The organism is Pseudomonas sp. GW823-FHT02C05 (genome assembly GCF_058797595.1).
Map to the genome: position 1 here is coordinate 1,019,634 of NZ_JBXAJU010000003.1, position 57,671 is coordinate 1,077,304.

Annotated in this window: 43 protein-coding genes (2 of these 43 cut by a window edge); 19 read left to right on the forward strand and 24 right to left on the reverse strand. The window is 65.9% G+C overall.

Going from position 1 to position 57,671, the window contains the following annotated elements:
- A protein-coding gene (locus tag AC1RGE_RS21135; RefSeq protein WP_492584949.1) for an acyclic terpene utilization AtuA family protein crosses the window boundary here: on the reverse strand, positions 1-93 show its 5' end (the start). 1,698 nt of this gene lie to the left of the window's left edge; 93 of the gene's 1,791 nt are visible here — the first part of the coding sequence; it begins with the start codon at positions 91-93; its stop codon lies beyond the left edge, outside the window.
- A gap of 186 nt (positions 94-279) precedes the next feature.
- Here AC1RGE_RS21135 and AC1RGE_RS21140 point away from each other — a divergent pair, with 186 nt between their 5' ends.
- The 3 genes from AC1RGE_RS21140 to AC1RGE_RS21150 all read left to right on the forward strand — a co-directional run bounded on the left by AC1RGE_RS21140 (position 280) and on the right by AC1RGE_RS21150 (position 2,249).
- Entirely contained in the window at positions 280-903 is a 624-nt protein-coding gene (locus tag AC1RGE_RS21140) for a TetR/AcrR family transcriptional regulator (protein ID WP_015636493.1), read from the forward strand.
- A gap of 96 nt (positions 904-999) precedes the next feature.
- Positions 1,000-1,794 carry a substrate-binding periplasmic protein gene (locus AC1RGE_RS21145; RefSeq protein WP_019095084.1) on the forward strand — a complete coding sequence of 265 codons (795 nt, stop codon included), beginning with the start codon at positions 1,000-1,002 and terminating at the stop codon, positions 1,792-1,794.
- A gap of 95 nt (positions 1,795-1,889) precedes the next feature.
- The gene (locus tag AC1RGE_RS21150) at positions 1,890-2,249 is read left to right on the forward strand and encodes a hypothetical protein (protein WP_492584951.1); all 360 of its coding nucleotides are present in this window, start codon (positions 1,890-1,892) and stop codon (positions 2,247-2,249) included.
- A gap of 33 nt (positions 2,250-2,282) precedes the next feature.
- On the opposite strand, the gene AC1RGE_RS21155 is transcribed toward AC1RGE_RS21150, so the two are convergent.
- A complete protein-coding gene (locus AC1RGE_RS21155; RefSeq protein WP_011062465.1) occupies positions 2,283-2,831 on the reverse strand; it encodes an RNA polymerase factor sigma-70 in 549 nt (182 codons plus the stop codon).
- Positions 2,832-3,204: 373 nt separating this feature from the next.
- Here AC1RGE_RS21155 and AC1RGE_RS21160 point away from each other — a divergent pair, with 373 nt between their 5' ends.
- The 5 genes from AC1RGE_RS21160 to AC1RGE_RS21180 all read left to right on the forward strand — a co-directional run bounded on the left by AC1RGE_RS21160 (position 3,205) and on the right by AC1RGE_RS21180 (position 20,686).
- Positions 3,205-16,233 carry a non-ribosomal peptide synthetase gene (locus AC1RGE_RS21160; RefSeq protein WP_492584952.1) on the forward strand — a complete coding sequence of 4,343 codons (13,029 nt, stop codon included), beginning with the start codon at positions 3,205-3,207 and terminating at the stop codon, positions 16,231-16,233.
- A 227-nt stretch (positions 16,234-16,460) separates the two neighbouring features.
- Positions 16,461-17,498, forward strand: coding sequence for a hypothetical protein (locus tag AC1RGE_RS21165; RefSeq protein WP_492584954.1), 1,038 nt, complete (start codon positions 16,461-16,463; stop codon positions 17,496-17,498).
- A gap of 119 nt (positions 17,499-17,617) precedes the next feature.
- A complete protein-coding gene (locus AC1RGE_RS21170) occupies positions 17,618-18,667 on the forward strand; it encodes a hypothetical protein (RefSeq protein ID WP_492584956.1) in 1,050 nt (349 codons plus the stop codon).
- A gap of 741 nt (positions 18,668-19,408) precedes the next feature.
- A complete protein-coding gene (locus tag AC1RGE_RS21175) occupies positions 19,409-19,765 on the forward strand; it encodes a DUF6124 family protein (protein WP_492584958.1) in 357 nt (118 codons plus the stop codon).
- Between the two features lie 108 nt (positions 19,766-19,873).
- Entirely contained in the window at positions 19,874-20,686 is an 813-nt protein-coding gene (locus AC1RGE_RS21180) for an alpha/beta fold hydrolase (RefSeq protein WP_492584960.1), read from the forward strand.
- 114 nt (positions 20,687-20,800) lie between these two features.
- Here AC1RGE_RS21180 and dsbG read toward each other — a convergent pair whose 3' ends face one another.
- From dsbG to dsbD, 3 genes are read right to left on the reverse strand one after another with little or no spacing between them, the layout of a single operon-like run.
- Positions 20,801-21,568, reverse strand: coding sequence for a thiol:disulfide interchange protein DsbG (gene dsbG / locus AC1RGE_RS21185; protein WP_011062459.1), 768 nt, complete (start codon positions 21,566-21,568; stop codon positions 20,801-20,803).
- A complete protein-coding gene (locus tag AC1RGE_RS21190; protein WP_103291464.1) occupies positions 21,544-22,407 on the reverse strand; it encodes a TlpA disulfide reductase family protein in 864 nt (287 codons plus the stop codon). The genes dsbG and AC1RGE_RS21190 overlap by 25 nt, the downstream gene beginning before the upstream one ends.
- Positions 22,407-24,158 carry a protein-disulfide reductase DsbD gene (dsbD, locus tag AC1RGE_RS21195; protein WP_492584962.1) on the reverse strand — a complete coding sequence of 584 codons (1,752 nt, stop codon included), beginning with the start codon at positions 24,156-24,158 and terminating at the stop codon, positions 22,407-22,409. The genes AC1RGE_RS21190 and dsbD overlap by 1 nt, the downstream gene beginning before the upstream one ends.
- 153 nt (positions 24,159-24,311) lie before the next feature.
- Between dsbD and AC1RGE_RS21200 the strand changes: the two genes are divergently transcribed.
- The 4 genes from AC1RGE_RS21200 (at position 24,312) to AC1RGE_RS21215 (ending at position 28,270) form a co-directional block, all read left to right on the forward strand.
- Positions 24,312-24,989 (forward strand): response regulator, encoded by a 678-nt coding sequence (locus AC1RGE_RS21200; protein ID WP_011062456.1) that lies wholly within the window; start codon positions 24,312-24,314, stop codon positions 24,987-24,989.
- Positions 24,990-26,315: an ATP-binding protein gene (locus AC1RGE_RS21205; protein ID WP_492584964.1), complete on the forward strand. Its 1,326-nt coding sequence runs from the start codon at positions 24,990-24,992 to the stop codon at positions 26,313-26,315.
- A gap of 235 nt (positions 26,316-26,550) precedes the next feature.
- Complete coding sequence (locus AC1RGE_RS21210) at positions 26,551-27,963, forward strand: aspartate aminotransferase family protein (protein ID WP_011062454.1); 1,413 nt, start codon at positions 26,551-26,553, stop codon at positions 27,961-27,963.
- Between the two features lie 82 nt (positions 27,964-28,045).
- Positions 28,046-28,270, forward strand: coding sequence for an MbtH family protein (locus AC1RGE_RS21215; protein ID WP_011062453.1), 225 nt, complete (start codon positions 28,046-28,048; stop codon positions 28,268-28,270).
- Positions 28,271-28,425: 155 nt separating this feature from the next.
- Here AC1RGE_RS21215 and AC1RGE_RS21220 read toward each other — a convergent pair whose 3' ends face one another.
- The 10 genes from AC1RGE_RS21220 to AC1RGE_RS21265 form a co-directional block, all read right to left on the reverse strand.
- A complete protein-coding gene (locus AC1RGE_RS21220) occupies positions 28,426-29,253 on the reverse strand; it encodes a class I SAM-dependent methyltransferase (protein ID WP_492584966.1) in 828 nt (275 codons plus the stop codon).
- Positions 29,254-29,462: 209 nt separating this feature from the next.
- Complete coding sequence (locus AC1RGE_RS21225) at positions 29,463-30,446, reverse strand: metal ABC transporter solute-binding protein, Zn/Mn family (RefSeq protein WP_492584968.1); 984 nt, start codon at positions 30,444-30,446, stop codon at positions 29,463-29,465.
- Positions 30,447-31,346, reverse strand: a complete 900-nt coding sequence (locus AC1RGE_RS21230; RefSeq protein ID WP_103291541.1) for a metal ABC transporter permease — start codon at positions 31,344-31,346, stop codon at positions 30,447-30,449. It lies immediately after the preceding gene.
- A complete protein-coding gene (locus AC1RGE_RS21235; RefSeq protein ID WP_015636481.1) occupies positions 31,346-32,089 on the reverse strand; it encodes a metal ABC transporter ATP-binding protein in 744 nt (247 codons plus the stop codon). The genes AC1RGE_RS21230 and AC1RGE_RS21235 overlap by 1 nt, the downstream gene beginning before the upstream one ends.
- Positions 32,086-33,015, reverse strand: a complete 930-nt coding sequence (locus tag AC1RGE_RS21240; protein WP_011062448.1) for a metal ABC transporter substrate-binding protein — start codon at positions 33,013-33,015, stop codon at positions 32,086-32,088. Before AC1RGE_RS21240 ends, AC1RGE_RS21235 begins: the two co-directional genes overlap by 4 nt.
- 35 nt (positions 33,016-33,050) lie before the next feature.
- A complete protein-coding gene (locus AC1RGE_RS21245) occupies positions 33,051-33,623 on the reverse strand; it encodes a DUF6162 family protein (protein WP_015636479.1) in 573 nt (190 codons plus the stop codon).
- Complete coding sequence (locus AC1RGE_RS21250; RefSeq protein WP_053152993.1) at positions 33,620-33,958, reverse strand: hypothetical protein; 339 nt, start codon at positions 33,956-33,958, stop codon at positions 33,620-33,622. Before AC1RGE_RS21250 ends, AC1RGE_RS21245 begins: the two co-directional genes overlap by 4 nt.
- Positions 33,955-34,497 carry a PA2404 family protein gene (locus tag AC1RGE_RS21255; RefSeq protein WP_011062445.1) on the reverse strand — a complete coding sequence of 181 codons (543 nt, stop codon included), beginning with the start codon at positions 34,495-34,497 and terminating at the stop codon, positions 33,955-33,957. Before AC1RGE_RS21255 ends, AC1RGE_RS21250 begins: the two co-directional genes overlap by 4 nt.
- Positions 34,494-35,717 (reverse strand): PepSY-associated TM helix domain-containing protein, encoded by a 1,224-nt coding sequence (locus AC1RGE_RS21260; protein ID WP_053159635.1) that lies wholly within the window; start codon positions 35,715-35,717, stop codon positions 34,494-34,496. The genes AC1RGE_RS21255 and AC1RGE_RS21260 overlap by 4 nt, the downstream gene beginning before the upstream one ends.
- 296 nt (positions 35,718-36,013) lie before the next feature.
- Positions 36,014-36,481 carry a VOC family protein gene (locus tag AC1RGE_RS21265; protein WP_011062443.1) on the reverse strand — a complete coding sequence of 156 codons (468 nt, stop codon included), beginning with the start codon at positions 36,479-36,481 and terminating at the stop codon, positions 36,014-36,016.
- 283 nt (positions 36,482-36,764) lie between these two features.
- Here AC1RGE_RS21265 and AC1RGE_RS21270 point away from each other — a divergent pair, with 283 nt between their 5' ends.
- The 3 genes from AC1RGE_RS21270 (at position 36,765) to AC1RGE_RS21280 (ending at position 39,510) form a co-directional block, all read left to right on the forward strand.
- Positions 36,765-37,988 carry an SfnB family sulfur acquisition oxidoreductase gene (locus tag AC1RGE_RS21270; RefSeq protein ID WP_047337435.1) on the forward strand — a complete coding sequence of 408 codons (1,224 nt, stop codon included), beginning with the start codon at positions 36,765-36,767 and terminating at the stop codon, positions 37,986-37,988.
- Between the two features lie 3 nt (positions 37,989-37,991).
- Positions 37,992-38,657, forward strand: coding sequence for a methionine ABC transporter permease (locus AC1RGE_RS21275; protein ID WP_011062441.1), 666 nt, complete (start codon positions 37,992-37,994; stop codon positions 38,655-38,657).
- An 82-nt stretch (positions 38,658-38,739) separates the two neighbouring features.
- Entirely contained in the window at positions 38,740-39,510 is a 771-nt protein-coding gene (locus tag AC1RGE_RS21280; RefSeq protein ID WP_011062440.1) for a MetQ/NlpA family ABC transporter substrate-binding protein, read from the forward strand.
- 172 nt (positions 39,511-39,682) lie between these two features.
- Here the strand turns inward: AC1RGE_RS21280 and AC1RGE_RS21285 are convergent, their stop codons facing one another.
- The 5 genes from AC1RGE_RS21285 to soxR form a co-directional block, all read right to left on the reverse strand.
- Positions 39,683-41,017: a coiled-coil domain-containing protein gene (locus tag AC1RGE_RS21285; protein ID WP_265577346.1), complete on the reverse strand. Its 1,335-nt coding sequence runs from the start codon at positions 41,015-41,017 to the stop codon at positions 39,683-39,685.
- Positions 41,014-47,331: an AAA domain-containing protein gene (locus tag AC1RGE_RS21290; RefSeq protein WP_492584969.1), complete on the reverse strand. Its 6,318-nt coding sequence runs from the start codon at positions 47,329-47,331 to the stop codon at positions 41,014-41,016. Before AC1RGE_RS21290 ends, AC1RGE_RS21285 begins: the two co-directional genes overlap by 4 nt.
- Positions 47,332-47,346: 15 nt before the next feature.
- Complete coding sequence (locus tag AC1RGE_RS21295; protein WP_019092947.1) at positions 47,347-47,991, reverse strand: 4Fe-4S cluster-binding domain-containing protein; 645 nt, start codon at positions 47,989-47,991, stop codon at positions 47,347-47,349.
- Positions 47,988-49,826, reverse strand: coding sequence for an AAA family ATPase (locus AC1RGE_RS21300; protein ID WP_194237998.1), 1,839 nt, complete (start codon positions 49,824-49,826; stop codon positions 47,988-47,990). The genes AC1RGE_RS21295 and AC1RGE_RS21300 overlap by 4 nt, the downstream gene beginning before the upstream one ends.
- A gap of 258 nt (positions 49,827-50,084) precedes the next feature.
- Entirely contained in the window at positions 50,085-50,558 is a 474-nt protein-coding gene (gene soxR, locus AC1RGE_RS21305) for a redox-sensitive transcriptional activator SoxR (RefSeq protein ID WP_065365507.1), read from the reverse strand.
- 108 nt (positions 50,559-50,666) lie between these two features.
- On the opposite strand from soxR, the gene AC1RGE_RS21310 reads away from it, so the two are divergent.
- Entirely contained in the window at positions 50,667-51,032 is a 366-nt protein-coding gene (locus AC1RGE_RS21310) for an antibiotic biosynthesis monooxygenase (RefSeq protein ID WP_011062435.1), read from the forward strand.
- Here AC1RGE_RS21310 and AC1RGE_RS21315 read toward each other — a convergent pair.
- From AC1RGE_RS21315 to msuE, 4 genes are all read right to left on the reverse strand, one after another.
- Positions 51,029-52,129: a sigma-54 interaction domain-containing protein gene (locus tag AC1RGE_RS21315; RefSeq protein ID WP_011062434.1), complete on the reverse strand. Its 1,101-nt coding sequence runs from the start codon at positions 52,127-52,129 to the stop codon at positions 51,029-51,031. The two genes, AC1RGE_RS21310 and AC1RGE_RS21315, sit on opposite strands and share 4 nt — an antisense overlap.
- Positions 52,130-52,153: 24 nt before the next feature.
- On the reverse strand, positions 52,154-53,341 hold the full coding sequence (locus AC1RGE_RS21320) for an acyl-CoA dehydrogenase family protein (RefSeq protein WP_011062433.1): 1,188 nt from the start codon (positions 53,339-53,341) through the stop codon (positions 52,154-52,156).
- A gap of 134 nt (positions 53,342-53,475) precedes the next feature.
- The gene (ssuD, locus tag AC1RGE_RS21325) at positions 53,476-54,615 is read right to left on the reverse strand and encodes an FMNH2-dependent alkanesulfonate monooxygenase (protein ID WP_011062432.1); all 1,140 of its coding nucleotides are present in this window, start codon (positions 54,613-54,615) and stop codon (positions 53,476-53,478) included.
- 9 nt (positions 54,616-54,624) lie between these two features.
- Positions 54,625-55,188 (reverse strand): FMN reductase, encoded by a 564-nt coding sequence (gene msuE / locus AC1RGE_RS21330; RefSeq protein ID WP_015636469.1) that lies wholly within the window; start codon positions 55,186-55,188, stop codon positions 54,625-54,627.
- A gap of 400 nt (positions 55,189-55,588) precedes the next feature.
- Between msuE and AC1RGE_RS21335 the strand changes: the two genes are divergently transcribed.
- The 3 genes from AC1RGE_RS21335 to AC1RGE_RS21345 form a co-directional block, all read left to right on the forward strand.
- Positions 55,589-55,849, forward strand: a complete 261-nt coding sequence (locus AC1RGE_RS21335; RefSeq protein ID WP_019092950.1) for a hypothetical protein — start codon at positions 55,589-55,591, stop codon at positions 55,847-55,849.
- Between the two features lie 102 nt (positions 55,850-55,951).
- Positions 55,952-56,566 carry a LysE family translocator gene (locus tag AC1RGE_RS21340; RefSeq protein ID WP_015636467.1) on the forward strand — a complete coding sequence of 205 codons (615 nt, stop codon included), beginning with the start codon at positions 55,952-55,954 and terminating at the stop codon, positions 56,564-56,566.
- Positions 56,567-56,776: 210 nt separating this feature from the next.
- A protein-coding gene (locus AC1RGE_RS21345) for a cysteine desulfurase family protein (RefSeq protein WP_053159622.1) crosses the window boundary here: on the forward strand, positions 56,777-57,671 show its 5' portion. 275 nt of this gene lie beyond the right edge of the window; 895 of the gene's 1,170 nt are visible here — the first part of the coding sequence; the start codon lies at positions 56,777-56,779; its stop codon lies beyond the right edge, outside the window.

The window sequence follows — 57,671 nt, forward strand, 5'->3', positions numbered from 1 at the left end:
GTCCAGGCGGCCGCCTTGCACCAACTGCGCTGCGGCGCTGCTGGTGTCGCCCCAGAAGGCACTGGCGCAGCCGATTCTTACGGTCTTGGTCATGACAGGGCTCTCGAATGAAGAACTGCGAGGAGGCTACCAAGCAAGCGCTTGGTTTGTAAATACGTTGGCCTATTCTTCTGGCCAAGCGCTTGCTTGGTCACCGGCAGAGGCTTAAATTGCGCGCGCCGCGCCCGGATTTGCCGGGTTACGCGGAGCTATTGATGACGTGAAGGTAGGAGAACACCGGTGGACGAGCAAAAAGCCCTGCAGGTAGTACGCGAGCTGATCGCCAGTGGCCAGGTGACCGACCCCGAGAGCGCCCGGGGCAAACTGCTGCAAACCGCAGCGCATCTGTTTCGCAACAAGGGTTACGAGCGCACCACCGTGCGTGACCTGGCCAGCGCGGTGGGCATCCAGTCGGGCAGCATCTTTCATCACTTCAAGAGCAAGGACGACATCCTGCGGGCGGTGATGCAGGAAACCATCCACTACAACACCGCCTTGATGCGCGCTGAACTGGCCGAGGCCGGCAGCGTGCGCGAACGGGTGCTGGCGCTGATCCGCTGTGAACTGCAGTCGATCATGGGCGGCAGCGGTGAAGCCATGGCAGTGCTGGTGTACGAGTGGCGCTCACTGTCCCCGGAAGGCCAGGCAGCCGTCCTGGCGCTGCGCGACATCTACGAACAGATCTGGCTGCAGGTGCTGGGGGAGGCCAAGGAGGCGGGGTTCATCAAGGGCGATGTGTTCATTACCCGGCGCTTTCTCACCGGCGCCCTGTCCTGGACCACCACCTGGTTTCGTGCCGAGGGCAGCATGACTCTGGAACAGCTGGCCCAGGAGGCCCTGCTGCTGGTGCTCAAGGATCATTGAGCGGCTGGCTAATTGTGCGTGGCAACGTTGTCGAAGTGGCTGAAAACGCCTAGCTTTAGCTCATTCATTTTCATTTCCTTGAGGTGTGTTGCCTTGATGTCCTTGCCGCTGCGGTCAGCCTTGCGAATGCTCTTGCTGGCGCTGGCAACACTTTGGGTCTGTCCGGCCTCCTCGGCGCAGCTGGTGCGGGTCGCGGCGGCGCATTTCCCGCCTTATACCGTCCGTCCAGAAACCGGTGCCGACACCGGTTTGCTGCCGCAACTGGTGGAAGCCCTCAACCAGTCCCAGAGCGACTATCAGTTCGTCCTGGTGCCCACCTCGATTCCCCGGCGTTTCCGCGATTTCGAGCAGGGCCGGGTGGACCTGGCGATCTTCGAGAACCCGGCCTGGGGCTGGCAGAACATTGCCCACACCAGTGTCGACATGGGCCTGGAAGACGCGGAAATTTTCGTCGCCCAGCGTCAGGGCGGGCGCCAGCAGGACTATTTCGCCAACCTGAAGGGCAAGCGCCTGGCCCTGTTCAGCGGTTATCACTACGCCTTCGCCCAGTTCAACGCCGACCCCAAGTTCCTGGCCGACACCTACAACGCCACCCTGACCTATTCCCACGACAGCAACCTGCTGATGGTCCTGCGGGGCAGGGCGGACATCGCCCTGGTGACCCGCTCCTACCTCAGCGACTTCCTGGCGCGCAATGCCGAAAGCACGGAGCAGTTGCTGGTTTCCGAACGCATCGATCAGGTCTACCACCATTACGCCCTGATCCGGCCCAAGGCGCCGATCACGGCCGAAGACTTTTCCGGGCTCCTGCAAAAACTGCGGGACAACGGCCAGATGCATAAGATCTTCGATCCCTATCGCATTGTGGTGATGAGCGTGCCCCACGCCTGACATCACGCAGCGACCGGCCCGGCCCGCGACGGGCTAAATTTCCGGCGGCGGCCCACGTCACTTGGTTGAATGCCCAACCGACGGTGAGCGCTGCCATGTCCCCTGTTAATCCGCTGAATGTCGCAGCCCTGCCCACTAGCCAGCTCACGGGAATCGATGAGGTCATCGCCCGCCAAAGGCTGTTCGAGTCTCTGCGGGGCCGGGGGCAGGCGCCCGTGCCGGTGGATGCCCAGGCAGCCGAGGCGGCGCGCCAGGATCGGCTGGCTTTCTGGCTGTCGGCCCAGGTACATGCCCTGTATCTGGACCCGCCAGGTGCGCAGCGGCCGGCGCCAGGCGCCCACGCGCCGCCCTGTGCTGCGCATGACCGTTGTCGGTTCTGCCAGCAGGAGTTCGATCTGTTGCATAAACGTGCAGCGTTACTGGTGCTTGGCCGCAGTGGCCTGCTTGAGGTGTAGGCACCCTTCAAGCCGGGTCATGCAGGGCGCCAGTCAGCGACGGGCGAAGGTATCGGGGCGGTTGCCCGAGACTTTGCGGCAATGCACCAGGGCATCGCGAATCATGAAGTTGACCAGGGTCGGCGATACCCCCAGCTCCTTGGCGATGTCCTTTTGCGGGACGCCATGCAGGCGGTACATCTCGAAGGCGTAGCGCGTGCGGCTGGGCAGCTCGGTCAGGGCTTCGGCGATGTTTTCCAGGGTGGAAAAGTTCATGTGGGAGGTTTCAGGTGAAGCGCCATGAATAACCACATTCAAGCCTTCCTCTTCAGTACCCGAGTACTTCTGCTCCAGCGCCTGCTTGCGGTAGTGGTCGATGGCCAGGTTGCGCACGATCTGGAACAGGTAACTGAGCTGGGCCTTGAACGAGGAGGTGATCTGCGGCGCCGACTGCAGGCGGAAAAACGCATCTTGAACCACGTCTTCAGCCCGGGATCGGCAGCCGGTAATGCGGGCTGCAATCTTCACCAGGATCAGACGGTTGTCGACAAAAGCCTGGAGTAACGGTGAATCGCACCTGCTTGTGGATACTTGTTCCGTCATGGAAATCACCTTGTTGCAAAGAGGTTAGTGGGACGTCAGAAAAATCTGACCCGTCCTACACATCGAGCGACAAATTAGGCTGAATGATAATGATTGTCAATTGAGAAAAAGAACTAATGCTCTCTGTCAGTGCAGATTGCGAACGGCTGCTCGTCAGTGGGCTGGATCAGGCCTTGAAGGGCAGGATGCGGACTAATTATTTCAAGACGTCATCCGTTCTCATTGGAGAAAGATTCCGGGTAGCAGACCCGGCCACGGCGCCCTCCGGATGCCCACGACTTTCTTATAACTATTTGATTTATAGATAGTTATTAAAGTTATGGGAGAGCAGGGCCCGCTCTCCATTGCAAGCACAATCCTGGCAGGAAACCCCATGACGGACGCGTTCGAACTCCCCAGCACCCTGACCCAAGCCCTTCAACGCCGGGCAGTCCTGGCACCTGATCAAGTGGCGTTGCGCTTTCTCGCCGAAGAGCAGGATCAGAGCGTGGTCCTCAGTTACCGGGACCTGGACCTTCGTGCGCGCACCATTGCTGCGGCTCTGCAAGCCAACGCCGAATTCGGCGATCGCGCGGTATTGCTGTTTCCCAGCGGCCCGGACTACGTCGCGGCGTTCTTCGGTTGCCTGTACGCCGGGGTGATCGCGGTGCCGGCCTATCCGCCGGAGTCCACCCGTCGTCATCACCAGGAGCGCCTGATTTCCATCATGGCCGACGCCGAGCCACGGTTGCTGCTGACCAGCGCCGGGCTGCGGGATTCACTGTTGCAGATGGACGAACTCAAGGCCGCGGGCGCGCCGCAACTGCTGTGTGTGGACACCCTGCAAGCCGGGCTGGCCGAAGACTGGCAGGCCGTGGCGCTGCAGGGCGACGACATCGCCTTCCTGCAATACACCTCGGGCTCCACCGCGCTGCCCAAGGGCGTGCAGGTCAGCCATGGCAACCTGGTGGCCAACGAACTGCTGATCCGTCGCGGCTTCGGTATCGACCTCAACCCGGACGACGTGATTGTCAGCTGGCTGCCGCTGTACCACGACATGGGCTTGATTGGCGGCCTGCTGCAACCGATTTTCAGCGGCGTGCCCTGTGTGCTGATGTCACCGGCCTACTTCCTGGCGCGGCCCGTACGCTGGCTGGAAGCGATCAGCGAATACGGCGGCACCATCAGCGGCGGCCCGGATTTCGCCTACCGCCTGTGCAGCGAACGGGTCTGCGAGTCGGCCCTGGAGCGCCTCGACCTCAGCGGCTGGCGCGTGGCCTATTCGGGGTCCGAGCCGATCCGCCTGGACACCCTGGAGCGTTTCGCCGAGAAGTTCAGCGCCTGCGGTTTCAGCCATGAAAACTTCCTCGCCTCCTACGGCCTGGCCGAAGCCACCCTGTTCGTGGCCGGTGGCGTGCGCGGCCAGGGCATCCCGGCCCTGCACCTGGACGACCAGGCCCTGGCGCAGAACCGCGCCGAGCCGGGGCAGGGCAGCGCGATGATGAGCTGCGGCTTCAGCCAGCCGGAACACGCCGTGCTGGTGATGGATCCGCAGCAACTGGGCGAATTGCCTGACAACCGTATTGGCGAAGTCTGGGCCGCCGGGCCGAGCATTGCCCATGGCTACTGGCGCAATCCTGAAGCCACCGCCAAGACCTTCGTCCAGCATGCCGGTCGAACCTGGTTGCGCACCGGTGACCTGGGCTTTATCCGCGATGGCGAGCTGTTCATCACCGGGCGCCTGAAGGACCTGCTGATCGTGCGCGGGCACAACCTCTACCCCCAGGACATCGAAAAGACCATCGAGCGCGAAGTGGAAGTGGTGCGCAAGGGCCGGGTGGCGGCGTTCGCGGTCAGCGACCAGGGCCAGGAAGGCATCGGCATCGCTGCGGAAATCAGCCGCAGCGTGCAGAAGATCCTGCCCCCCGAAGCGCTGATCAAGGCCATCCGCCAGGCCGTGGCCGAAGCCTGTCAGGAAGCGCCCAGCGTGGTGGTGTTGCTCAACCCCGGGGCCCTGCCGAAAACCTCCAGCGGCAAGTTGCAGCGTTCCGCCTGCCGCACGCGGTTGGCCGATGGCAGCCTGGATTACTACGCGCTGTTCCCGCAGGCCGGCAGCGAACCCGCCCGCGTCGGCGAAGGTTCTGGCGATGAGCTGCAAAACCTGATCGGGCGGATCTGGCAGGAACAGCTGCAATGCGCTTCAGTGGCGGCCGACGATCACTTCTTCCTCCTGGGGGGCAACTCGATTGCCGCTACCCAGGTGATCGCCCGCCTGCGTGAAGAGCTGGGGCTGGAACTGGGCTTGCGCCTGCTGTTCGAGGCTCCGACCCTGGGTGCCTTCAGCGCTGCCGTGGCGCGCCAGCAGCAGGACGGCGGCGTGGCCCAGGGCAGTATCAATGCCCTGTCGCGCCAGCAGCCGCTGCCCCAATCCCTGGCGCAGAACCGCCTGTGGATCACCTGGCAACTGGACCCGCAGAGCAGCGCCTACAACATTCCCGGCGGCCTGCGCTTGCGTGGCGAGCTGGATGAAGAGGCCCTGCGCGCCAGCTTCCAGCAACTGATCCAGCGCCACGAAGCGCTGCGCACGCGCTTCTTCGAGCGTGACGGCCAGGCCCTGCAACAGGTGGATGCCGCCGGCGAATTCAACCTGCAGGTGATCGATATCAGCGACCTGCCACCGGCCGAGCGTGAAGCCCGGGCGCGGCAGATCCGCGAAGACGAGGCCCGGACCCAGTTCGATCTGGAGAAGGGGCCGCTGTACTGGGCGACCCTGGTGCGCCTGGATGACGAAGAACACCAACTGCTGCTGACCCTGCACCACATCATCGCCGACGGCTGGTCGCTGAATGTGCTGATCGACGAGTTCTCGCGGCTCTATGCCGCCGCGGCCCAGGGCCAGAGCCTGGAGCTGGCGCCCCTGGCCCTGCAATACGCCGACTACGGCAGTTGGCAGCGCCAGTGGCTGGCCCAGGGCGAAGGCCAGCGCCAGCTGGACTACTGGAAACAGCAGTTGGCGGACGAAGCCCCGGTGTTGAACCTCGCCACCGACCACCCGCGCTCGGCCCAGGTCCGCCACAGCGCCGCGCGCCATGACCTGCGCCTGAGCGCGAGCCTCAGTGAAGCCGTGCGCCAGACCGCCCAGGCTCGGCAGGCCACGCCGTTCATGCTGTTGCTGGCGGCGTTCCAGACCCTGCTGCACCGCTACAGCGGGCAGAGCGATATCCGCATCGGTGTGCCCAACGCCAACCGCCCGCGCCTGGAGACCCAGGGCCTGCTGGGCTTTTTCATCAACACCCAGGTATTGCGCGGGCAGTTGGATTCGCGCCAGTCCTTCGCCGACCTGCTGCAGCAGACCCGCCGCACCGCCCTGGAGGCCCAGGCCCACCAGGACCTGCCTTTCGAACAATTGCTCGAAGCCTTCCCCGAAGCCCGTGAGCAGGGCCTGTTCCAGGTCATGTTCAACCACCAGCAGCGCGACCTCAGTGCCTTGCGCCGCCTGCCGGGGCTGCTGGCCGAAGAGCTGCCGTGGCACAGCCGCGAGGCCAAGTTCGACCTGCAATTGCACAGCGAAGAGGACCGCAACGGCCGCCTGAGCCTGGCCTTCGACTACGCCGACGAGCTGTTCGACGCGGCCAGCATCCAGCGTCTGGCCGGGCATTTCATCAGCCTGCTGGAGCATGCCTGCCAGCAACCGGACCGCGCCCTGGGCGACTTGCCGTTGCTGAGCAAGGCCGAAGCCGCGCAGCTGCAGCAATGGAGCGTGGCGCCTTGCGTGAGCGCCGAACGCTGGTTGTCGGAACGCCTGCATGCGCAACTGCAGCAGACCCCGGAGCGCACCGCGCTGGTCTGGGACGGCGGCCAGCTGAGCTTTACCGAACTGCACGCCCAGGCCAACCGCCTGGCCCACTACCTGCGGGACAAGGGCGTCGGCCCGGACGTGTGCGTGGCCATCGCCGCCGAACGTTCGCCGCAACTGCTGATCGGCCTGCTGGCGATCATCAAGGCCGGTGGCGCCTACGTGCCCCTGGACCCGGACTACCCCGCCGAACGCCTGGCCTACATGCTCGCAGACAGCGGCGTGCAACTGCTGCTGACCCAGACCCATCTGCTGGGCCGGATGCCCGAAGCCCCGGGTGTCAGCGCCATCGCCATGGACAGCCTCAAGCTCGACAGCTGGCCGAGCCACGCGCCGGGCCTGCACCTGCACGGCGAACACCTGGCCTATGTGATCTACACCTCCGGTTCCACCGGCCAGCCCAAGGGCGTCGGCAACACCCATCGCGCGCTGATGGAGCGCCTGCAATGGATGCAGGACAGCTACCAGCTGCAAGCCGACGATGTGCTGATGCAAAAAGCCCCCATCAGCTTCGATGTGTCGGTGTGGGAATGCTTCTGGCCGCTGATCACCGGCTGCCGCCTGTTGATCGCCGCCCCCGGCGAGCACCGCGATCCCCATCGCATCGCCCAGATGGTGCAGGAGTATGGTGTCACCACGCTGCACTTCGTGCCGCCGCTGTTGCAGTTGTTCGTCGATGAGCCGCTGAGCGCCGAATGCCACAGCCTGCGCCGGGTGTTCTCCGGTGGCGAAGCCCTGCCGGCCGAGCTGCGCAATCGCCTATTGCAGCAGTTGCCCAATGCGCAACTGCACAACCGCTATGGCCCGACCGAAACCGCGATCAACGTCACCCATTGGCAGTGTTCAGTCGATGACGGCGAGCGTTCGCCCATTGGCCGGCCCCTGGGCAACGTGGTGTGCCGGGTGCTGGACGCGGACCTCAATCCGTTGCCGGCAGGAGTTCCGGGTGAGCTGTGCATCAGCGGCCAGGGCCTGGCCCGGGGTTACCTGGGACGCCCGGCGCTGACCGCCGAACGCTTTGTGGTCGACCCCCTGAGTGAGGAGGGCGCGCGCCTGTACCGCACCGGTGACCGCGTACGCTGGTGCGCCGACGGCGTGCTGGAATACCTCGGTCGCCTCGACCAGCAGGTCAAGCTGCGGGGCTTTCGGGTCGAGCCGCAGGAAATCGAAGCGCGGCTACTGGCCCAGGACGGCGTGGCCCAGGCCGCGGTGCTGGTGCGCGATACCGTCGCCGGCCCGCAGTTGATCGGCTACTACACCGCCCAGGCCAGCGACGAAGATGAAACCGAGCAAAGCGCCCGGCTGAAAACTGCCCTGGCCGCCGAGCTGCCGGAATACATGGTGCCGGCGCAACTGCTGCGGCTGGACGCCATGCCCCTGAGCCCCAGTGGCAAGCTCGACCGCCGGGCCCTGCCGGAGCCGCAATGGCTGGTGCGCGAGCACGTCGAACCGAGCACCGAACTGGAACAGCAGATCGCGGCTATATGGCGCGAAGTGCTGGGCCAGCCACGCATCGGCCTCAAGGACGATTTCTTCGCCCTGGGCGGGCATTCGCTGCTGGCCACTCAGATCATTTCCCGCACCCGCCAGGCCTGCGACGTCGAGCTGCCACTGCGGGCGCTGTTCGAAGCCAGTGAACTGGGGGACTTTGCCGAACAGGTGCTGCTGATCCAGGAGTCTGGTGCGCGCAACCAGCAGCCGCCGATTGCCCGGGTAGACCGCAGCCAGCCGGTGCCGCTGTCCTATTCCCAGCAGCGCATGTGGTTTCTCTGGCAGATGGAGCCCGACAGCCCGGCCTACAACGTCGGTGGCATGGCGCGGCTGTCTGGCGTGCTCGACGTGGGCCGCTTCGAGGCCGCGCTGCAAGCGCTGATCCTGCGTCACGAAACCCTGCGCACCACCTTCCCCAGCGTCAATGGCGTGGCCCACCAGCAGGTGCATGCCGACACCGGCCTGCGCATGGCCTGGAAGGACTTCTCGGCCCTGGCCCCGGATGCCCGGCAACAACGCCTGCAACAACTGGCGGACAGCGAAGCGCACCAGCCCTTCGACCTGGAGACCGGCCCCTTGCTGCGCGCCTGCCTGGTCAAGGCCGGCGAGCAGGAGCATTACTTCGTCCTGACCCTGCACCACATCGTCACCGAAGGCTGGGCCATGGACATCTTCGCCCGCGAATTGGGCGCGCTGTACGAAGCCTTCCTCGACGACCGTGAATCGCCCCTGGAACCGCTGCCGGTGCAGTACCTGGACTACAGCGTGTGGCAGCGCCAGTGGCTGGAATCCGGCGAGCGCCAGCGTCAGCTGGACTACTGGACCGGGCAACTGGGCCGCGAACACCCGCTGCTGGAACTGCCCAGCGACCGGCCACGCCCGGCGGTGCAAAGCCACCAGGGCGAACTCTATCGCTTCGATTTGAGCGACGAGCTGGCGGCCCGGGTGCGCGCCTTCAATGCCGAGCATGGCCTGACCCTGTTCATGACCATGACCGCCGCGTTGTCGCTGCTGCTCTATCGCTACAGCGGCCAGAGCGACCTGCGCATCGGCGCGCCGGTGGCCAACCGCATCCGTCCGGAAAGCGAAGGGCTGATCGGCGCCTTTCTCAACACCCAGGTGCTGCGTTGCCAGCTCGACGGGCAGATGAGCGTCGGCCAGTTGCTGGAGCAGGTACGCCACACCGTGATCGAGGGCCAGTCACACCAGGACCTGCCGTTCGATCATCTGGTGGAAGCCTTGCAACCGCCGCGCAGCACCGCCTACAACCCGCTGTTCCAGGTGATGTGCAACGTCCAGCGCTGGGAATTCCAGCAAAGCCGGCAACTGGCGGGCATGACCGTGGAATACCTGGTCAACGATGCCCGGGCCACCAAGTTCGACCTCAACCTGGAAGTCACCGACCTGGACCAGCGCCTGGGCTGCTGCCTGACCTACAGCACCGACCTGTTCGACGAGCCGCGCATTGCGCGCATGGCCGGCCACTGGCGCAATCTGCTGCAGGCCCTGATCGACGATCCGCAACGGCGCCTGTGCGAATTGCCACTGCTGCAGGCCGATGAACAGCAGCACCTGCTGGACACTTTGAGCGTCGAGCCCGGCGAGCAACGCCTGGATCAGTGCATCCACCATCTGTTCAGCGAGCAGGCCCTGGCCCGCAAGGACGCCCCGGCCCTGACCTTCGCCGGGCAGACCCTGAGCTACAGCGAGCTGGACAGCCGCGCCAACCGCCTGGCCTGGATGCTTCGTGAGCGTGGCGTGGGCCCGCAGGTGCGAGTCGGCCTGGCCCTGGAGCGTTCCCTGGAAATGGTCGTCGGCCTGCTGGCGATTCTCAAGGCCGGCGGCGCCTACGTGCCCCTGGACCCGGAATACCCCCTGGACCGCCTGCACTACATGATCGAAGACAGCGGCATCGGCCTGCTGCTCAGCGATGCGCGGATGTTCGCCGCCCTGGGCGAGCTGCCGGCCGGAGTCGGCCGCTGGTGCCTGGAAGAGGACGGTGCGCTGCTGGCCGACTACCCGGCGGGCGAATTGCCCTTCATCAGCCTGCCCCAGCATCAGGCGTATCTGATCTACACCTCCGGTTCCACCGGCCAGCCCAAGGGCGTGGTGGTGTCCCACGGGGAAATCGCCATGCACTGCCAGGCGGTGATCCGCCGCTTCGGCATGCGCCCGGACGACTGCGAGCTGCACTTCTATTCCATCAACTTCGACGCCGCCACCGAGCGCTTGCTGGTGCCGCTGCTCAGCGGCGCCCAGGTGGTACTGCGGGCCCAGGGCCAGTGGGACGCCGAAGAGATCTGCCAACTGATCCGTCAGCACCGCATCAGCATCCTCGGTTTCACCCCCAGCTACGGCAGCCAGTTGGCCCAGCATCTGGCGACCCAGCAGCAGACCCTGCCGGTGCGCATGTGCATCACCGGCGGCGAGGCCCTGACCGGCGAACACCTGCAGCGCATCCGTGCGGCCTTCCAGCCGAACCTGTTCTTCAACGCCTACGGCCCCACCGAAACCGTGGTCATGCCCCTAGCCAGCCTGGCGCCGCAGCAGTTGGCCGAAGGCGTGGCCAGCGTACCCATCGGCAGCATCGTCGGGGCCCGGGTGGCCTATATCCTCGATGCCGATCTGGCGCTGGTGCCCCAAGGGGCGACCGGTGAGCTGTATGTCGGCGGCGCCGGTCTGGCCCAGGGTTATCACCGTCGTCCGGGGATGAGTGCCGAGCGTTTTGTCGCCGATCCGTTCGCCACCGATGGCGGGCGCCTGTACCGCACCGGGGACCTGGTGCGCCAGTGCGCCGACGGCCAGGTGGAATACATCGGCCGGGTGGACCATCAGGTGAAGATTCGCGGTTTCCGCATCGAGCTGGGGGAAATCGAAACCCGCCTGCTGGATCATCCGGCGGTGCGTGAAGCGGTGGTGCTGGCCTTGGATACCCCGGCCGGCAAGCAGCTGGCTGGTTACCTGGTGACCGAGGTGGCCGAGCACAACGAGGTGCAGCAGGCCAACCTGCGTGAAGCCCTCAAGCAGCAGCTGAAAACCCAGCTGCCGGACTACATGGTGCCGACCCACCTGATCCTGCTCGGCAGCATGCCGTTGACCGCCAACGGCAAGCTCGATCGCCGAGCCCTGCCATTGCCGGACCCGGAGCTCAATCGCCAGCAGTACGTGGCGCCGAGCAATGAGCTGGAACAGACCCTGGCCGGGGTCTGGGGCGAAGTGCTGAACGTGCAGCAAGTGGGCCTCAACGACAATTTCTTCGAACTGGGGGGCGACTCGATCCTGTCGATCCAGGTGGTCAGCCGTGCCCGCCAGTTGGGGATTCACTTCACCCCGCGGGACCTGTTCCAGCACCAGACCGTGCAGACCCTGGCGCGGGTCGCCAGCCACACTCAGCGCGTCAGCGCCGAGCAGGGCCAGCTCAGTGGCGAAGCGTCGCTGACGCCGATCCAGCACTGGTTCTTCGACAGCCGCATTCCCCAGCCGCAGCACTGGAACCAGGCCTTGTTGCTGGAACCGCTGGGCACCCTGGATGGGTCGTTGCTGGAGCAAGCGCTGCTGGCGGTGCTGGAGCAGCACGACGCCTTGCGCCTGCGTTTCTCTCAGGCAGGTGAGCAGGCAGGCGGGCAATGGCGCGCCGAGTACCTGCCGTTGTCCGATGCTCCCTTGCTCTGGCAGGTGCGGGTGCCGTCCATGGCCACCTGCGAGGCACTGTTCGCCGATGCCCAGCGCAGCCTCGACCTGGAACACGGGCCGCTGCTGCGGGCGGTGCTGGTGGACGGCCCTGAAGGCGAGCAACGCCTGTTGCTGACCATCCACCACCTGGTGGTGGACGGTGTGTCCTGGCGCGTGCTGCTGGAAGATCTGCAAAACGCCTATCGTCAGTTGCAAGCCGGGCAGGCCCTGAAGCTGCCGGCCAAGACCAGTGCCCTGCGGGACTGGTCGAGCCGCCTGCAAGCCTATGCCGGCAGCGAATCCCTGCGTGAAGAGCTCGGCTGGTGGCAGCAGCAATTGGCCGGCCCGGCCGCGCAACTGCCGGGGCTCAAGGCCACTGGCAGCCAGCAGCATCAACAGGCTCAAAGCCACAGCGTGACCCTGGATGCCGAGCGCACCCGTCAGTTGCTGCAACAGGCTCCAGCGGCCTACCGCACCCAGGTCAACGACCTGCTGCTGACCGCCCTGGCCCGGGTGCTGTGTCGCTGGAGCGGGCAGCCTTCGGCCCTGGTGCAACTGGAAGGCCACGGCCGCGAGGCGCTGTTCGACGAGATCGACCTGACTCGCACCGTGGGTTGGTTCACCAGCGCCTATCCGCTGCGCCTGACGCCGTTGCAGGTGGAAGAAGCGGCCGGGCAGGGCGCCTCGATCAAGGCCATCAAGGAACAACTGCGGGCCGTGCCGCACAAGGGCCTGGGTTACGGCGTGCTGCGCTACCTGGCGGATGAAAGCTGCCGCGAGGCCCTGGCAGCGCTGCCGCTGGCGCCGGTGACCTTCAACTACCTGGGGCAGTTCGACCAGAGTTTCGGTACCGATGCACTGTTGCGCCCGTTGGATGAATCCGTCGGCCCGGCCCATGCACCGGAAGCACCGTTGCCCAACGAACTGAGCATCGACAGCCAGGTGTATGGCGGCGAGCTGGTGCTGCGCTGGACCTACAGCAGCGAACGTTTCGACGCCGAGCTGATCAGCGAGCTGGCGAGCGCCTACCTGGGCGAGCTGCAGAGCCTGATCGGCCATTGCCTGAAGGACGATGCCGGTGGCCTGACGCCGTCCGACTTCCCCCTGGCGCGCCTGACCCAGGCCCAGCTCGATGGCCTGCCGGTACCGGCGGCGCAGATCGAAGACGTCTACCCGCTGACCCCGATGCAGGAGGGCATGCTGTTGCACACCCTGCTGGAGCCGGGCACCGGCCTGTATTACATGCAGGACCGCTACCGCATCAACAGCGAACTGGACCCGGAGCGTTTCGCCCAGGCCTGGCAGGCGGTGGTGGCGCGCCACGAAGCCTTGCGCGCGTCTTTTTGCTGGAACGTCGGCGAAGACATGCTGCAAGTTATCCACAAGCCGGGCCGCACCCCGATCGAGTTTCTCGACTGGAGCGCGGTGCCCGAGGCCGAGCAGGAAGCCAAGCTGCAAGCCCTGCACAAACAGGAGCGTGAGGCCGGCTTCGATCTGCTCAACCAGGCGCCGTTCCACCTGCGGCTGATCCGCGTTGGTGCGGCCCGTTACTGGTTCATGATGAGCAACCACCACATCCTCATCGATGCCTGGTGCCGCTCGCTGCTGATGAACGACTTCTTCGAGATCTACACCGCCCTCGGTGAAGGTCGCGAGGCGCAACTGGCGGTGCCACCGCGTTACCGCGACTACATCGGCTGGCTGCAACACCAGAGCCTGTCCGAGGCGCGGCAGTGGTGGCGGCAGAACCTTGAGGGCTTTGAACGCACCACGCCGATCCCCAGCGACCGGCCGTTCCTGCGCGAACACGCCGGTGACAGCGGCGGCATGATCGTCGGCGACTGCTACACCCGCCTGGATGCCCGGGATGGTGCGCAACTGCGGGAACTGGCGCAGCAGCACCAGCTCACCGTCAACACCTTCGCCCAGGCGGCCTGGGCCCTGGTGCTGCGGCGCATGAGCGGCGATCGCGACGTATTGTTCGGGGTCACCGTGGCCGGGCGCCCGGTGGAAATGCCGGAGATGCAACGCACCGTCGGCCTGTTCATCAACAGCATCGCCCTGCGGGTCAAGCTGCCCCAGGACGGTGAGCGCTGCAGCGTGCGCCAGTGGCTCAGCGGCTTGCTCGACAGCAACATGCAGCTGCGCGAATACGAGTACCTGCCGCTGGTGGCGATCCAGGAAACCAGCGAACTGCCCAAGGGCCAGCCGCTGTTCGACAGCCTGTTCGTGTTCGAGAACGCGCCGGTGGAAGTCTCGGTGCTGGACCGTGCCCAGAGCCTGAACGCCAGTTCGGATTCCGGCCGTACCCACACCAACTTCCCGATCACCGCGGTGTGCTACCCGGGGGACGACCTGGGCCTGCACCTGTCCTACGACCAGCGCTACTTCGAGCAGGCGACCATCGAACGCATGCTCGGCGAGTTCAAGCGCCTGCTGCTGGCGCTGATGCAGGGCTTTCATGGCGACATGGCCGAACTGCCGCTGCTGGGTGAAGAGGAGCAGGACTTCCTGCTGGCCGGCTGCAACCAGAGCGAGCATGAGTACCCGCTGGAGCGCAGCTACGTGGAACTGTTCGAGGCCCAGGTGGCGGCCCATTCGCAACGCATCGCCGCCAGTTGCCTGGACCGGCGCTACAGCTATGCCGAGTTGAACTGCTGCAGCAACCGCCTGGGCCACGCCCTGGTTGCCAACGGCGTAGGCTTTGATCAGCCGGTGGCCCTGCTGGCCGAGCGCGGCCTGGAACTCTTGGGCATGATCATCGGCAGCTTCAAGGCCGGGGCCGGCTACCTGCCCCTGGACCCGGGCCTGCCGGGCCAGCGCCTGGGCCGTATCATCGAGCTCAGCCGCACGCCGATCCTGGTGTGCAGCGCGGCCTGCCGCGAACAGGCCCAGGCCCTGCTGGACGAGTTCGGCTGTGCCGGGCGTCCGCGGCTGCTGGTCTGGGAAGAGCTGCAAGCCGCCGGGCATGCCGAGCACAACCCGGGCCGCTACAGCGCGCCGGACAACCTGGCCTATGTGATCTACACCTCCGGTTCCACCGGCCTGCCCAAGGGCGTGATGGTGGAGCAGCGCGGCATGCTCAACAACCAGTTGAGCAAGGTGCCGTACCTGCAACTGAGTGAGGCCGACGTGATCGCCCAGACCGCCTCCCAGAGCTTCGACATTTCGGTCTGGCAGTTCCTTGCCGCACCGCTGTTCGGCGCTCGGGTGGACGTCGTGCCCAACACCATCGCCCACGATCCCCAGGGCCTGTTGGCTCACGTCCAGGAGCAGGGCATCACGGTGCTGGAGAGCGTGCCGTCGCTGATCCAGGGCATGCTCGCCCAGGACGCCATCGCCCTCGATGGCCTGCGCTGGATGTTGCCCACCGGCGAGGCCATGCCGCCCGAGCTGGCGCACCAGTGGCTGCTGCGTTATCCACAGATCGGCCTGGTCAACGCCTACGGCCCGGCGGAGTGCTCCGATGACGTGGCCTTCTTCCGTGTCGATATGGCTTCGACCCGGGGCGCCTACCTGCCCATCGGTACGCCCACCGACAACAACCGGCTGTACCTGATGGACGAAGCCCAGGAGCTGGTTCCCCTGGGCGCCGTCGGCGAGTTGTGCGTGGCCGGCACCGGTGTTGGCCGTGGCTACGTCAGCGACCCGTTGCGTACCGCGCTGGCCTTCGTGCCCCATCCGTTCGGTGCTGCGGGCGAACGCCTGTACCGCACCGGCGACCTGGCGCGCCGGCGCAGCGACGGCGTATTGGAATACGTCGGCCGGATCGACCATCAGGTGAAGATCCGTGGCTATCGCATCGAACTGGGCGAGATCGAAGCGCGCCTGCATGAACAGCCGGAATTGCGCGATGCCGCCGTGGGGGTGCAGGAAGGGGTCAACGGCAAGCATCTGGTGGGGTATCTGGTCGCCGGTGACTCAAGCCTGAGCCCGAGCGAACGCCTGGAGCGGATCAAACCGCGGCTGCGTGCCGAACTGCCGGAATACATGGTGCCGCTGCACTGGCTGTGGCTGGAGCGCCTGCCGCTCAACGCCAACGGCAAGCTCGATCGCAAGGCCCTTCCGGCCCTGGAAATCGGCCAGCTGCAGAGCCAGGACTATCAAGCGCCGGGCAATGAACTGGAGCAAACCCTGGCGGACATCTGGGCCGAGGTGCTCAAGGTCGAACGGGTGGGGGTACGCGACAACTTCTTCGAGTTGGGCGGGCATTCCCTGCTGGCGACCCAGATCGCTTCACGGGTACAGAAGACCCTGCAACGCAACGTGCCGCTGCGAGCCATGTTCGAATGCAGCACGGTGCAGGAGCTGGCCGCGTACATCGACGGTTTGGCCGGGAGTGAGATCAGCGAGGAGAAGGTCGACCGGCTGAGTGATCTGATGGCCGAGCTGGAGGGGCTGTGATCGACGGATGAGCGGTGGAGCGTTGTTCGCGCAGCAGGAGGACCGACATCTGGCGTAGGAGCCGGCTTGCCGGCGAAGAGGCCCGCAAGCCTTGCATCGCCCTGGCCGACGCCTTCGCTGGCAAGCCAGCTCCTACGGGCGAAGAGGCCCGCAGGTCCTCTGCTATGATCGCGCCCGGCCCAGGTCCAAGCACCTGCGCCGGGCGTTTTCATTCAAGGACCGGAACCATGGCAGAACAGCTTTACTGGCGCGATATCGAAGATTCCCTGGGCAACTGGAGTGGCCTCGGTGTCGAGGTCGAACCGGGCGCCACGGACAGACCGCCGTTGTACCTGCGCACCGGCGCCAATGCCCGGATCAAGCTGATGCACCACGACACGCCGTTGTTCTGGGCCACCCTGGCCCGTGACCACTGCGGCGTCTGGCTGGTGCGCAACCCGCTGGCGGACGGCGCCGAATGCCGGCTGCTGGCACCCATCGACTCACCCACCGTGGAGCAGCACGCCGCCCTGGCGCCCGAGCTGCGGATCAAGGCCTGGAGCCGCTATTTCGTCAGCCGTCTCAGTGAAAGCGCCCGGCACTTCCTCACCCCCGGTTTCTGGCTGGCCCAGGGCCTGCTGCCGGAGCCCTCCAGCACCGCGAGCGGCCTGGACCACTGGCGCTTCACCTCGGTGATCGACCCTTTGACCCATGTGCCCAACTGGCACCTGTACGGCGAGGATTTTCTCGACAACCTGCAACCCCAGACCCTGGAGTGGATCGACTGGTGGCATGGCGGCGGCAAGCTCATCGGCCTGCACCGTGTCGACCCCGAGGCCGGGCGCCTGAAGTGGTGGCGCAAGAAGGCCCGCGAAGGCAGCCTGCCGCCGATCCTGCTGTGGTACGTCGGCGGGTTGGCGTCCTACGTGGTGATCGACGGCCATTACCGTTTGCAGGCGGCCATCGCGGAAAACCTCGCGCCATCATTCATCGTCCTCAGCGCCACCCGCGAGCGCGGCTTCGCACCGAGCCTGGAGCATCAGCAACGGGTCATGGATTCACTGCGCAAGCGCGGCGACGCGGTGCCGCGCAACCCGGCCCTGAGCACCGAGAACCTCAACCGGGTGCTGATCCAGGCGTTCGATGACCGGCCGCAGTACCGCAGCGCTACCCCGGCCTGGGCCGGCAATGAGCCGGAGTCGCAGTGGTGCGACGAGGTGCGTCAGTGCCTGGGCGGGCAAGGGTTGGCAGACGAAGTAGACGCGGTCATTGGCCGCCATGGGTAAGGCGCTGGCCGCCTTCGCTGGCAAGCCAGCTCCTACAGGCGAATGGGCCCTCCAGCCCTCTGCTATAGTCGCGCCTGCCCGCCGCAGGGCCGGTCATTGATCAAGGATTAGGGACAATCGTGGAACAGATTTTCTGGCGTGATATCGAGGATTTGGCCGGCCACTGGAACGGCCTCGGCGTGGACGTCAAACGCCCGGCCAGCGGCAAGCCCAACCTGTGCCTGCTCAGTGGCAACAACAGCCGTATGCAGTTGGTGCTCGGCGACCAGACCCTGCTCTGGGGCACCATGTCCCGCTGCCTGTATGGCGTATGGCTGGTGCGCAATCACCTGCCGGAGCAACTGCCGCAAACCCTGGTGGGCCCCATCGACTCGCCTCAGGTGGAACAACAGGCGCGCCTCGACCCGGCGCTGCGCCTCAAGGCCTGGAGCCGCTTCTTCGTCGAGCAACTGATGCAGCACCAGCCGGACTTCTTTTACCCCGGCTACTGGCTGGTGCGGGCCCTGCGCCCGGCATCACAGAAGCCGATGCGCCCGTTGCTGGAGGGTATTGAGGCCTGGTACTTCAAGGGCGGTGAAGATGCCTTGAGCCATCTGCCGCAGTGGGCGATCTATGGTCGCAACATCCTCGACAACCAACAGGCTGGCACGGCGCGCTGGGTCGAGTTGGGGGAGTACGGTGGCGCAGTAGTCGGCCTGCATGCCGTGGACCCGCATTCCGGGCGCTTGAAGTGGTGGCGCAAAAAAGCCCGCGAAGGCAGCTTGCCGCCGATCCTGCTGTGGTATGTCACCGGTCTGAGCTGCTATCTGATTCTCGATGGCCATTACCGCCTGCAGGCGGCCATCGATGAAAACCTGCCGCCGGAGTTTCTGGTGCTCAGCTCGCCGCGGCTCTACCGCTATCGCCCCAACCCGCAAGAGCAGCAGAAGGTGCTGGGGGCGCTGCAAGTGCAAATCCAGCGCAAAAAACTGGACACGGGGCGCTTCAACCAGTTGCTGATCAGCACCTTCGACGACCGGCCGTATCACGGCTTCGGCAGCCAGTCCTGGGCGGGGATTGCCTCGGAGCAGGCGTGGATCGACCAGGTCAGCGGCATTCTCAAGGAACGCGGTGACCTGAGCGACCTGGAGGAAATCCTCGAACGCGAAGCGCCGGAAGAATACCGTTGAGGCGGCCAACAGACCGCCCCCAGAACCGACGCCAAGCGGCTTTCTGTAGCCGCTGCCGCAGGCTGCGTACGGCTGCGCAGCAGACGCGGCATTCTCAAGGCCGCCAGAGCTAGCCGGCGGGAGATCGTCAAGCAAGGTCCTGCGGACCTTTTCGCAGCCTCGCACGCTCGGCAGCGGCTACAGGCCAGTACCAGCCGGCTTTCTGTAGCCGCTGCCGCAGGCTGCGAACGGCTGCGCAGCAGACGCGGCCTTCTCAGGCCGCCAGAGCTAGCCGGCGGGTGATCGTCAAGCAAGGCCCTGCGGGCCTTTTCGCAGCTTCGCCAAGGCTAAGCAGCGGCTACAGGGCAACAATTCCATAGGTCCATAGGTCAATGCCGATCGGGGCAAGGTGGTTTCGGAAACGGGCTGGAAGGTCGCTGGAATGGTGTTTAGTCGCTTTCTTTTGTAAGGCATTTCCGAGAAACTGCGGGCCGCTTGAATGCGCCGGGTGGGCGGGCTAGGGTTCCTGAGCCATCGCCCAATCGATGGCTCGGATGTGCAAGTCCGACCGTTACCAGACGCATTAGCGCTCAGTCACGCCTGAGCGATTTCATGTCCGCCGTGTTATGGCGGCCGTGCGCGGGAGATCTTCGGATCTGCCGGGGTTCTGGTAACTCGGTCTTGCACACCCGCGTACGGCTGCCACCTTATTCGTGTGCAAGCGAACGGTGTCGGCTCCTTGTCATTACCAGGAGTTTGACCATGAAAAAGCTCGTCCCCGATCCGCTCACGTCCTATCGCGATCCCGCCCTCAAGGCTGCCAACGCCACCCTGCGCGTGGCCCTGGCCCAGCAACCGCTGGACCCTGCGCTGTTCCAGCTCAAGACCCAAGCCAAAGCCGTTGCCGCGGATTCGCTGTTCAGCGTGCGCGAAGGTATCAACGCCGAAGAAGCCCTGGTGCATGTGGCGCTGCTGCTCAAATGCGCCGAGGAAGTGTGCGATGAAATCACCCAACAGGGCAGCGGCCTGGAACGCGGATTGATCTGGTCCATGGTGCATTCGGTGGAGATGGCCCGTGCGGTGGTCGAGGCCTTGCTCGACGGCCAGCGCGGGCCTTGAGTCCGGGCATTTCCTGATACGGTTTTGTCGCCCCGGTCCGATTGACTGAGCCTGGTTCACGGCACAGTCTGTCGGATCTTTTTCGTTATTCCCTGCAGGAGCTAGCCGATGCCTTTCGCGACTATCGATGGACAACCCTTGCACTACCTCGACCAGGGCCAGGGGCCGGTGGTGTTCCTGGCCGGCAGTTATTTGTGGGACACCGGTATGTGGGCGCCGCAGATCGAGGCGCTGTCGGCGCAGTATCGGGTGATCGCGGTGGACCTGTGGGGCCATGGCCAGTCCGGGGCGCTGCCTGAGGGCACCGCGTCGCTGGATGATGTGGCGCGGCAGATGCTGGCCCTGCTCGACCATTTACAGATCGAGCGCGTAACCCTGGTGGGCTTGTCGGTGGGGGGCATGTGGGGCGCGCGCCTGGCCCTGGCGGCGCCGCAGCGTATCGACGGCCTGGTGCTGATGGACACTTACCTGGGCGCCGAGCCTGAGCCGACCCGGCAGTACTACTTTTCCCTGTTCCAGCAGATCGAAGACGCTGGGCTGATCGCCGAACCGCTGCTGGACATCGTGGTGCCGATCTTCTTCCGTCCGGGCATCGACCGGCAGTCGGCGCTGTTCCAGGATTTTCGTGCCAGCCTCGCGGCACTGCCGGCCGAGCGCCTGCGCCAGAGCGTGATTCCCATGGGGCGCATCACTTTCAGCCGGGCGGATGTGCTGGATCAGCTGCAGCACCTGGATGGGCCGAACACCTTGCTGCTGTGTGGTGATCAGGACAAGCCGCGACCACCTGCGGAAACCCTCGAGATGGCCGAACGCATTGGCTGCCCATACCAGCTGGTTCCTGACGCGGGGCATATTTCCAGCCGGGAAAACCCGGAGTTCGTGACCCGGGCCTTGTTGGCGTTTTTACAGCGCAACGGCTGAAGCCTGACTCTCTTGCCGTAGGAGCTGGCTTGCCAGCGAAGAGGCCCGCAAGCCAGGCGCCCGCCTGACGGACGCCTTCGCCGGCAAGCCGGCTCCTACGGCGAAGGGGCGGGGTTATTTGGGGCCGAGGATCTGCGTCAGCTTGCCCGGGGCCGGGGCGCCTTGCTGCTGTTGCAACTCGCCCTTGTCGTCGAGGTAGAAGATCGCCGGGGTCGCCGACAGCTCCAGTTCTTCCATCAGTTTCATGTTGGCGTCGAGCTTGGCCTGCACCGCTGCGGGAATGCTGGCCAGGGGTTTCAGGGCGCTGCCCTTGCCGGCCTTTTCGTGATCCTGCAGGGCCTGCTGCGGGTCCTTGGCGGCCAGCAGGGCGGCGGATTTGCCCGGGCTGTCTTCGCGGATGATGCCCACCATGATGTGCCGCAGCTGCACTTTGCCGGCCTTGACCCAGGGCCGCGCCTGTTCCCAGAACATGTTGCAGTAGGGGCAGTTGGGGTCGCTGAACAGGTAGACGATGCGCGGTGCATCGGCCTTGCCGTCGGCGATCCAGTTGCTCTTTTCCAGGTTGCCCCAGACTTCCTTGGCCATGGGCGCGTAGACCAGTTTCTGCAACGGTTCGGCGCTCAGGTCCTTGCCGTCTGCATCGTAGAGGTTGCCCAGCAGCACGTGCTTGCCATCAGGGGTCAGGTACAGGGTCATGCCGCGGTTCTGGTACTGCGCGGCGTAGCCCTTGAGGCCGTCCGGGGCGTCGAAGCTGCCGATGATCTTGGCACCTTTTTCTTCGATCTTGCGGATGGGTGCAGGCAGTTCCTCGGCCTGTAGCAGTGGGGCGTTGAGCAACGCCGCGCCCAGAGACAGGCTCAGCAAGTGGCGGATGAAGGGCATGGCAGTTTCCTTGAAGGGGCGACCGAGGTCGGGTGGGCGCCGTCGAAGTTTTCCAGGGCCCGGGCCAGGCTGGCTTCCGAGAGTTCCCCCAGGTGGCTGCCCAGCAGGCGGCCATCGGCGCTATAGAACAGCGTAGTCGGCAGGGCCATGGAGCCCACGGCTTTGCCCAGGCGGCCACTGCCGTCGAACAGCACGTTGTTCAGGTTCAGGTCCTGGGTGGCCAGGAAGGTGCTGACGCTTTGCATGCTTTCGGCCTGGTTGACGAACAGGAAGGTCAGGTCCGGGCGTTGCTGCTGGGCTCTCTCCAGCACTGGCATCTCCCGCCGGCACGGTGGGCACCAGGTGGCCCAGAGGTTGATCACCAGCGGGCCACCCTGGTAGTCGGTGAGTTGCACGGTTTCGCCGGCGGCGTTGCGCAGGGCCACTTCCGGCAGGCGCGTGCCCTGGTCGTAGAGGGTCAGGGCCAGGGTCGCCAGCAGCCAGAAGGCCAGGCCGCTGGCCACCCCGGCACCCAATGGGCGGCGCAGCGCCGGGCGTTTCCAGCCCCAGGCCAGGGCCGCCAGGAGCATGACGATCACCCCCGGCCAGGCCAGGAAGCCGCCGTCGCGCAGGTCGATGATCATCCACAGGTCGTGGCGGTAGTGCTTCCAGTAGGCGATGACGAAGCTGACCCGCGCCGCCAGCATGCCCAGCAGGAACAGCGAAAACAGCACCGACTCAGGGTTGTCACCGCCGCGCTTGGCCACGCGCCAGCCCACCAGGGTGGCCAGGGCCAGGGCACTGATCAACAGCAGGTGGTTGAGGGCGATGGCAAAGGTGCCGATGGTAAAGGTCAGCATCAACGGGCTTCCCGGGTCTGGGTCCAGCGTTGCAGGAAGGCGTTGGCATCCACTTCGCCGGTGATGCGCTGGCTGCGGCGTTCACTGCCGTCCGGGCCGATCCACAGCATGCTCGGTGGCCCCGGCACCTTGTAGCGGCTCAGGAGTTCGCGGCCGTCGGCGTTGTCCAGGGTCACGTCCAGGCGCAGCAGGCGCACATCCGTCAGGGCCTCCAGCACCTGAGGCTGGCCGAACACGGTTTTCTCCATGATCTTGCAGGACACGCACCAGTCGGCGTAGTAGTCCAGCAGCACCCACTGGCCCTGGGCCCGGGCGCTGTCCAGGGCGCTTTGCAGCTCGGCGGGGGACTTCACCGTGGTGAAGGCATCATGGGCCGTGACGCTATTGGCCACAGGGCCAGCGCTGTAGACCTTGAGCGGCCGCCACAGGTCGTCGCCGCCACCGGCGGCACCCACCAGCAGCATGCCGCCCCAGGCCGCGAACAGCAGCGCGCCGGCACCGAACAGGTGCAGCAAGCGGCCGGCAATCGCCCGTTGTTGCCAGGCGCAGTAGGCCACTACCAGGGCCAGGGCGCCCCACAGCCCCATCCACAGGCCGGGGTTCAGCACCGGGCGCAGCATGTAGATGGCGGTGCCCAGGAACAGGATGCCGAATACACCCTTGAGCAGGTTCATCCACGGGCCGGGCTTGGGCAGGAAGCGGTTGCCCAGGGTCACCAGCAGCAACAGCGGCAGGCCGATGCCCAGGCCCAGGGCGAACAGGGCCAGGCCGCCAAACAGCGCGTTGCCGGTCTGGGCGATGTACAGCAGGCCGCCGGCCAGTGGCGCGGTCATGCACGGGCCCACCAACAGGGCCGACAGCGCGCCGAGAATGCCGCAGCCAATCAGGCTACCGCCCTGGCGCTGGCGGCTGGCGCCTTCCAGGCGGTCACGCAGCAGGGCCGGCATCTGCAGTTCGAAGAAGCCGAACATCGGCAGCGACAGCAGCACGAACAGCGCGGCGAAGCTGCCCAGGACCCAGGGTTGTTGCAGCCAGGCTTGCAGGTTGCTGCCCAAAAGGGCGGCGATTACCCCCATGCCGGCATACACCAGGGCCATGCACAGCACATAGCTTGAGGCCAGGGCCAGGCCCCGGCGCGGGCTGGCGCCGCTGCCCACCACCATGCCGGCCAGAATCGGCAGCATCGGCAGCGAGCAGGGGGCGAAGGCCAGCAGCAGGCCGAAACCGAAGAAGGCCAGCAGGCCCAGGCCCCAGGATTTTTGTTGCAGGTCATTGGCCAGCAACTGGTCCTGGGCCGAGCCATTGCTGGTGGGCGCGACGTTGCTGGCGGCCACTGCCGGCGCACCGCCCAGGTCCACTTCCAGGGTTTGCGGCGGGTAGCACAGGCCGGCGTCGGCGCAGCCTTGCCAGCCCAGCTTGACCTTGCCGCTGGCGGCGGCCGGCAGCTTCACTTCCAGGCCCTGGCGATACACCGTCTGCTGGCCGAAGAATTCGTCGCTGTGGTCTTCACCGGCCGGCAGGGTGGGTTGCAGCTCTGGCGCCACGCCGTCGAATTTCAGGCGCTTCTGATACAGGTAGTAGCCGTCGGCGATCTGCCAGAACAGCTGGGTTTCCCCTGAAGGCAGGCGCTCGGAGGTGAAGACGAAGGCCTTGCCCACCGGCAGGAAGTCGGGCTTGACCTCGAACGGGTTGTTGCCGGCGTGCGCCAGTGTGGTGAAGAGCATGAACAACAGGAGAAACAATCGACGCATGGCCAAGCCTTAAACCGGTGCAAGTTGCGAGCACAATGGCCGGTCCTGATTAACCGATGATTAACCATACTTGGCTTGTGGCCAGGAAACGGCGGGCATAATGTCCGCTTAATCCGCAGCCCGCTTAATCAACGCCTTTGTACAGGACCGACCATGCACGTACTTGTCTGTGAAGATGATGAGCTGATTGCCAGCGGGATAGTCGCCGGCCTCACGGCCCAGGGCCTGACGGTCGAGCATGTGGCCACCGCTTCGGCAGCGCGGGCCATGCTCGGCGTGGCCGATTTCGACGTGATGGTACTGGATCTTGGCCTTCCGGATGAAGACGGTTTGAAGCTGCTCAAGCAGCAGCGCCAGCAGGGCCTGGAGATTCCGGTGCTGATCCTCACCGCCCGCGACTCGGTGACCGACCGGGTCGATGGCTTGCAGGCCGGTGCCGACGATTACCTGCTCAAGCCCTTCGACCTGCGGGAACTGGCGGCGCGCCTGCACACCCTGTTGCGCCGGGTGGCGGGGCGCAGCGTCAACCTGATCGAGCACGGGCGCTTGACCTATGACCCGAGCACCCGGGAAACCCTGCTCGGCGGCCAACCGGTGGACCTCTCGCGGCGCGAGCAATCCCTGCTCCAGGCGCTGCTGCACAACCGTGGCCGGGTGCTGTCCAGCGAGCAACTCAAGGACAGCGTCTACGGTTTCAACGATGAGCTGGAGAGCAACGCGCTGAATGTGCACATCCACCACCTGCGGCGCAAACTCGGCAACGGCATCGTCGAAACCGTGCGCGGCCTCGGCTATCGCCTGGGCCCGGCCGACGGTGAGGAGAACCGCTAAGTGAGAAGCCTGCGCCTGCGCCTGAGCATGACCCTGGGCGCTGCCTTCATCCTGATCTGGGCCCTGGCCGCGGCCTGGATGCTCAGTGACCTGCGCAACCAGATGATGTTTTCCCTGGACCAGCGCCTGGTCGCTTCGGCGCGCATGGTCGCCGGGCTGCTGGAGCAGATGCCGGCGCTGCCGTCCCATGGCCCGAGCAACCAGATCAACAGCGCAGCCCTGACCATCCCCGGCGGCATGGCCTGCCAGGTCAGTTCCCTGCGCGGGCAGATCCTGGCCCGCAGCCACAGCACTCCGGAGCACCCGCTGGAAGCCGAGAAGCTGGGCTTTCACGACCAGATGATCGACGGCGCGCCCTGGCGCACCTTCACCCTGGTGCGCGGCGACATGCGCATCACCACCGCGGATCGCCAGGTCGAGCGCGAAGCCCTGAACATGTCGGTGCTGCTGGCGGCTTCGGTGCCGGTGGGCGTGGCCCTGCTCGGCTGCCTGTGGCTGCTGTGGCTGGGCATCGGCCAGAGCCTGGCCCCGCTGAACCGGATTCGTGACGCGCTGATGCGCCGCAGCGCCGACTCCCTGGAACCGTTGCAGATCCAGCCCATGCCCAGCGAGCTGCGGCCGCTGCTGGAAACCCAGAACCAGCTGTTCCAGCGCATTGCCAAGACCATCGAGCGCGAGCGCCGGCTGACCGGTGATGCAGCCCACGAACTGCGCAGCCCGCTGACCGCGATCAAGACCCACCTGCAAGTGGCGCGCATGACCGAAGGTGCGGCCCGGGATCAGTCCCTGGCCCGGGCCGAGGAGGGCGCCGACCGCATGCACCGGACCCTGGAGCAGCTGCTGTTGCTGGCCCGGGTCGAGGGCAGCCTGTCGTTCGACGACGGCGTGCACTGCACTGCCGAACAGGTGGCGCGCCTGGCGATCCAGGACGCCGCCGTGGGTGCTCGGGCCCGGGTCAAGCTGCATATGCAAGGCAAGGCCGGCGAGGCTGCGGTGGAAATGCCCTCGACCCTGGCCATCGCCGCCTTGCGCAACTTGCTGGACAACGCACTGCGCCACACCCCTGAAGAATGCCCGGTGGAGCTGAACCTGGACACAGTCGGCGCCCGGGTGCGTTTCCAGGTCCGCGACCATGGCTCGGGCATTCCCGCGCAAGACTTGCAGCACCTGACCCAGCGCTTCTGGCGCGACAGCCAGAGCAGTGGCTGTGGCCTGGGCCTGGCGATTGTCCAGGCCATCGTCCAGCGTTGTGGTTGCGAGCTGAATTTCGACAGCCGCCCCGATGGCCTGCGAGTCGAGCTGACCCTGCCAGCCCACCGCGCCTGACCCATCACCGTCCACTGTAGGAGCTGGCTTGCCAGTGAAGGGGCCCTTGAGACCGCCTTCGCCAGCAAGCTGGCTCCTACGGGGCGGCATGTGCAATTTCCTCGCCCCGGGGTGTAAATCCCCACCGCGCTGAAGCGTTTTTAGAACAGGAAAACCTGTCAGTGCGCGCCCGCGCTTGGGCTGCGCATCCGGCCGGTGGCCGTTTTGCTCAAATTGCAGCGTGAGGGTTCGAGACATGTCAGCCGTTACCAGCCTGATGGAAGATTCGCCGGTGGGCCTTGGCGCCGCCCCGCAAGAGACGCTTTACCAGTTCGACGAGTCGCCCCTGCTGGCCCGCCAGAGCCGCCAGGAATCCAATGCCCGCAGTTATCCACGGCGCATTCCCCTGGCCCTGAAGCGGGCCAGCGGCATTCACGTCGAAGACGTCGAGGGCCGGCGTTTCATCGATTGCCTGGCCGGTGCCGGGACTTTGGCCCTGGGCCACAATCACCCGGTGGTGATCGCCGCGATCCAGCAGGTGCTGGCCGATGAGTTGCCGCTGTTGACCCTGGACCTGACCACCCCGGTCAAGGACCAGTTCGTCCAGGACCTGTTCGGCCTGTTGCCCGAGGCCCTGGCTGGCGAGGCCAGGATCCAGTTCTGCGGCCCCACCGGCACCGATGCCGTGGAAGCCGCGCTGAAGCTTACGCGCACCGCTACCGGGCGCAGCACCGTGCTGTCGTTCCAGGGCGGTTACCACGGCATGAGCCAGGGTGCGCTGAGCCTGATGGGCAGCCTGGGGCCCAAGCGCGCCCTGGCCGGGCTGCTGAACAACGGCGTGCAGTTCCTGCCGTTCCCCTATGACTACCGCTGCCCGTTCGGGCTGGGGGGCGCCGAAGGGGTCAAGGTCAACCTGCATTACCTGGAAAACCTGCTCACCGATCCGGAAGCCGGGGTGGCCCTGCCAGCAGCAGTGATTGTCGAGGCGGTGCAGGGCGAGGGTGGGGTGATCCCGGCCGACCTGGAATGGCTGCAAGGTGTGCGCCGCATCACCGAGAAGGCCGGGGTGGCATTGATCGTCGATGAAATCCAGAGCGGCTTCGGTCGCACCGGCAAGATGTTCGCCTTTGAGCACGCGGGGATCATTCCCGATGTGGTGGTGATGTCCAAGGCCATCGGCGGCAGCCTGCCGCTGGCGGTGATGGTCTATCGCGACTGGCTCGACACCTGGCAGCCGGGTGCCCACGCCGGCACCTTCCGCGGCAATCAGATGGCCATGGCCACCGGTTCCGCGGTGATGCGCTACCTCAAGGAACACCGGGTGCCCGAGCACGCGGCGGCCATGGGCGAGCGCTTGCGCGAGCACCTGCTGATCCTGCAGCGCGACTTCCCGCAACTGGGGGATATCCGTGGTCGTGGCCTGATGCTCGGGGTGGAGCTGGTGGACCCGGCCGGCGTGCCGGATGCCCAGGGCCATCCACCCCAGCATGCGCGCCTGGCACCGCTGGTGCAGCGCGAATGCCTCAAGCGCGGGCTGATCCTGGAGCTGGGCGGGCGCCACGGCGCCGTGGTGCGTTTCCTGCCGCCGCTGGTAATCACCGCAGCGCAGATCGACCAGGTGGCCCAGATCTTCAGCAAAGCCGTAGCGGCGGCAGTGGCCAGCCTCTAATTTTTTGCCCCGCCGTTTCGTTCCTTCTACACAACCGCCGTGCGCTGAGCGCGGCGAACCTTATCAGTGATGGAGACAAGCAATGACTTCAGTATTCGACCGTGAGGACATCCTGTTCCAGGTGGTGGTCAACCATGAAGAGCAATACTCGATCTGGCCCGACTACAAGGCCGTGCCCCAGGGCTGGCGCACTGTGGGCAAGAGCGGTTTCAAGAAGGACTGCCTGGCCTACATCGAAGAAGTCTGGACCGACATGCGCCCCCTGAGCCTGCGCCAGAAGATGGACCAGCAGGCCGTCGCCGGCTGACCTGTAGCCGCTGCCGAGCCTGCGAGGCTGCGCAAAGGGCCGCAGGACCTTCAGCGATCTCAAGAGCAGCGCCTCCTACGGAGCCGTGCGCCGCCTGCGGCAGCGGCTACAGAGACGCTGCCTTCTTGAGCTTGGCGGTTTTTCATGCCGGGCGATCAGCCCCCGCGCTTGACGGCCTGCAAGGTGTAGCTCAGTGGCAGGCGCCATGGCGCTTCCTTGAGTCGCCATTCGCCGCGTTCATCCACCACCATCTGCCCGGGCAGGGCTTCCCAGGGGATGCTCTGGTGCTCCGCCAGTCCCGTGATGTCCAGGCCCTGGGCCAGCAAGGCGCTGATGATCTCTCCCAGGCCGTGGTTCCATTCGTGGGTCATGGTGGCCTTGAGGGGGCTGTCGGTTTCCACGTAGGTGTTTTCGTCGTCCCAGACCAGAGGCTCGCGGGTTTCGAAGTAGGGCAGTTCCACCCGCAATGAGTCGTGGTGATCTTCGTTGATGGCCCAGAGCATCGGGTGGCCTTCGCGGATGAACAGCCGGCCACCGGGCTTGAGCAGGGCGCCGACGGTCTGCGCCCAGCGCTCGATGCTCGGCAGCCAGCACAGGGCGCCGATGCCGGTGTAGACCAGATCGAAGTTGCCTTGGGGCAGTACCTCGGCGGCCAGGAACACGTCGGACTCGTGGTAGTCGATAGGCGTATTGCAGCGTCGGGCCAGGGTCCGGGCTTCAGTCAGGGACGCCGGGGAAAAATCCACGCCGCTCATCTGCGCGCCGAGGCGGGCCAGGGACAGGGTGTCGGTGCCGATATGGCATTGCAGATGCACCCCGCGCAGGCCTCGGATATCCCCCAGCAAGGGCCGGTCGAACTGCACCACGTCGGATAGATAGCCGGCTTCGTCGACAAAACGCTGCACCGCGTAGTCCGCCGAGGCGGCATGCAGGGGCGCGCGTTCGTCCCAGTTGGTCTTGTTGAGTTTTACGTAGTCGCTCATGGCGCGGGCTTCTTCTCTGGGCTTTTGGCGAAGCGCAGACTAGCACCGGGAAATGCGCGCGATCTTGAGGGAATATGTAAGCGGCCCCGGCCCCCTGACCCCGACTGTAGGCGCTGCCGAGCCATGGCGAAGCTGCGAAGGTCCGCAGGACCTTCAGCGATCTCAAGAGCAGCGTCTCCTGCACAGCCGTTCGCAGCCTGCGGCAGCGGCTACAGGCTCAGGGCCTGGGTGACTTTCTGCAGGTTGCCTTCCAGTTCGGCGAGCGGGTCGGCGCTGTCGGTTTCCAGCACCAGTAGCTGGCTGCCGCCGGCGCTGATGGCGGCTTTCAGTGCCTCGGACGGCTGGCGGTGGTGCAGGACCAGGGCCACATCGTTGTCCTTGAGCCGGGCTTGCAGCTTTTTCAGGGCCTCGGGGGTCCATTCGTTGTCGGCCCGGGCGTCCACTTCCAGCAGTTCCAGGTTCAGGCCACTGACCAGGTACCCGAAGTGCTCGGAGAGGCTCAGCACGCTGAGGTTGTCGGCCTCGGCCAGGCGCGCTTCGCTGTCGGCGCTGAGTTTCAGCAGGCGCTGTTTGAGGCCTGCCAGGTTGCTTTCGATCTGCGGTTTGGCTTCGGGCGCCAGCCGCGCGAGGTCCGCCGCCAGCACGTCGGCCATGCGCCCCAGGTTGTTGCTGGACAGCCAGGGCTGGGCGTTGAGCCCGTCGCTCTTGCCCGGTTGCAGGGCCACCCCGGGCAGGGCGCCGTCCACCGGGCGTGCAGCGTCGATCTCGACGATGCGGATGTTGCTGCGTCGGGCGTTGGGGTACAGCGGGTCGTCCGGCCAGATCGAGCGCAGGCCGATCACTGCGTCGGCATTGAGTGCCAGCTTGGCCAGGGCCGGAGCGCCACGCCCGGTGAAATAGGCAGTCTGCCGCGAGCCCGGCAGGTTGGCCGGGGCCGCCCGTTCCAGCTTGATGTCGGTACCCTGCAGCAGGATCTGCCCCAGGCCGAAAGTCACCGGCAGGGAAGCCAGCACCGTCGGTGATTTGCTTGAGGTGGCGCTGTGCAGCGCGGTGTTGCCCATGCCGTGGTTGGCGACCACGCGCATCGGTTCGAAGTGGTCGCGCTCGGCCAGGGCCGGAGTACTGATCAGGCCGCCGAGGGCCAGGGCCAGGGTCAGGCGACGCAGTGACAGGTGAGGCAATGAACTGTGCATTTATCCGATATTCCCTTTCAGGCTGGGGACAGTGCCGCGAGCGATGGCGGCCAGGGCGAAGGCGACACCGGCCACCAGGATGATCGCGGCGCCGGAGGGCACCGGCAGGTCGAAGACGATGGGTAGCAGGACGCCGCACAGGGTGCTGACGGTGGCGATGCTCACCGAGATCCAGAAGAAGCCCTTGAGCGACTGGCTCAGCAGGCGTGCCGCGGCGGCCGGAATCACCAGCAGGGCGCCTACCAGGATGGCGCCGATGACTTTGACCGCGGCCACGGTGATCAGGGTCACCAGGATCACGAACAGGTAGTCCAGGGCCTTCACCGCTACGCCGCGTACCGCCGCCAGCTGCGGGTTGAAGCTGGCCAGCATGATGCGGTTGTACAACGGCAGGCTCAGGCCCAGCACCAGGGCGCCGACGATCAGCAGCACCAAGAGGTCGCTGCCGTTGACCGTGAGCACCGAGCCGAACAGCACGTTTTCCAGGATGTGCACGTTGATCTTGCCGGCGAGGATCAGCAGCAGGCTGGCGCCCAGGGCCAGGGACACCGAAAGGAACACGCCGATCAGGGTGTCCGGCGCCAGGCCGGTGCGGTTGCGCAGGTAGTTGAGCAGGATGCCGAACAGCAGGCAGTAGCCGAACAGGCTGCCATAGGGGCCGGTATAGGGTTCGCCCAGGAGAATGCCGATGGCCACCCCGGTCAGCGCCGCGTGGCCCACGGCTTCGGAGAAGAAGGCGAAGCGCTTGACCACCACCAGGGTACCCAGGCCGCCCAGCACCGGGCCGATCAGCAGCCCGGCCAGCAGGGCGTTGACCACGAACCCGTAGGCCAGGGCTTCGGGCAGGTAGCCGGCCGAAGCCCAGCCCTGGACCATCAGGCGAAAAGCTTCATAGGTCATCAGGCGGCGCTCCCGGCGGCTCGTGGATGGGTGGAGAACAGGCTGAGCAGGCGCTCCGGGGTCAGGGTCTGCTGCGCCGGGCCGTCGAACAGCACCCGACGGTTGAGGCCGGTGACCCGGTCCGCCAGGCGGCCCACGGCCTCCAGGTCGTGCTCGATCCACAACAGGGTGATGCCGCTCTGGCGCCAGTCGTGGAGCAGTCGTTCGAAGACCTGGATGCCGGCCTCGTCCAGGGCCGACATCGGCTCATCCAGTACCAGCAGTTGCGGTGCCGGGATCAGGCCCTGGGCCAGCAGTACCCGCTGGCGTTCACCGCCGGACAGGGCGCCCATGCGCCGCTTGCGCTTGTCCTGCATGCCGACTCGTTCCAGGGCCTCGCCTATGGCCTGGGCGTAATGTCGGCTGAGGCCGAGGAAGGCCGGGCGGCGCTGGCACATGGCAGCCATGAAATCGTCCACGGTCATGGGCAGGCCGCGGTCGAACTCCAGGGCCTGGGGCACATAGCCGATGGTGCCGGGGGCATCCGGCCACTGCAGGCGCAACTGGCCCTGGTGCGGCATCTGCCCCAGCAGGGTCTTGATCAGCGAACTCTTGCCGCCGCCGTTGGGGCCCACCAGGGCGTGCACGCTGCCGGGCTGCACCTGGAAGGCGACGCGATCGAGGATGGTGGTGCGGCCCAGGGTCAGGCTGACCTGGTCGAACTCGATGGCCGGGCCCCGCAGCAGGGTCTCGATGGCGGTCATGCCCCGGCCTCCTGGATGGCCCGGACCACGGTGTCGAGGTTGCCCTTCATTTCCTTCTCGTACTTGTCGGCGCTGTAGTCGCCGTAGGAAATGTGTGACAGCGGGTAGAGCTTGACCCCGGATTCACGCTGGATGGTGTCGACGTAGGTGGAGGGGAAGTCCATCTCCGAGAAGATCACCTTGACGTCCAGCTCGCGCAGTTGGTCGATGGTCTTCTTCAACTGGCTGGGGCTGGGTTCGATGCCGTGGGCCGGCTCCACCACCGCGGTGACTTGCAGGCCGAACTCGCGCAACAGGTAGTCGTAGGCTGCATGCACCGTGGCCACCCGCAGGTCGGCATTGGGCGCCTGGGTCAGCTTGGCCAGGGCGTCGGCGCGCATCTGCCGCAGGCGCTTGCCGTAGGCGCGGGCGTTCTGGGTGTAGGTCTTGGCGTTGGCCGGGTCCATCTTGCCCAGCTCCCGGGCGATGTTGTTGACCTGGGCGATGGAGGCGCTGATGGAGAGGAAGGTGTGCGGGTTGACCACTTTGCCGGCGCCTCGCGCGGCCACCCCGGTGGCGGCCAGCAGCGGCACGTTTTCGTTGGCTTCGATCACCGGGATGTCCGGGCGCTCGCTGGCGGCGATCATGCGGTCGGCGAAGTCATCGTGGCCCACGCCGTTGAGCACTATCACGTCCAGGGTGCCGATGCGCTTGATGTCCTCGGCCCGGGGTTCGTAGGCGTGGGGGTTGAAGCCGGCGGGAATCAGCGGCACCACCTCGGCCTTGTCACCGACGATATTGGCCACGTAGCTGTAGTAGGGGTGCAGGGTGATGCCGATGCGCAGGCGCTTGGCCGGGTCGGCGCTAGCCAGGGGGCTGAGCATCAGGGCCAGCAGACTGACCAGCAGCACCTGCAGAAAGGGGCGGCGTTGAGATGAAATAGGCATGGGCAAGCGGTCTTCTCTCGGGTGAATGCGAATGATCAGTGGCGATGCTGGCGGGTCACTCCGGCATCGAATTGAGCCACCACCTGTTGCCAGCCGGCGGCGGCCAGTGGTTCGTCGCCCAGGTCAGCGGGCAGGGCGGCGGAAGGGGCGCGGTTGAGCCAGATATCCACCTGGGTGTCATCTTCGGCGTCGATGCGCATCAGAAAGGAGCCGGCCACTTGCGGGTTCTGGCTCAGACCCAGGTAGGCCTGGTTCTGCACTGTCCAGATATGGCCACCGCGGCTCACCGAGCTGGCGTCCTGGGCGAAGGGTGCGAAGCCTTCGCCGGCCAGTTCCTCGGGGGTCGGCAGGTCCTGACTTTCGGCGCGCAGCAGGTGGATTTCGTCGAGGGTCACCCGCAGGTCGGCATAGATGCCCTGCTCGCCGGCGCTGAGGTCGCGGCGCGCGTCCAGCTGGTGGCTGGCGACACTGCCGGTCGCGGTTTCTTCGCCGCGCCACAGCACCACGGTGGCAGCCACACTCAGAATCAGTGCACACAGCAACAGCACATAGAGGGTTTCATGGCCGGCGCCGGCGGGGCGCACGACCTGGGTGGTGGCAGGAGTCATGGGGCCTCGATATCCGCTTGGTCGATCTCGACCACGTGGCCGGGGCCCGCATCGAAGAGTACGTAGAACTCGCTGGAAGGTTTCTTGAAGGTCAGGGTCGAGTCGGCCCCCAGCTTGCCCGGCACCAGGATGGTTTCGTCGTAGCCGATCACGTCCAGGGTCACCCCCGGGGCGCCGCTGCCATCGGAAAAACCACCGGTGCAGCGGATCTGCTCGGCGTCTATGGCCTTGCACTCGCACATCGGGTTGTGGGCCAGGGCGCTTTGGCTGAAGGCGCCGCCCAGCAACAACAGGGCCAGGGCGCCAAGGCGCCGTGGGGATACTGCGCAACTCATCGTTTGCCTCCTTGTTTTTCGAGCCAGGCCACGGTGGCGGGTGACGCCTGGCTCAGGGGAATGGATGCCTGGTGCATGCTGCCGTCCCAGCCTTCCATGGTGATCCACAGCTCGGAATCGGCCTTGGTCTTTTCCGGGATGGGCAGGCTGGCGCCCATGCGGTACGGGCTGCCGAAGAAAATCACCCCGGCGGCCCGCAGGCTGCGGGGCTTGCCGATGCGCAGGTAGGTGGCTTTGACCGGCTCGATGCAGGCCTGGCACAGGGCGGCGTTGAAGCTTTTCAGGTAACCGGCGGGGCCATCGCTGCGTGGCGCTTCGTTGCGCATTTCCGCCAGGCGCAGGCTCCAGGGGCCGACCTGGATTTCGCCGATCTCCCGTTCACCCAGGCCGCTTTCGCCGCGAAACAGGGCAACGTCGGCGAAGTATTTGGGCATGAAGCCCAGGGGAATCAGCAACAGCAGGATGTTCAGGTGAAAGCGCCACTTGTGCCAGAGCCGGCTCAGGTTCGAAGGCGCGGCGGCGGTGCTGGTCTGGCTCACAGGGTGCTCTCCGAGGTTTCGGCGCTCATGGCCGGGGCGGGTGCCTGGGCGGGTTTGCTGGCGGGGCGCGCACGGGCGGCCTTTTCTTCGCGCTTGAGGGCGTTGGCGGTGGCCAGGGCGGTGCGCTTGGTCCAGATCAGCAGGCCGCTGAGGACCATCATGCTCAGCACCAGGCCGAAGAAGAACCAGATCAGCTTGATCCAGAGGCCGCCGAAATCACCGGTGTGCAACGGGCGCATGGATTCGGTGACGAACTCCAGGGTGTTGCGGTCCGCCAGCAGGTGCGAGGTGTCCAGGGAGCCGGTATAGGGGTTGATGTTGGCAGTCTGGTACATCAGCGGATACCAGCCGCGGCCGCCGACATACAGGTGGCTGTAGGCGTTGCTCGGCAGGCTGACGAAGCTGATGTCGAAGCCGGGGATTTTCTGTGTGGCAATGCCGATGGCCTGGTCCAGGCCGATCATCGGCGCCGGGCTGCCATCGCCCGTGGTCGGCACTTGCTCGCGGGCGATCACCGGGACCACGGGTTCGCTGGAGATACTGATGTGGTTGTCCGAAAGAATCGCTTCGATCATGAACCAGGTGCCGGTGATGGAGATCACCGCGATGAACCAGATCGACCAGATGCCGCTCAGGCGATGGAAATCACCCCAGAAGATCCGTGCACCGTGGCGCAGGCGCAGGGTCGGCTTGAGAAAGCCTTTCCAGAACTTCTTGTAGACCACCAGCCCGGTGATCAGCGACACCAGCATGGGCAGGCCCAGCAAGGACACCAGGTACCAGCCCCAGCTGTAGCCGTTGGTGAAGGGCACCAGCCACCAGCCGTGCAGGGCGCGGGTGAAGCCCTGGAAATCGAACTGCGGGCTGGTGCCCTGGATCACCCCGGTGTAGGGGTTGACATAGAGCGTCGGCGAGCGGCCGTCCGGGTAGCTGACACTGACACTCAGGGCGAAGTGGCTTTCATCCGGGGTGACGATGGTGTCCACCCGGGTCTGGGGTTCGGCACGCTTGATGGCCTGGACGATCTGGTCGTAATTCAGCGGTTGTGCATCATCGCTGGGCTTGCTGGCGCGCACGTCGGGGTTGGCCAGCCACACGATCTCCTGGCTGACCACCGCCAGGGTGCCGGTGACGCAGACAATCAGCACAAAGAACCAGATGGGCAGGGCCAGCCAGCTGTGCACCAGAAACCAGATTTTTGAACGGGACTTCTTCGACATTGAATGGGCGTCTTGATTCGAGGAATGGAGCGGCACTGGAACCCGGGACCGGGCCCGGGACAAAAAGCGCCGGGCATAGCCTGGGCCAACGCGGCCTGCTGCATCTAATTAAGACGAATGAGAATCGTAAATCCCGAAAGGCGATATGAAAGTAAATGTTACGAAGCTGCGAAACCCTCGTGAAAGCCGCTGCTTGACTGGTTTGGTCAATGCCCATGGCCCCGTAGGAGCGGGCTTGCCCGCGAACGGGTCCGCGAGACGCCTTCGCCGGCAAGCCGGCTCCTACAGGGGCAGGCTCAGCCGGCCTGTTGCTGGAACATTTCCCGGGCCCTTCGGCCGATTTCCTCGGCGCTCAATTCCTCCTTGCGGCTGGCGAGGAACCACACATGCCCGAAAGGGTCGCGCAGGCTGCCGCTGCGATCGCCGTAGAACTGGTCCTTGACCGCCGACACTTCGGTGCCGCCCGCGGCGATCGCCTGGGCAAAGCGGCTGTCGACATCTTCCACATACAGGTGCAGCCCGACCGACGTCTTGTGGGCTTCCGGGCTGCCCATCGGGGTTTGTTCGCAAGGGCTGCCGAGCATGATGGCCGAACCGCCGATGCGCAGTTCGGCATGGCCGACCCTGCCGTCGGGCATGTCCAGGCGCATGATCTGCACCGCGTCGAAGGCCTTCTTGTAGAACTCGATGGCCTCGGCGGCGCGCTGGATGCCCAGGTAGGGGGTGACGCCGCTGAAACCTTCGGGAATGGGATTGACGCTCATCAGGGTTTCTCCTTGATCTTGTTGTTGGGGGCGACGCTGACGCCGCGTGGAGCAGGCTTCACTCTATACCCGGGCCCTTGCCTGCCTGGCACGGGCCGACGAGGTGTCGTCCAGGCAACACTGGCCTACTGTTGGCCCATCAACAGCGTTCCAGCAATCTGCCCGGCAGAGGGCCTGATGCCGGGGCGAAATACCCACCCAAGTCCTTGAATTCATGGGGGCAGGCTTTAGGCACAGAAGCTGCAATGAGCGGCAGTCACCTTCATTCGCCCGAGAGCGCCGTATGCCTGCATTGCCTGAATCTGCCGTTTATCCCCTGCACACTCCCGCTGCCCATGTGATCCGCGATGGCGCCGAAGCCCTGGCCGTGGCCCGGCAAGTGGCCGCGATCCTGCTGGAGCAGGACGCCGAGCGCGACCGTACCCGGGAAGTACCGGCGCAGGTGGTCGACCTGTACTCCAACAGTGGCTTGTGGGGCATCAGCGTGCCTCGCGAATTCGGCGGCGCCCAGGTGTCCTATGCGGTGCTGGCCGAGGTCATCGCGATCATTTCCGCTGCCGACCCGTCCCTGGGGCAGATCCCGCAGAACCACTACTGCCTGCTGGAAGACATCCGCCTGCAGGGCACGCCGGAGCAACAGGCGCACTTTTTCGCCCTGGCCCTGCAAGGCCATCGCTTTGCCAATGCGTTGTCGGAAACCGGCGGCAAGAACGTCCAGGACATCCAGGCCACTGTCCGCCGCTCGGGTGACGGTTATGTGATCAATGGCCGCAAGGGCTACTGCACCGGTTCGCTGTATGCCCATTGGCTGGCAGTGCTGGCCCTGGACGAGCAGGGCAGGGGCCAGCTGGCCTTCGTGCCCCGGGGCAGCGAGGGGCTGGCGGTGATCGACGACTGGGACAGCATCGGCCAGCGCACCACCTCCAGTGGCACCGTACTGGCCCAGGACCTCAAGGTGCCGGCCTTCAACCTGTTTCCCACCTACCGTTCCTACGAAAGCCCGACCCTGGCCGGGCCCTTCGCCCAGCTGACCACGGCCGCCATCGACGCCGGGATTGCCCGGGCGGCGCTGCGCGACACCATCGCCTTCGTGCGTGAGCATGCCCGGCCGTGGATCGATGCCGGGGTGGAGAAGGCCAGTGAAGACCCGCTGACCATCATCCAGGTGGGGGCCCTGGACATTCGCCTGGAAGCCGCCGAGGCCCTGCTGGAACGGGCCGGCCTGGCCCTGGACGCGGCCCGCCCGGCACCCGATGAAGACAATGTGGCCCGGGCCTCCCTGGCGGTGGCCAAGGCCAAGGTGCTGACCACCGAAATCGCCATCGAGGCCAGCAATAAACTGTTCGAACTGGGGGGCACCCGTTCCACCCTCAAGCGCCACAACTTCGACCGCCACTGGCGTAACGCCCGGGTGCATACCCTGCACGACCCGGTGCGCTGGAAATACCACGTGGTGGGCAACTGGCTGCTCAACGACATCAAGCCACCGCGCCATGACTGGTCCTGAACCATGGCCGAACTGTTCAAGAACATTTACTGGGCCGATATCGCCCAGGCCTGCGTCGATACCCTGAGCATGCTCGGCGCGGCCCTGGGTTTTACCGTGCTGCTGGGGCTGCCCCTGGGCGTGCTGCTGTTTCTCACCGGCAAGCGCCAGTTGCATGAAGCGGTGGGCCTGTATCGGGTGCTGTCGGTGCTGGTCAACATGCTGCGCTCCTTGCCCTTCATCATCTTGCTGATCGTGCTGATTCCCCTGACCACCTTGCTGGTGGGCACCTCGCTTGGCGTGCCGGGCACTATCCCGCCGCTGGTGGTGGGCTGCACGCCGTTCTTTGCCCGGCTGGTGGAAACCGCCCTGCGGGAAGTGGACCGCGGGGTGGTGGAAGCGACCCAGGCCATGGGCGGCAGCACCTGGCAGATCATTCGCCACACCTTGCTGCCCGAAGCCCGGGGCGGTCTGCTGGCGGCGGTCACGGTGACCGCCATCGTGCTGGTGGACTACACCGCCATGGCCGGGGTGATCGGTGGCGGCGGCCTGGGCGACCTGGCCATCCGCTACGGCTACCAGCGTTTCCAGACCGATGTGATGGTGGTCACCGTGGTCTTGCTGCTGGTGCTGGTGCAGGCCCTGCAGATGACCGGTGACCGCCTGGTGGCGCACTACAGCCGCCGTTGAAGCAATTTCTTCGAACCCAACCCGAAACACGGCCCCACGTGCGCCCCACGACGGCTGCCTGCCTCTGCCTTAGGAGCAACCCATGAAGAAGACCCTGGCCGTATTGGCCGCCGTACTGTCCCTGAGCGTCAACGCCAACGAAAAGCTGCTGGTGGGCGCGACCCCGGTGCCCCACGCCGAGATCCTCGAATTCGTCAAACCGCAACTGGCCAAGGAAGGCGTGGACCTGCAGATCAAGGTGTTCACCGACTTCATCCAGCCCAACCAGCAGCTGGCGCTGAAGAACCTCGACGCCAACTACTACCAGTACCGGCCGTTCCTCGATGACTTCAACAAGACCCGGCACACCGACCTGGTGCCCGTGGTGGGGGTGCACATCGAACCGTTCGGCGCCTATTCCACCAGGATCAAGAGCATCGCCGAGCTCAAGGACGGGGCCAGCGTTTCGATTCCCAACGACCCGGTGAACACCGGCCGGGCCCTGGTGCTGTTGGATGAAGCGGGGCTGATCAAGCTCAAGGACCCGAGCAACACCCTGGCCACCCAGCGCGATATTGTCGAGAACCCCAAGCACCTGAAGATCCGTGAACTGGAAGGCGCCTTGCTGGCCCGCTCGGTAAGCCAGGTGGACCTGGCGTTTGTCTTCGCCAACTACGCCCTGGAAGCCGGGATCGATACCAACAGCGCCTTGATCGTGGAGAAGGGCAAGGACCTGTACATCGAATTTCTGGTGGCGCGCCCGGACAACATCAACGACCCGCGGATCCAGAAACTGGCCAAGGCGCTGAACTCCGACGCCGTGCGCCAGTTCATCCTGACCCGCTACAAAGGCCAGATCGCCCCCGGCTTCTGAGCATCTGCCCCCTTGTAGGAGCTGGCTTGCCAGCGAAGAGGCCCGCGAGATCGCCTTCGCCGGCAAGCCGGCTCCTACGGGGGATACGGATAGGTAGGAGCTGGCTTGCCAGCGAAGGCGGGCCCGCGAGATCGCCTTCGCCGGCAAGCAGGCTCCCACTGGGCGAGGCGGGTCAGGTGCGCTGTTGCGCCTGCTCCCGGTATTGCTGCTGGGTGTCGTCCAGCAGCACCTCCCTGAGCGGCACCGCCCCTACGGCCAGGGCTTTCTCGATGCTCAGGTCGTCGCCACGGGCCGCCAGCAGGGCTTGCAGCCGCTGGAACTCGCCGCACCAGATGGTCTCGATGTCTTTGTCGCGCTGGGTATCGCGCTGGGCGCTGAGGGCTACCGCGCGTACCTGCAACCGGCCGTTGTCGGCATTGCCGCCCACCTCCACGCCATACCCCGGAGTGGCGCCCTTGCGCAGCACCACCCTGCCGTCCTGGGCCCAAGCGGTGGCCATGCCCTCGCGAACTTCGTAGCCCAGGCTGGCCAGCCCTTCGAGTACCGCCTGGCGGCGGGCCAGGGCGGCGCGTTGTTGCAGCTCGGCTTCGATCAGCGCACTGAAACGGGCAATCAGCCCGTCCACTGGCGCCATATGGGCCAGGCTGCATTGGCCGGCCTGGGCCAGCTCGTTCTCGGCGGTTGCGGGGCACAAGGTCGCCACTTCGCTGGCCAGTTCCTCAAGGCGCGCCAGGCGCGCGCGGCGCTCCTGGCTGTCGCGGGTGGCCTGGGCCAGCTCCAGCACCAGGCTGTCCAGCAGCAGGTTGCGCTGCTGCACGCGGGTTTCTGCATCTATCTGGCGCAACTTGGCCAGGTAGGGTTCGGCGCTGGCCTGATCATCAAGGGTCAGTAACTGGGCAATGTGCTGCTCGATGCGTTCCAGTCTGGGTTCCGCTTGCTCATGGGCGGCGCGCCACTGCGCCAGGGTCTGGGTTGGGGTTTCGCCTTGCAGGCGCCGGGCCAGTTGCTGCTGGGCCTCGCTCAGGCCCTGTTCTTCGACTGCCGCCCCCAGGCTGGCGAAACCCTGGGCCAGGATCGACTCCACAGCCGGCACCGGCTGCCCATCGGCAATCGCCCGCAACGGCTCCAGCAATTGGGCTGCGAGCGGCTTGCCTTGCAGGGCGCCCAGCAGGGTGGCGGCGTTTTCCCGCTGGCGGCGGGCCAGTTGGCGCTGTTGCGTGGCTTGCTGCACCGCGCGGTTTTCCCGTTGTTGCAGATCGTCCTTGAGGAACTCGATCTCGATCGGTACCTGCTTTTGCAGGTCCTGCAGGCGATCGGCCTCGATCAACTGGCGCAACTGTTTGAACCGCTCGTGGGTGGCGGCCCGTTCCTGTTCGGTCAGTTGCCCCAGGCGCTGGGCTTGTGTTTCCCAGCGGGCAATCGCCTGTTCCAGGCGCCGCAGGTGGCCGGCGCAGATCTCCAGGATTTCTTCACGGGTGACGATACGCACCACTTTCGGGCCGCTCATGGGGTTTGCTCCGTATCTGCCAGGGCTTGGGGCTGCGTGACCGAATCGGCGCCGGCCAGCGGCTGCAGGGCCTGCTCGATGGCGGCCTGCAGGCGAGCGCGCTCGCTTTGCGGGTCGTGGTACCAGGCCTGCGACGAGACCCGGTGCAGGTGGGGAATGGCCCGGCGCAGCACCGAAGGGCGCCAGATTTCCCGGGAGCGAGCGCGGGCCAGGAGGCCGTGGCGCGGGGTATCGCATTCGATGCCCAGAGCGTAGAGCCCGGTATCGGGGTGCTCGATGGCAAAGTCCAGGCCGAAGGCATCCCCTTCGTTGGCGCTGACCGGGCTCCAGCCCAGGGTGCGGATGAACGCCGCCACCGCCTGGGTGAAACCGTCGCTGTGGGCGTTGTGCTGGACCTTTGCATCCTGGCGCTCGGTGACCAGGCGCCCCAGCAGGCTGTGGCCGCTGGCAAACTCCCCGGCCGACAGGGCGCGGGCGTACTCCAGGTAGCCTTGCAGGTAGTCCCGCGGGCTGGCGGGCGGGCGCTGGGTGGTGAGCATGTCGGAGATATCGGCAATCGGCATCGAGGTGATCATCACCACTTTGCGCCGGGCCCGGGTCACCGCCACATTGAGCCGGCGCTCGCCGCCGGTCTGCCCCAGGACCCCGAAGTTGCGGCGGAAGCTGCCCTGGCTGTTACGCCCGAAGGTCGAGGAGAACACGATGATGTCGCGCTCATCGCCCTGGACGTTCTCGACGTTCTTGACGAACACCGACATGTCCTCGCCGTCCTCGCTGCGTTCGCGCTCCTGGCTGTAGGCCGCACGAAACGCCGGGTCCTGCTCGGCGCGCAGCTCCAGGCGCTCTTCGATCAGGTCGGCCTGCTTGCGGTTGAAGGTCACCACGCCCACCGAGGGGCGTTCGGCGTAGGGCGCCTGCCAGAGCTCGGCCAGATAGTCCACCACCCGTTCGGCCTCGTCGGGGTTGACCTGCTGCTGATAGACGCCGTCCACGCGGATCAGCTCCAGCGGCTTGATGGCGAGGATATTGGCCTGGGGATGGCGTACCGGGATGCTCAGGCGGTTGCCGTAGAACGAGGCGTTGGAGAAACCGATCAGCTCGCGGTAGGCCGAGCGGTAGTGGATCTGCAGGGTGGTGGCGGGTAGCGAGCTGCGAGCCAGTTGCAGCAGGTCCGGGCAGTCCTTGATTTCGCGGCGGTTCCAGGTGTCTTCGAAGGCCTCCCGTTGTTCCTCGTCGGCATCGGCGTCCGGCTGGTCGCCATCGAACAGTTCGGCTTCGTCGCTTTCCACCCGGCTGGAGAAGAAGGCGGTGGGCGGCATCTGCTTCTCGTCGCCGCTGACCACCGTGACCCGGCCCCGGTACAGGGTCGGCAGGGCGAACTCCACCGGCATCTGCGAGGCTTCGTCGTAGATCACCGTATCGAACAGCCCGGGCTTGAGCGGCAGCACCCGGCTGGCTACGTCCGGGTTCATCAGCCACACCGGTCGCAGGCTCATCAGCCCCAGGCCGGCGCCCATTTCCATGAACTCGCGCAAGCGTCGCGAACGCCGTCCGGTGAGGCGGGTGACGTCCTCCCACTGTTTGCGGGTGCCCAGGCGCGACAGCTCGATGCCTTCACTGAGCAACTGACGGTTGAGGTTGCGCATCTGGGTGTCGGCTTCGCCCAGGCTGGCGATCTTCGCCGCGGTTTCGCTGTGCTCCAGCATCAGCTCGGGTTGGCGTTGTTCGATCTGGCGCTTCCAGCCCAGCCGTGCTTCGCGGTTGAGCATGCGCCGCACCACGGCTTCCAGTTGCTCGGCGGGAATGGCGTCGAGCGCGTCCTGGTAATCGCGCAGGACTACCAGCAACTCCAGGTCCGCCGGCGACAGCTGGCCGGCCCGGGCCCGGAAAGCCTGGTAGGCGCTCAGGGTCGGCAAGGCGTCGCGCAGGCGGTTGAGGGCCGACTGATTGCCCTGGTTGTGCTCCACGCGCTGGCGCAGTTGGCCCAGCAGCTCGGGTTGCAGCCACTGATCCAGGCGCTGCAGGGCATTCAGGCTGTCCTGGCGCACGCTGTGGCGGATAAACGCGGCGTCGTAGCCGGCCAGCAGGCTGTCCAGAGAGCGCCGCTCGCCGGTCAGTACCACCGCATCCAACTGCTCCACCCGGGGGGCTTGCGCCAGGGTCATGGCCAGGGCGCGCATTTCTTGCAGTTGCCCGAGGTCCTGGCGTACCTGCGGCAGCAGGCCCGGGCCGCAATCGCTGGCGATTTGTGCAAGGCTCAGTTGCTGATGCAGGTGTTGCAACTGCGCGCGCAAGGGCCGCCACTGGCTTTCCAGCAGGGCCGCCGCCAGCAGTTCCGGCAGGCGCTGCGGCTGGGCCGCGGCGCCCTGTTCGGCGAGGAAGGCCAGCAACTGGCGCTGGCGGATCAGGCGCAGCGGATTGAGCCGCGCCAGCCAGGAGCGACCCTGGATAACGGCGCGGGCGCGTTGCTGCAGGGTGCGCAGTTGGGCCGCGGGCAGGGCGCTGAGGCCCGGCGCCAGGTCGGCCTGGTAAGCGGCGGCGTCGCACTGTTCCAGTTGTTGAGCCAGTGCCTGCAGGGCCTGGATCAGCCCGTCGCCTTCTGCGGCCTGGCCGTTGCTGCCACGAAACAGCGGGAGCCAGCGTGCCAGCCGTTGGCGACGCTCATCGTCCAGGCCCAGCAGGCTGTGCAGGTGCTGGTCGAGCCAGGCGCGGTAGGGCGCCGGGTCGTCGACTTCGAAGTCGGCCGGGTGCGCCTGCAGGGTTTCCAGGCGCTGTTCCTCGCAGCTCAGCAGGCGCTCGAAGCCCTGGTTGAACGCTTGCACCGTGGCGGCGTCGGTGGGGAAGGGCTGGAGCTGGGCCAGGGCGCTGTGTTCATAGCGGGCCGGCAGCCACAGGCGGATCAGCGGCGCGCAGGCCTCTTCCAGGCGGGTCAGGCTGGCGATGTCCAGGGCCGCCAGGTGCTGGCGCAATACCGGGACATCCAGGGCCGCTGGCCCCTGTTCCAGGCCGATCAGCTCGCCGATCAACTGGCGGTAGCTCAAGCCACAGTGTTCATCGATGCGGTGCAGGCTCTGGTGGAAGCGATCCAGTTCGCCCTCCAGGGCTTCGATGCGTGCCGCCAGGCGTTCACGCTGGTGCAGCCAGGGTTGCTGGACGGCATCGTCCTTGAACAGGGCCTCAAGCTGTTCGCGGACACTGCGGATCACCGGTTCGCGGTCACGGTTGATGTCGTTGAGCATCACCACCCGGTTGCCCAGGCCTTCGGCCACCAGGCGCTTGTGCACCACTTCCAGGGCGGCGTGCTTCTGGCAGACGATCAGCAGGCTGCGCTGGCGGCCGATGGCGTCGGCCACCATGTTGACGATGGTCTGGCTCTTGCCGGTGCCGGGCGGGCCTTCCACCAGCAGCCCGGGGGCCTGTCGGGCCTGGAGCACCGCGGCTTCCTGGGAGGGGTCGCTGGCCACGGTAAAGAAGCGCTGCAGTTCAGGCGCGAGCGCGGTGGCAGCGCTGTCGCCGCTGTCGGGCTCCACGGGGTTCAGGCGCAGGGCGGTTTCCAGGCCGGTGCCGCCGGGGGGCAGGGCCTTGAGCTGGCGCAGGTCCTCGCCGATGGCCTGGCCCATGAAGGCCACATGGAACAGCACGGCGGCACAGGCCAGTTGATCCTGGTAGGGCTGCACTTCGGTGCTCGGCGGTGGCAGGCTGCCGAGCACCCGGGAGCTGGCCGTGGCCAGCATGCCGAAGGCGTCCATCACGTCGGCGGCCTTGAGCGCCGAACGCCCCAGCAGTTCATCGGCGGCCTTGCGCCAGAGCTTGGCGGCATCGATGCCCAGCAAGGTGTCGAGCCCCGGATTGAGGCGCACCTCTTCACGCTCGCTGTCGAAGACCAGGGCCACCTTGCCGCGGCTGCCGACTTCCAGCAGCAGCTTGACCGGCCACAGCAGCAACGGCGCGATGCGGGTGCGAGTGGTGCCACGCGCGTCCCGGGTCAGGAGGAAGGGGAAGCCCAGGTACAGGCCATCGATCCCGGTGTCGCGCTTGTACAGCGAACTCTGGCGGTACAGGCTGTTGAGCCGTGCATCCAGCTGCGGGTTTTCGGCGAAGCACGCCGGGTCGAGGCTGATGGGCTGGGCGTTGCGCGCCACCAGGTGATCCAGCAGCGCCGGGGCCGGGCTGCGCTCACTGTGCAATTCGTTGAGGTCGACCCGGGCGGTGGTCTTGCCGATGCTCATGCGCACCAGCGGGCCGCGCAGCACCACGCTGGCGACCTTCTTCTCGAAGAAGTCGAGGATCTGCGACACGTAGTGCTGCTTTTGCGGCTCCAGCCACTGCTCGGCGCCGATGGCCAGCAGCACCAGGGCCCTGGCCAGGGGCATGCGCCGTTCCAGGCGGAACTGCTCGGCCCATTCATCGACGCTCGGCACGCCACAACGGGCGAAGCCGCTGATGCGCTCATCGACTTCACGGTACAAGGCCGGGCGCGGCAGCCCCAGCAGGGCACGCGCACTGGCCGCATCGAAGCTCAGGACCACGGCCTCGCGGGCCAGGGTGGCGGCTTCTTCGAGGATCGCGTCCACCGAGCGGAACTGCCCGATGGCGGCGCTGAGCAGCACGATCAGGTCTTCTTCGCTGATGGAGCGGCGGTCCGCCAGGGACAGGATGCCGTTGTGCTCGCTGTCCGGCAGCAGGCGCTGGCGTTCTTCCCACTGTGCGGCCAGACGGGCGCGGGAGCTGGAGAGCAGGTAGATGCGCAGTTGCTCCTCGTCCAGTTCGATGGCCTGGTGCTGGGCGCGCTGGCGTACCTGTTCGGCCCGCAGCTTGAGCCGCGACAGCCAGTGCTCGGTCTCCAGGCGTTCCAGCAGGTCCGGGGCCGGGCCGCTGATCAAGCGGTAACCGTCCAGGGGATGCTCCAGCAACCAGCCGGGGGTGACGATCTCGCCGCGCTGGATCAGGGGCATTTCCGGGTTCAGCAGTTTCAAGGCGAGCATCAGCCGGGTGTCATCGTCCAGCCCTTCGTGCTGGGCCACCTGGCGCAGGCCCGCCAGCTGCCGTGCGGGCAAACCGGCCTGTTCGGCCCAGGTGACGATCACCCCGCGCAGCAGATGATCCAGGGCCTGGGGCCAGTGTTCGACTTCGGCGGCAGCCAGGGCGAACGGCCCTGGCCGGCGAAAGCGCCGGCTGCCCAGGGCGATGCTGGCGCCTTCCTCGGCGTCCTCTTCACTGGCGACCGAGGCCGGGACGCTGGGGCTTTCGCCCTGGAGCCAGGCCTGCACCTGGGGCCATTGCCAGCGCTGGTGGCGGTCCCGGGCCAGCAGGCCGCGCAGCAACAGCTCCAGGCGCGGGTCGAGGTCGTCCGGCAGCAGTACGCCATTGGCCAGAATGTGGATCAGGTAGGCGTTGGCATTGATGCCGGCGAAGCATTCTCCCTGGGTCAGCTGTTCCAGCAGGATCATCCCCAGGCTCCACCAGTCGGAGGCTGCGGCCACGCCCCCGGCAATGGCTTCGGGGGCCATGTAGCGGCTGGTTTCCAGGGGCGAGACGATGTCCAGGTCGAACTCCGACAGCCGCGCCGAACCGAAGCCGCTGATCACCAGGTCCAGGGGCTCGCGGCTGCGCACCAGCAAGGTCGCGGGACGCAGGTCGCGGTGGCGCAGGCCGGCTTCGCTGAAGGCATGCAGGGCCTGGCCCAGTTCACGGACGATGTGCTGCACCGCGGCCCTGTCGCTGACCACGATCCCCAGGTCGGCCAGGGTGCCGCCGGTGAGTTCTTCAGCCACTTCGAAGGCGCGCTCGTCCCAGCGGCCGGTGAGGATGATTTCCGGCACGTGTTCCCGGGGCAGGCGCTTGAGGGCTTCGTACACCGACGGGTCGGGTTCGGCGCCGGCCTGGTACAGGGTCAGCACCGCCTGGTGCGCGGTTTCCCGGTGCTCGGCGATAAAGCGCTCGCGCACGCCGCCGCTGCTGATCTGGCGCAGGAGGCGCCAGCCTTCGATCACGGTTTCACTGTCGGCGGCTGGGGGCGCTGCGGGTGGCTGTTGCTCCGGGGCGAGCGGGTCGGCGCCGCAGACCAGGCACATCAAATCGCCGTCCGCCATGGCATGACCGTTGCCGCAGAGCAGGGGGGAGCCGCTGTCCGCCGCGACCGGGGGCTGCGGCTCAAGCGCTTCGAGGGTGACTACCGGTTGTGGGCGCCAGCCTTCGGGATGAATCGCTTCGGCGGAAAGTTCCCAGCCGCAGGCCCGGTTGTCTACCTGGCCTTCACAGAAAATTTCGGCCAGTGGGCGTTCAGTCTGGCAATTGGGGCAAAAACGTATCATCGATAGCGGTTCCGGTTAACGGCGGCGTGAGGTGTGGGCGCTGATCTGGAGTTGGTGGCCCTGGTCGTGCAGCAGGTCGCGCAGACGCAGCACGTCGTCACGCCGGGGAATTCCAGCCATCCAGACACTGCCGTCGTCGTCGAACATCACATCCAGCGCGCGGTCTTCGTGGTGCAGCGGGCGCTGGTAGGTGGACAGACGCCGGCGGCCCAGCTCGGTCAAGAAGATCAGGCGCTGGTTGTCGCTGCCCCGTAGGACCAGCGTTTGCGCCTGTTGTTGCTCGAAGGGGTCGCAGATCAATGCATCCAGCAGGCCTTCGGCTTGTTGCAATAGCGGTTGCAGGGTTTCCAGGGAGTGGCCGCTGTAGACCAGGATGTCGACCCCGGTGCGCTCGCGCAGGCCTCGAAGCAGGGCCAGCAGCGCCTCGGGCTGGTCGAAGGGCTCGCCGCCGGACAGGGTGATGCCTTCGGCCCGGGCCAGCCAGGGTTGCAGGTCGTCCAGCACCTGGGCCAACGGCAAGGGGTGCTTGCCCGGCCCCCAGGTGTCCGCGGAAATGCAGCCTGCACAGCGGATGCTGCACCCCTGGAACCACAGGCCCAGGCGCTGCCCCGGCCCCAGGGTGGTGACCGGGAAGTGCACCCGCGACAGGCTGATGTTCACGAGGCGCGGGCAAGCAGTTGCAGGCCGCCGGCCTGCAGTTGGCGGATTTCGAAGGATTGGCCGGGCTGCGCATCCTGGTCGAACAGGGCCCGGGCCAGGGGGTTGAGCAGGTGCGCCTCCAACTGGTTTCGAATGCCCCGGCCACCGTTGGACAGGTCCTGCAGGCACAGCTGGCGCAGGTTGTGCAGCGAGTCGTCATCGAGCTGCACATGCAGGGCCTGGGCCGCCAGGTCGGCGAGGATATTGCCGACCATCTGCTGGAAGATCTGCTCGGCGATGTCCGGGCGGATGAAGTCGAAGACGATGATGTTCTCGCCGATCCGGTTGAGGATTTCCGGGCGGTTGAGCACCAGTTTGAAATAGCGCTCGATCTCGCCCTGGACCTTGCCTTGCACCGCTTCGAAGGCTTCGCCGGGCTGGACGTTGGCGACTCGCTCGCCGTTGTCGCCCTGGCGGTAGATGCCCAGGTTGGAGGTGAAGACGATCAGCGCCTCGGAGAAGTACACCCGGTCGCCCCGGCCTGAGGTAAGCACACCGTCATCAAGGATCTGCAGGAACTTGTCGAGGATCCGCGGGTGAGCCTTTTCTATCTCGTCGAACAGCACCACGCTGAAGGGTTTTTCGCGGATCGCGTTGGTCAGTTCGCCGCCCACGTCGTAGCCGACATAGCCGGGTGGCGCGCCTACCAGGCGCTGGTCCGCGTGTTCGGCGCTGAATTCCGACATATCGAAGCGGATGTACGCGCTTTCATCGCCAAACAGCAGGCTGGTGATGGTCTTGGCCAGTTCGGTCTTGCCGACCCCGGTGGGCCCGGCAAGAAAGGCCACGCCCCGGGGCCGGTTGCCCTTGCGGCTGGCGCCGACCCCGGTCATGGCGCGCTTGACGATATCCAGCATGTGGGTCACGGCGTGGCCCTGGCCCTTGACCCGCTGGCGGATGAAACCGTCGGCCTGGCGGATGCGCTGGCGGTCGATCTTCAGCCAGGGGTCTTCGGTGACCCCGACTTTATAGCGGCGTACGGCATCGCCGATGCGTTCCATGGCCAGGCCTTCGACCCGGGCCAGCTGGACGATCGCGTTGAGGTCGAGCAGCAGCAGGCCCTCGGTGTTTTCGACGAAGGCCCGCACCGCGCTGTCGCGGCTTTCTTCGCTGGCCTCCTGGGCGCCGGGCAGGCCGCGCAACAGTGCCGGAGCCAGGGCCTGGCGGGCCTGCTGGTCGGGTTTGGACACGGGAATGGGCCGCAGGCGTGGGTTGTCGATCAGCATCCAGTCGGGCAGGTCGCCTTCCTTTTCCACCACCCAGAGAATGCTGTTGAAGAACGGCGTGCGCAGCTCCCCAGCCGGGCGGCTGCGGGCCTGGTGGGACAGCACCAGGGCCTGGGTGAACAGCTGGTGTTCTGCGGCGCTCAGGGCGTCGTTGCGGATCACCAGGCGTGAAGCGAAATCGACAATCAGGGCCAGGGGCGCGCCTTGGCGCTCCACCAGGCGCGGCAAGGTCGCCGCCAGCAGATCGAGGCCTGCCGGCGCCGCTCCTTCCACCGGCGTCAGGCCCAGCTCGCGCAGCAGGTTGTCGGCCTGGGCCGGCTCGCTGCCGGGGGGCAGCAAAACCCTGAGGCCGCCAAGGGGATCCCAGCTCAGCACCTGGGCATAGCCGGCTGCCAGCAGTTCATCGCGCAGGTTGAGGTTGAAAGGCTGGGGGGTAATGACCCCGGGGGCCACCTCACTGGCTTGCAGGTCGCGGACGTTGCCGGACAGGACGAATTGGCTTTTCAGGGGTAGAAAGCGCAGCAGATCGCGCAGCCAGCGTGGCTTTTCGAAGGAGGCAGTCCTTGGCATGGAAGCGGAGCTCGTCGTAGGAAGCAGGACGCGACATTAGCATAGGGACGTTTTTACTTACGATGCTGCACAGGTTTTCTTACCTGTCAGCGTTGAATGGGAATCTGGCTTGCGAGGGAAGATGCCCGTGAGATCGCCTTCGCCGGCAAGCCGGCTCCTACGGGTATGAAGGCGATGTGGCTGTAGGAGCTGGCTTGCCAGCGAAGAGGCCCGAGAGTCAGCCTTCGCCGGCAAGCCGGCCCCTACGAGGGAAGCCGGCTACGGGGTGTCGGTGGCGGCGTCGGGCTCCAGCAGGCGGGCGCCCGGGCCGGCGTCTCCCAGGGCATCTCCATAGTTGCGCAGCGGGCACCCTTCCATGGACAGGCAGCCACAGCCAATGCACTGGTTCAGCCGCTCGCGCAGCAGGCTCAGTTGGCGGATGCGTTCGTCCAGTTCGCGGCTCCACTGTTCCGACAGGCGCTGCCAGTCCGCGGCAGTGGGCGCGCGGTCAGCGGGCAGGGTCGCCAGGGCCTGGCCGATCTCTGCCAGGGGAATGCCCAGGCGCTGGGCCACCTTGATCAGCGACACCCGGCGCAGCTCCGAACGTGGGTAGCGGCGCTGGTTGCCCGCGTTGCGATGGCTGTGGATCAGGCCCTTGGTTTCGTAGAAATGCAGCGCGGTGACGGCTACGCCACTGCGGGCCGACAGTTGGCCGACGCTCAGCTCTTTATGACGGGAGTCGGGTTCGATCATCAGTGGACCTCGGGAGGAAAAATACGCTTGACCTTGACTTAACTAGAGGTTTTACCCTGCGGCGCATTCAACAGCAATATTCTGTTTGCCCCCAGTGGAGAGTGATCCATGAGCGCCTTTGAAAAGACCCGCAGCTTTACCCAATTGATCGAGTTCGAGATCGAGCCCCATCAGCAACAGGCCCTGGTATCGGCCCTGGCCGAGCAGACCGAGCGCTTGGCCCAGGGCTATGGCGGTTTTCTGAGTGCCAGCGTGCAGGCCAGCGACGATGGCCGGCGGGTGCTCAATTACCTGCAATGGCAATCCCGGGAAGCCGGCGAAGCGGCGTTCCGGCGCTTCGAGAACGGCGAGCAGGATTTCTGGCAGTTGATCCTCGCCCACCAGGCCAAGACCGTGACCTTCGGTTCATTCCAGGTGCGCAGCAGCATCGCCCGTAGCCACGACAATGCCTTGCACTGCGACCTGCCGGGCTAGATCGACAGTTGCAGGGTGCGCTCGTTGGGCGCATCGATGGGGCGCCGCTTGTTCACCGCCAGTTCGCCGATCTTGATCAGCCGGGTCCGGGTGACGTTGCGGCTCAGGCCCAGCAGGTTGGCGGTGTGCACCTGGTTGTAGTGGCTGAAGCGGTAGGCCGCGCGCAGCAAGGCATCCTCGACCTTTTCGTGCAGGGCCCCGGCCTGTTCGGCGAAGAGTTTTTCAAAGGCCCGTTCCAGCAGGGCCTCGGCGGAGTCGTCGTGGCTCGGGTGGCTGTCGTCGGCGCGTTCGATGCGCATGTTGGACAGGCGCAGGTCGTCGCGCTGGATCACCCCGTTGCGGCAGATCAGCAGGGTGTGGTGGATGACGTTTTCCAACTCGCGGATGTTGCCCGGCCAACTGTAGCTCTTGAGCTTGTGCTCGGCCTCGGGGCTGATGCTGATGCTGCCGTAGCCCAGGCGCTGGCTGTAGGCCTCGATGAAGTGCCGGGTCAGCGGCAGGATGTCGCCGGGGCGCTCGCGCAACGGGCTCAGTTCCAGGCTGACCACGTCCAGGCGGTAATACAGGTCTTCGCGAAAATGCCCGGCGTTGATGGCCTTTTCCAGTTGCACGTTGGTGGCGGCCAGTACGCGCACATCGATGGGAATGCTCTTGCGCGAACCCAGGCGCACCACTTCGCGCTCCTGCAGCACCCGCAGCAGCTTGACCTGGATGGCCATGGGCAGGTCGCCGATCTCGTCGAGGAACAGGGTGCCGCCGTCGGCCTCTTCGAACCACCCGGCCTTGGCGCTGAGGGCGCCGGTAAAGGCGCCTTTCTCATGGCCGAACAGTTCCGCCTCCACCAGGGATTCGGAGAAGGCACCGCAGTTCACCGCCACGAACGGTCGGTTGCGCCGGGCACTGAGGTTGTGGATATGGCGCGCCACCAGCTCCTTGCCGGTCCCGGTTTCGCCAATGATCAGCACGCTGGCTTCGCTCGGTGCCACCTGTTGCAGGTGCGCCAGCAGGGCCTGGGATTTCGGGTCCTCGAACACCTGGGCGGTGGCGCGGATCGAGGTCGCCAGGGCGGGCGAAGGGGGTAGGGTCAGAAGCTGCATCGGCACTCTCCGTCGAACAGAAGGCTAGGAGTAGAAAGTCGGGGTTGGCAGGGACTGGTTCAGCGCCCAGTCGCCCAGCTCATGAAGCTTGTAGTCCAGCGGGTCGTGCAGGGTCTGGGTGCGCAGGTTGCGCCAGTGCCGGTCCAGGCCCAGGGAGGCGTGGGTCGAGCGCGCGCCGGTGACTTCGAACAGGCGGCTGCACAGCTCCAGGCCCTGGCGGCTGGCGGCGACCTTGGCGGTGGCGATGGCCGTGGCCAGGTGCCCGCGCTCTTCGGCGCTGAGGGCCGGGCCCTTGGCCCAGGCCTGGTCCAGCAGCGCGGCGGCCCGCTCCACCAGCAGGCGGATGCCTTCCAGGGCGACCCAGAATTCGCCGTAGTGGCTGAGTATGTAGGGGTCCTGGCGCACGTCCTGGGCGCTGGACTTATGCCAGACCCGGGTTTCGCCGAGGGTGTACTGCCGGGCTTCTTCGAAGGCGCCTTCGGCGATGCCGAGGAACATGTGGGTGAAGGTCAGTTGGGCGATCAGCGGGCGCAGGCAGGCGAATGGTGTGCTCAGCGGGCCGGGGTCCAGCAGCAGTTCCGACTCCTCCACCCGTACCCGTTCGAAGGTGGCGCTGCCGCTATCGGTCTGGCGCTGGCCGATGTTGTTCCAGTCGTGGTGCAGGGTGATGCCGCTGCGGCCGCTGGGGATCGCGGCGATCAGCAACTTGCCGCCATTGCTTTCATCCACTGCCGAGGCAATGAGCATTTCCGAGTCGCTGGCACCGGAGCAGAAGCTCTTCTTGCCGGAAAACTCGCGCCAGCCCCCCAGGTTCCGGACCACGGTGCGGGTGTCCAGTGGGTTCAGGGCGTTGCCCCAGAACCAGTTCTTGCGTGCGGTCTGTTCGAACCAGGGTTGCCACTGTTCGGGTTTGGCAAACAGGCGCACGGTGGCCAGCATCAGGTGGTGGAAGCCGAAGACATGGGCGATGGAGCTGTCGACCCGGGCGAATTCGCGGACGATGTTCAGCGTCTCGCTCCAGGGCGCGCCGAGCCCGCCGAACTGGCTGGGAATGCTCAGGGCCAGCAGGCCGCTTTGGCGCAGCGCGTCACGCTCGGCCTTGGGGGTGCCGCCGCGCTCGTCGCGTTCGACGGCGGTCAGGGCAAACTCGGCGGCCAGTTGGCGGGCGGTCTGCAGGGGGGACAACAGGGCGCTTTGCGGTTTGGCAGTCACGCGGTGTTCCTCGTTCGTGGCCGTTGTGGCGGCCGGGAAAAGGTGCTGCGAGCTGCAGGAACTGGCTTGCCAGCGAAGCGGGCCGGAAGATCGCCTTCGCCGGCAAGCCGGCTCCTGCAACAGCATTGGGGATTTCAGCGGCTGTTGGGCAACACGTCGTTGGCGATCATTTCGCCGAACGGCCCGGTGAGGTTGGTGACACCGCGGCCGGCCAGGCTGGCATAGGGCTCCGGCAGCAGCGGGAACACCAGCTCGGCGAAGCGATAGGCTTCTTCCAGGTGCGGGTAGCCGGAGAAAATGAAGCTCTCGATTCCCAGGTCCGCGTACTCCTTGATGCGCTCGGCCACTTGCTGCGGGTTGCCCACCAGGGCGGTACCGGCGCCACCGCGCACCAGGCCGACCCCGGCCCAGAGGTTGGGGGCGATCTGCAACTGGTCGCGGCGCCCGCCGTGCAGCGCTGCCATGCGCCGCTGGCCTTCGGAGTCGAAGCGGGAAAAGGACTGCTGGGCGGCGGCGATGGTGTCGTCGCTGATGTGCTCGATCAGCTTGTCCGCGGCTTTCCAGGCTTCGTCCTCGGTCTCACGCACGATCACATGCAGGCGGATGCCGAACTTCACCGTGCGGCCCTTGCGCGCTGCACGTTCGCGTACGTCGGCCAGTTTCTGCGCCACCGCCGCCGGTGGCTCGCCCCAGGTCAGGTAGACATCCACCTGGTCCGCCGCCAGTTCATGAGCGGCCTCGGAGGAACCGCCGAAGTACAGCGGCGGGTAGGGCTTCTGCACGGGCGGGTAGAGCGCCTTGGCGTTCTGCACATGCAGGTGCTTGCCTTCGAAGTCCACGGCTTCGCCTTGCAGCACCCGACGCCAGATCTGCAGGAATTCGTCAGTGACTTCATAGCGTTCGCTGTGGCTGAGGAAGCTGCCGTCGCCGCGGTTTTCGTCCGGGTCGCCGCCGGTGACCACGTTGATCAGCAGGCGGCCGTTGGACAGCCGGTCCAGGGTCGCGGCCATGCGCGCGGAAACCGTGGGGGAGATGATCCCCGGGCGGATCGCCACCAGGTAGCGCAGGCGTTCGGTCAGGGGCACCAGGGCCGAGGCGATCACCCAGGAGTCTTCGCAGGAGCGCCCGGTGGGAATCAGCACACCGTGATAGCCCAGGCTGTCCGCGGCCTGCGCCACTTGCTTGAGGTAGTTGAGGGTGACCGGGCGCGCGCCCTGGGCAGTGCCGAGGAAATGGCCGTCGCCGTGGGTCGGAAGAAACCAGAACACATCCATGACAGTTCCTCAGGCGATTTTCAGCAGGTGGGTCGGGTGGGCGCGAAACAGCGGCGCGGCCCGTTCGGCGGCGAGCTGGATGCGCGCTTTGAGCAGGTCGCTGGTGATCTGGTAATTGCTGAAGTCGGCCTCGGTGGCGTACACGCCGATCGGCAGGGTCAGGGCCTGGAAGAAACTGAACAGTGGGCGTAGCTGGTGATCCAGAACCAGGGCATGGCGTTCGCTGCCACCCGTCGCGGCCAGCAGCACCGGGGTATCGATCAGGGCATTGAGATCGATCAGGTCGAACAGGTGCTTGAGCAGGCCGGGATAGGAACCGCGATACACCGGGGCGGCGACGATCAGCAGGTCGGCGTTCTCGATGGCCTGGAGTTCGGCTTCAACCTCGGCCGGCAGTTCCTGGCGCGACAGGGCGGCACCCACCGGGCGGGCGATATCCCCCAGTTCGATCAGGTGGGCGTTGAAGGACAGGTGCCCGGACAGTTCAGCCAGCAGGGCCTGGGTCAGCACCAGGGTGCGCGATGGGCGCCAGGTTCCACCGGAAAGGGCTACGACGTTCAAGGGGCGGGACATGATCAGTTCCTTTTTAAACAGTGGCTCAACGAGCAGTGGCAGGTCCCGGGCTCTGGAGCAAGAGCTGTACCAAAGACTTGCAGCCCTTGTACGGCGCGGTTTTGCGCTGATCTGCAGTTGCCGGGTGCTGTTGCCCAACCGCTGTTTTGTTGATCGGCTGTTGCCTGGCCAACAGTTGCTCTGGCAACAGTTGGCGGGCGAGATGGGACTGTTATAAAGGCTTGTTGTTATTCCTTAAAAGAGCTTGTTTTCATATTTATAGAGCTTTATGGAATATAAAGGTGAGCAGCGCCCTGGCCTTGGAACGATCGATAGCCACTATCGAGCAGGGTGATTTTTGCCGCTGATGGCGCGCGAGTAGCCTGTGTCCATTGTTCGCAACCCGCCCCAGGTGCTCGCCATGAAGGCTTTCTCTGCTGTCTTGCTGTTGTTGGTTTCCAGTGTGCTGGCCGGTTGTGCCAGCCCCGGTGCACCGGAGTTGCGGCCCTATACCGCGCAGGAAACCCGGGAGCTGGCTATGGAGGCGTTGAACCGGCGCGGTTTGTCCTTCGATGAATACCAGCAGAAAAAGGCCGAGTTGCTGGGCCGCCCGGCGAGCTTCGACAGCCAGGGTGAAATGAGTGCACAGCGCAATATCAGTCGCCATCAACCTGCCAGTTGAGAAGAACTGTACTGGTCCAAGTTTTCAGCAACTGTCCGTGGGTTTCAGCCTGAGGCTGGGTTAGGGTCGAGGCCTGATCGACCTGCCCCGGACCTTGCCCCCATGAGCCTTTCCCCTGACCTGCTGTTGGCCTTCGCCCTGTTTGCCCTGGTCACTTCCATCACGCCCGGTCCCAACAACACTATGTTGCTGGCCTCGGGGGTGAACTTCGGCTTCAACCGTTCCATTCCCCACATCCTCGGCATCAGCTGCGGCTTCTTTGTCCTGGTGCTGGCGGTCGGCCTGGGCCTGGGGGCGGTGTTCGAGGCCTACCCGCTGCTGTACAGCGTGCTGCGCTACGTTGGCGCAGCGTACCTTCTGTACCTGGCGTGGAAGATTGCCCGTTCCGGGCCGCTGTCCGATGAACAGCAGCACCACGGCCGGCCGCTGGGCTATTGGGGCGCCGCGGCGTTCCAGTGGGTCAATCCCAAGGCCTGGGTCATGGCAGTGGGGGCCATCAGTACCTATACCCCGTTGCAGGGCTACTTCACCAATGTGCTGGTGATTGCCGCGGTGTTCGCGCTGATCAATGCGCCCACGGTGAGCCTCTGGGCTGCGTGCGGCAGCCTGCTGCGCAATGTGTTGCGCAACCCGCGCTGGTTGCGCCTGTTCAATCTGTTGATGGCCGCCTTGCTGGTGCTTTCCCTGGCACCGCTGTTGTTCGAAAAGATGAGTTGAACGGCGCTTCATGGCGCTGCCTCGAGCCTGTAAGCTGCGATGCAGGAGCGTTCCTACGCACTTTTAAACGAAGATGTTCTTCTTTAACTGCATCCGATCGGGTATTGCTCAAGGCCAGCATTTGCCGCGCCGCCTATACAAGGCGCGTGGCTGCCTCGCCTTTTTGCCAGCATATGCCGACCCTGGAACAAGCTCTGCGGGTTTTCAGTCATGAACAAGCGTCCTCTTTATTTCGACTACGCCGCCACCACGCCGGTGGATGAGCGAGTCATTCAGGTCATGCTGGAGTGCCTGGGTTTCAACGCCCATTTCGGCAATCCGGCGTCCAGTTCACACGCCTTTGGCCGGGAAGCGCGGGGTTACGTCGAGCGCGCCCGGCAACAAGTGGCACAACTGGTCGGCGCGCAGCCCGAGCAGATTGTCTGGACCTCCGGCGCTACCGAATCCAACAACCTGGCCCTCAAGGGGGTGATGCAGGCCCGGGGCGTGAGCGGCGGCCATGTCATCACCAGCCAGATCGAACACAAGGCGGTGCTCGACACCGCCCGGCAACTGCAGGAGGCCGGGGTCGCAGTGACCTACCTGGTGCCGGATGCCGATGGCCTGATCACCGCGCAAGCGGTCAGCGAAGCCCTGCGCGACGACACCTTCCTGGTGTCGCTGATGCTGGTGAACAACGAACTGGGCACCCTCAACGACATTCCGGCCATTGGCCAGGTGGTGCGTGAGCGTGGCGCCCTATTGCATGTGGATGCCGCCCAGGGTGCGGGCAAGGTGGCCATCGATCTGGCCCGGTGGCCGGTGGACCTGATGTCGTTCTCGGCCCATAAGCTATATGGCCCCAAGGGCATCGGCGCGCTGTATGTCGGGCCGCGGGCGCAGCAACACGTGCAGGCGCAGATTCATGGCGGCGGCCATGAGGGCGGCTTGCGCTCCGGAACCCTGGCCACCCACCAGATCGCGGCCATGGGCGCCGCCTTCGCCCTGGCCGGCGAACTGTTCGAGGAAGAAACCGCCGCCATAGTGCGTCTGCGCGGGCGCCTGCTGGAGCAACTGGCGGGTATCGCCGGCCTGCGCTTGAATGGCAGTGTCACCCAGCGCATTC

Bases quoted from the DNA above. Each gene is read 5' to 3' on its own strand.
- AC1RGE_RS21215 (WP_011062453.1), top strand. From the start codon at position 28,046: ATGACTTCAGTATTCGACCGTGAGGACATCCTGTTCCAGGTGGTGGTC.
- ssuD (WP_011062432.1), bottom strand. From the start codon at position 54,615: ATGGATGTGTTCTGGTTTCTTCCGACCCACGGCGACGGCCATTTCCTC.
- AC1RGE_RS21235 (WP_015636481.1), bottom strand. From the start codon at position 32,089: ATGACCGCCATCGAGACCCTGCTGCGGGGCCCGGCCATCGAGTTCGAC.
- AC1RGE_RS21270 (WP_047337435.1), top strand. From the start codon at position 36,765: ATGCCTGCATTGCCTGAATCTGCCGTTTATCCCCTGCACACTCCCGCT.
- AC1RGE_RS21260 (WP_053159635.1), bottom strand. From the start codon at position 35,717: ATGTCGAAGAAGTCCCGTTCAAAAATCTGGTTTCTGGTGCACAGCTGG.
- AC1RGE_RS21210 (WP_011062454.1), top strand. From the start codon at position 26,551: ATGTCAGCCGTTACCAGCCTGATGGAAGATTCGCCGGTGGGCCTTGGC.
- soxR (WP_065365507.1), bottom strand. From the start codon at position 50,558: ATGATCGAACCCGACTCCCGTCATAAAGAGCTGAGCGTCGGCCAACTG.
- AC1RGE_RS21245 (WP_015636479.1), bottom strand. From the start codon at position 33,623: ATGACTCCTGCCACCACCCAGGTCGTGCGCCCCGCCGGCGCCGGCCAT.
- AC1RGE_RS21310 (WP_011062435.1), top strand. From the start codon at position 50,667: ATGAGCGCCTTTGAAAAGACCCGCAGCTTTACCCAATTGATCGAGTTC.
- AC1RGE_RS21240 (WP_011062448.1), bottom strand. From the start codon at position 33,015: ATGCCTATTTCATCTCAACGCCGCCCCTTTCTGCAGGTGCTGCTGGTC.
- AC1RGE_RS21335 (WP_019092950.1), top strand. From the start codon at position 55,589: ATGAAGGCTTTCTCTGCTGTCTTGCTGTTGTTGGTTTCCAGTGTGCTG.
- AC1RGE_RS21315 (WP_011062434.1), bottom strand. From the start codon at position 52,129: ATGCAGCTTCTGACCCTACCCCCTTCGCCCGCCCTGGCGACCTCGATC.
- AC1RGE_RS21250 (WP_053152993.1), bottom strand. From the start codon at position 33,958: ATGAGTTGCGCAGTATCCCCACGGCGCCTTGGCGCCCTGGCCCTGTTG.
- AC1RGE_RS21230 (WP_103291541.1), bottom strand. From the start codon at position 31,346: ATGACCTATGAAGCTTTTCGCCTGATGGTCCAGGGCTGGGCTTCGGCC.
- AC1RGE_RS21220 (WP_492584966.1), bottom strand. From the start codon at position 29,253: ATGAGCGACTACGTAAAACTCAACAAGACCAACTGGGACGAACGCGCG.
- AC1RGE_RS21190 (WP_103291464.1), bottom strand. From the start codon at position 22,407: ATGCTGACCTTTACCATCGGCACCTTTGCCATCGCCCTCAACCACCTG.
- dsbD (WP_492584962.1), bottom strand. From the start codon at position 24,158: ATGCGTCGATTGTTTCTCCTGTTGTTCATGCTCTTCACCACACTGGCG.
- AC1RGE_RS21300 (WP_194237998.1), bottom strand. From the start codon at position 49,826: ATGCCAAGGACTGCCTCCTTCGAAAAGCCACGCTGGCTGCGCGATCTG.
- AC1RGE_RS21285 (WP_265577346.1), bottom strand. From the start codon at position 41,017: ATGAGCGGCCCGAAAGTGGTGCGTATCGTCACCCGTGAAGAAATCCTG.
- AC1RGE_RS21340 (WP_015636467.1), top strand. From the start codon at position 55,952: ATGAGCCTTTCCCCTGACCTGCTGTTGGCCTTCGCCCTGTTTGCCCTG.
- AC1RGE_RS21175 (WP_492584958.1), top strand. From the start codon at position 19,409: ATGAAAAAGCTCGTCCCCGATCCGCTCACGTCCTATCGCGATCCCGCC.
- AC1RGE_RS21165 (WP_492584954.1), top strand. From the start codon at position 16,461: ATGGCAGAACAGCTTTACTGGCGCGATATCGAAGATTCCCTGGGCAAC.
- AC1RGE_RS21200 (WP_011062456.1), top strand. From the start codon at position 24,312: ATGCACGTACTTGTCTGTGAAGATGATGAGCTGATTGCCAGCGGGATA.
- dsbG (WP_011062459.1), bottom strand. From the start codon at position 21,568: ATGCCCTTCATCCGCCACTTGCTGAGCCTGTCTCTGGGCGCGGCGTTG.
- AC1RGE_RS21275 (WP_011062441.1), top strand. From the start codon at position 37,992: ATGGCCGAACTGTTCAAGAACATTTACTGGGCCGATATCGCCCAGGCC.
- msuE (WP_015636469.1), bottom strand. From the start codon at position 55,188: ATGTCCCGCCCCTTGAACGTCGTAGCCCTTTCCGGTGGAACCTGGCGC.
- AC1RGE_RS21180 (WP_492584960.1), top strand. From the start codon at position 19,874: ATGCCTTTCGCGACTATCGATGGACAACCCTTGCACTACCTCGACCAG.
- AC1RGE_RS21150 (WP_492584951.1), top strand. From the start codon at position 1,890: ATGTCCCCTGTTAATCCGCTGAATGTCGCAGCCCTGCCCACTAGCCAG.
- AC1RGE_RS21280 (WP_011062440.1), top strand. From the start codon at position 38,740: ATGAAGAAGACCCTGGCCGTATTGGCCGCCGTACTGTCCCTGAGCGTC.
- AC1RGE_RS21145 (WP_019095084.1), top strand. From the start codon at position 1,000: ATGTCCTTGCCGCTGCGGTCAGCCTTGCGAATGCTCTTGCTGGCGCTG.
- AC1RGE_RS21265 (WP_011062443.1), bottom strand. From the start codon at position 36,481: ATGAGCGTCAATCCCATTCCCGAAGGTTTCAGCGGCGTCACCCCCTAC.
- AC1RGE_RS21290 (WP_492584969.1), bottom strand. From the start codon at position 47,331: ATGATACGTTTTTGCCCCAATTGCCAGACTGAACGCCCACTGGCCGAA.
- AC1RGE_RS21160 (WP_492584952.1), top strand. From the start codon at position 3,205: ATGACGGACGCGTTCGAACTCCCCAGCACCCTGACCCAAGCCCTTCAA.
- AC1RGE_RS21155 (WP_011062465.1), bottom strand. From the start codon at position 2,831: ATGACGGAACAAGTATCCACAAGCAGGTGCGATTCACCGTTACTCCAG.
- AC1RGE_RS21225 (WP_492584968.1), bottom strand. From the start codon at position 30,446: ATGCACAGTTCATTGCCTCACCTGTCACTGCGTCGCCTGACCCTGGCC.